At 70.7% G+C, this 50587-nt stretch carries 49 protein-coding genes, 1 tRNA gene, 4 pseudogenes and 1 riboswitch; of the genes and pseudogenes, 33 read left to right on the top strand and 21 right to left on the bottom strand.

What is annotated here, in order from left to right:
• The 5 genes and pseudogenes from ACFVJQ_RS39700 to ACFVJQ_RS39680 form a co-directional block, all read left to right on the top strand.
• Window positions 1-148 (top strand): annotated as a pseudogene (locus tag ACFVJQ_RS39700) (4-hydroxy-3-methylbut-2-en-1-yl diphosphate synthase); the annotation flags it as partial.
• Between the two features lie 30 nt (window positions 149-178).
• On the top strand, window positions 179-2134 hold the full coding sequence (gene dxs / locus ACFVJQ_RS39695; RefSeq protein WP_385516658.1) for a 1-deoxy-D-xylulose-5-phosphate synthase: 1956 nt from the start codon (window positions 179-181) through the stop codon (window positions 2132-2134).
• On the top strand, window positions 2131-3558 hold the full coding sequence (locus tag ACFVJQ_RS39690) for an aspartate aminotransferase family protein (RefSeq protein ID WP_385516660.1): 1428 nt from the start codon (window positions 2131-2133) through the stop codon (window positions 3556-3558). The genes dxs and ACFVJQ_RS39690 overlap by 4 nt, the downstream gene beginning before the upstream one ends.
• Before the next feature lie 60 nt (window positions 3559-3618).
• A complete protein-coding gene (locus ACFVJQ_RS39685; RefSeq protein ID WP_385516662.1) occupies window positions 3619-4242 on the top strand; it encodes a helix-turn-helix domain-containing protein in 624 nt (207 codons plus the stop codon).
• Window positions 4239-4358 (top strand): DUF6126 family protein, encoded by a 120-nt coding sequence (locus tag ACFVJQ_RS39680; RefSeq protein WP_224734064.1) that lies wholly within the window; start codon window positions 4239-4241, stop codon window positions 4356-4358. Before ACFVJQ_RS39685 ends, ACFVJQ_RS39680 begins: the two co-directional genes overlap by 4 nt.
• Before the next feature lie 19 nt (window positions 4359-4377).
• Here the strand turns inward: ACFVJQ_RS39680 and ACFVJQ_RS39675 are convergent, their stop codons facing one another.
• Complete coding sequence (locus ACFVJQ_RS39675) at window positions 4378-5175, bottom strand: tyrosine-protein phosphatase (RefSeq protein ID WP_385516664.1); 798 nt, start codon at window positions 5173-5175, stop codon at window positions 4378-4380.
• A 203-nt stretch (window positions 5176-5378) separates the two neighbouring features.
• Between ACFVJQ_RS39675 and ACFVJQ_RS39670 the strand changes: the two genes are divergently transcribed.
• From ACFVJQ_RS39670 to ACFVJQ_RS39660, 3 genes are all read left to right on the top strand, one after another.
• A complete protein-coding gene (locus ACFVJQ_RS39670) occupies window positions 5379-7448 on the top strand; it encodes an alpha-galactosidase (RefSeq protein ID WP_385790660.1) in 2070 nt (689 codons plus the stop codon).
• A 307-nt stretch (window positions 7449-7755) separates the two neighbouring features.
• Window positions 7756-7913: riboswitch (cyclic di-AMP (ydaO/yuaA leader) on the top strand.
• A 4-nt stretch (window positions 7914-7917) separates the two neighbouring features.
• Window positions 7918-8922, top strand: coding sequence for a peptidoglycan DD-metalloendopeptidase family protein (locus tag ACFVJQ_RS39665; protein ID WP_385790655.1), 1005 nt, complete (start codon window positions 7918-7920; stop codon window positions 8920-8922).
• Window positions 8923-9136: 214 nt separating this feature from the next.
• Window positions 9137-9922, top strand: a complete 786-nt coding sequence (locus ACFVJQ_RS39660) for an SGNH/GDSL hydrolase family protein (protein ID WP_385516713.1) — start codon at window positions 9137-9139, stop codon at window positions 9920-9922.
• Window positions 9923-10039: 117 nt separating this feature from the next.
• On the opposite strand, the gene ACFVJQ_RS39655 is transcribed toward ACFVJQ_RS39660, so the two are convergent.
• Both ACFVJQ_RS39655 and ACFVJQ_RS39650 read right to left on the bottom strand, forming a co-directional pair.
• Window positions 10040-10657 carry a TetR family transcriptional regulator C-terminal domain-containing protein gene (locus ACFVJQ_RS39655; protein WP_385790653.1) on the bottom strand — a complete coding sequence of 206 codons (618 nt, stop codon included), beginning with the start codon at window positions 10655-10657 and terminating at the stop codon, window positions 10040-10042.
• A 54-nt stretch (window positions 10658-10711) separates the two neighbouring features.
• Complete coding sequence (locus ACFVJQ_RS39650; RefSeq protein ID WP_385516669.1) at window positions 10712-11890, bottom strand: Glu/Leu/Phe/Val dehydrogenase dimerization domain-containing protein; 1179 nt, start codon at window positions 11888-11890, stop codon at window positions 10712-10714.
• Window positions 11891-12019: 129 nt separating this feature from the next.
• Here ACFVJQ_RS39650 and ACFVJQ_RS39645 point away from each other — a divergent pair, with 129 nt between their 5' ends.
• From ACFVJQ_RS39645 to ACFVJQ_RS39635, 3 genes are all read left to right on the top strand, one after another.
• Window positions 12020-13204 carry an MBL fold metallo-hydrolase gene (locus ACFVJQ_RS39645; RefSeq protein ID WP_385790651.1) on the top strand — a complete coding sequence of 395 codons (1185 nt, stop codon included), beginning with the start codon at window positions 12020-12022 and terminating at the stop codon, window positions 13202-13204.
• Window positions 13205-13924: 720 nt separating this feature from the next.
• Entirely contained in the window at window positions 13925-14359 is a 435-nt protein-coding gene (locus ACFVJQ_RS39640; protein ID WP_385790650.1) for a VOC family protein, read from the top strand.
• Window positions 14360-14379: 20 nt separating this feature from the next.
• On the top strand, window positions 14380-15048 hold the full coding sequence (locus ACFVJQ_RS39635; protein WP_385790648.1) for a class I SAM-dependent methyltransferase: 669 nt from the start codon (window positions 14380-14382) through the stop codon (window positions 15046-15048).
• 643 nt (window positions 15049-15691) lie between these two features.
• Here ACFVJQ_RS39635 and ACFVJQ_RS39630 read toward each other — a convergent pair.
• Entirely contained in the window at window positions 15692-16816 is a 1125-nt protein-coding gene (locus tag ACFVJQ_RS39630) for an aromatic acid exporter family protein (protein WP_385790646.1), read from the bottom strand.
• Window positions 16817-17046: 230 nt separating this feature from the next.
• On the opposite strand from ACFVJQ_RS39630, the gene ACFVJQ_RS39625 reads away from it, so the two are divergent.
• The 8 genes and pseudogenes from ACFVJQ_RS39625 to ACFVJQ_RS39590 all read left to right on the top strand — a co-directional run bounded on the left by ACFVJQ_RS39625 (window position 17047) and on the right by ACFVJQ_RS39590 (window position 24891).
• Window positions 17047-19323, top strand: coding sequence for a catalase (locus tag ACFVJQ_RS39625; RefSeq protein WP_385790644.1), 2277 nt, complete (start codon window positions 17047-17049; stop codon window positions 19321-19323).
• A 19-nt stretch (window positions 19324-19342) separates the two neighbouring features.
• Window positions 19343-19599 (top strand): annotated as a pseudogene (locus tag ACFVJQ_RS39620) (MBL fold metallo-hydrolase); the annotation flags it as partial.
• A 473-nt stretch (window positions 19600-20072) separates the two neighbouring features.
• The gene (locus tag ACFVJQ_RS39615) at window positions 20073-22091 is read left to right on the top strand and encodes an ATP-binding protein (protein WP_385516679.1); all 2019 of its coding nucleotides are present in this window, start codon (window positions 20073-20075) and stop codon (window positions 22089-22091) included.
• Window positions 22092-22189: 98 nt separating this feature from the next.
• Entirely contained in the window at window positions 22190-22624 is a 435-nt protein-coding gene (locus ACFVJQ_RS39610) for a roadblock/LC7 domain-containing protein (RefSeq protein ID WP_129803880.1), read from the top strand.
• Between the two features lie 2 nt (window positions 22625-22626).
• Window positions 22627-22998, top strand: a complete 372-nt coding sequence (locus tag ACFVJQ_RS39605) for a DUF742 domain-containing protein (RefSeq protein ID WP_224733793.1) — start codon at window positions 22627-22629, stop codon at window positions 22996-22998.
• Entirely contained in the window at window positions 22976-23602 is a 627-nt protein-coding gene (locus tag ACFVJQ_RS39600; protein ID WP_385516680.1) for an ATP/GTP-binding protein, read from the top strand. The genes ACFVJQ_RS39605 and ACFVJQ_RS39600 overlap by 23 nt, the downstream gene beginning before the upstream one ends.
• Window positions 23603-23663: 61 nt before the next feature.
• Entirely contained in the window at window positions 23664-24233 is a 570-nt protein-coding gene (locus tag ACFVJQ_RS39595; protein ID WP_385516681.1) for a GAF domain-containing protein, read from the top strand.
• Between the two features lie 58 nt (window positions 24234-24291).
• The gene (locus ACFVJQ_RS39590; RefSeq protein ID WP_385516682.1) at window positions 24292-24891 is read left to right on the top strand and encodes a TetR/AcrR family transcriptional regulator; all 600 of its coding nucleotides are present in this window, start codon (window positions 24292-24294) and stop codon (window positions 24889-24891) included.
• Here ACFVJQ_RS39590 and ACFVJQ_RS39585 read toward each other — a convergent pair.
• From ACFVJQ_RS39585 to ACFVJQ_RS39575, 3 genes and pseudogenes are all read right to left on the bottom strand, one after another.
• Window positions 24888-25493: a GPP34 family phosphoprotein gene (locus tag ACFVJQ_RS39585; RefSeq protein WP_385516683.1), complete on the bottom strand. Its 606-nt coding sequence runs from the start codon at window positions 25491-25493 to the stop codon at window positions 24888-24890. The two genes, ACFVJQ_RS39590 and ACFVJQ_RS39585, sit on opposite strands and share 4 nt — an antisense overlap.
• A 13-nt stretch (window positions 25494-25506) precedes the next feature.
• A pseudogene (locus tag ACFVJQ_RS39580) lies at window positions 25507-26630 on the bottom strand (YbfB/YjiJ family MFS transporter).
• A gap of 98 nt (window positions 26631-26728) precedes the next feature.
• A complete protein-coding gene (locus ACFVJQ_RS39575; RefSeq protein ID WP_385516685.1) occupies window positions 26729-27031 on the bottom strand; it encodes a muconolactone Delta-isomerase family protein in 303 nt (100 codons plus the stop codon).
• A 115-nt stretch (window positions 27032-27146) separates the two neighbouring features.
• Between ACFVJQ_RS39575 and ACFVJQ_RS39570 the strand changes: the two genes are divergently transcribed.
• The 9 genes from ACFVJQ_RS39570 to ACFVJQ_RS39530 all read left to right on the top strand — a co-directional run bounded on the left by ACFVJQ_RS39570 (window position 27147) and on the right by ACFVJQ_RS39530 (window position 34395).
• Complete coding sequence (locus ACFVJQ_RS39570; protein WP_385790640.1) at window positions 27147-28076, top strand: LysR family transcriptional regulator; 930 nt, start codon at window positions 27147-27149, stop codon at window positions 28074-28076.
• A gap of 153 nt (window positions 28077-28229) precedes the next feature.
• Entirely contained in the window at window positions 28230-28943 is a 714-nt protein-coding gene (locus ACFVJQ_RS39565; RefSeq protein ID WP_385790638.1) for an SDR family NAD(P)-dependent oxidoreductase, read from the top strand.
• Window positions 28944-28976: 33 nt separating this feature from the next.
• Window positions 28977-29396 (top strand): YybH family protein, encoded by a 420-nt coding sequence (locus ACFVJQ_RS39560; RefSeq protein ID WP_385790636.1) that lies wholly within the window; start codon window positions 28977-28979, stop codon window positions 29394-29396.
• A 207-nt stretch (window positions 29397-29603) separates the two neighbouring features.
• Window positions 29604-30632: an L-threonine 3-dehydrogenase gene (gene tdh / locus ACFVJQ_RS39555; protein ID WP_385790634.1), complete on the top strand. Its 1029-nt coding sequence runs from the start codon at window positions 29604-29606 to the stop codon at window positions 30630-30632.
• 27 nt (window positions 30633-30659) lie between these two features.
• Window positions 30660-31853, top strand: coding sequence for a glycine C-acetyltransferase (locus ACFVJQ_RS39550; RefSeq protein ID WP_385790632.1), 1194 nt, complete (start codon window positions 30660-30662; stop codon window positions 31851-31853).
• A gap of 52 nt (window positions 31854-31905) precedes the next feature.
• On the top strand, window positions 31906-32808 hold the full coding sequence (locus tag ACFVJQ_RS39545; protein ID WP_385790630.1) for a LysR family transcriptional regulator: 903 nt from the start codon (window positions 31906-31908) through the stop codon (window positions 32806-32808).
• 46 nt (window positions 32809-32854) lie between these two features.
• Window positions 32855-33475 carry a helix-turn-helix domain-containing protein gene (locus ACFVJQ_RS39540; protein WP_385516697.1) on the top strand — a complete coding sequence of 207 codons (621 nt, stop codon included), beginning with the start codon at window positions 32855-32857 and terminating at the stop codon, window positions 33473-33475.
• Window positions 33472-34005: a GNAT family N-acetyltransferase gene (locus tag ACFVJQ_RS39535; protein ID WP_385790628.1), complete on the top strand. Its 534-nt coding sequence runs from the start codon at window positions 33472-33474 to the stop codon at window positions 34003-34005. Before ACFVJQ_RS39540 ends, ACFVJQ_RS39535 begins: the two co-directional genes overlap by 4 nt.
• Window positions 34006-34035: 30 nt before the next feature.
• The gene (locus ACFVJQ_RS39530; RefSeq protein WP_385516701.1) at window positions 34036-34395 is read left to right on the top strand and encodes an MmcQ/YjbR family DNA-binding protein; all 360 of its coding nucleotides are present in this window, start codon (window positions 34036-34038) and stop codon (window positions 34393-34395) included.
• A gap of 49 nt (window positions 34396-34444) precedes the next feature.
• On the opposite strand, the gene ACFVJQ_RS39525 is transcribed toward ACFVJQ_RS39530, so the two are convergent.
• Entirely contained in the window at window positions 34445-35350 is a 906-nt protein-coding gene (locus ACFVJQ_RS39525) for a transketolase family protein (protein ID WP_385790626.1), read from the bottom strand.
• 70 nt (window positions 35351-35420) lie between these two features.
• Complete coding sequence (locus tag ACFVJQ_RS39520) at window positions 35421-36128, bottom strand: transketolase (RefSeq protein ID WP_385790624.1); 708 nt, start codon at window positions 36126-36128, stop codon at window positions 35421-35423.
• A gap of 162 nt (window positions 36129-36290) precedes the next feature.
• On the opposite strand from ACFVJQ_RS39520, the gene ACFVJQ_RS39515 reads away from it, so the two are divergent.
• Window positions 36291-36364, top strand: a tRNA-Pro gene (locus ACFVJQ_RS39515).
• A gap of 94 nt (window positions 36365-36458) precedes the next feature.
• On the opposite strand, the gene ACFVJQ_RS39510 is transcribed toward ACFVJQ_RS39515, so the two are convergent.
• The 3 genes from ACFVJQ_RS39510 to ACFVJQ_RS39500 all read right to left on the bottom strand — a co-directional run bounded on the left by ACFVJQ_RS39510 (window position 36459) and on the right by ACFVJQ_RS39500 (window position 38748).
• A complete protein-coding gene (locus ACFVJQ_RS39510) occupies window positions 36459-37460 on the bottom strand; it encodes a glycoside hydrolase family 43 protein (RefSeq protein ID WP_385516716.1) in 1002 nt (333 codons plus the stop codon).
• 94 nt (window positions 37461-37554) lie between these two features.
• Window positions 37555-38301 (bottom strand): PP2C family protein-serine/threonine phosphatase, encoded by a 747-nt coding sequence (locus tag ACFVJQ_RS39505; RefSeq protein ID WP_385790622.1) that lies wholly within the window; start codon window positions 38299-38301, stop codon window positions 37555-37557.
• Window positions 38302-38316: 15 nt separating this feature from the next.
• Complete coding sequence (locus ACFVJQ_RS39500) at window positions 38317-38748, bottom strand: SRPBCC family protein (protein ID WP_385516708.1); 432 nt, start codon at window positions 38746-38748, stop codon at window positions 38317-38319.
• A gap of 135 nt (window positions 38749-38883) precedes the next feature.
• Between ACFVJQ_RS39500 and ACFVJQ_RS39495 the strand changes: the two genes are divergently transcribed.
• Entirely contained in the window at window positions 38884-39681 is a 798-nt protein-coding gene (locus ACFVJQ_RS39495) for a VOC family protein (RefSeq protein WP_385516710.1), read from the top strand.
• Between the two features lie 74 nt (window positions 39682-39755).
• Here ACFVJQ_RS39495 and katG read toward each other — a convergent pair whose 3' ends face one another.
• From katG to rox, 4 genes are all read right to left on the bottom strand, one after another.
• Window positions 39756-41972, bottom strand: coding sequence for a catalase/peroxidase HPI (gene katG / locus ACFVJQ_RS39490; RefSeq protein ID WP_385790620.1), 2217 nt, complete (start codon window positions 41970-41972; stop codon window positions 39756-39758).
• Between the two features lie 33 nt (window positions 41973-42005).
• Window positions 42006-42443, bottom strand: a complete 438-nt coding sequence (locus ACFVJQ_RS39485; RefSeq protein ID WP_385518359.1) for a Fur family transcriptional regulator — start codon at window positions 42441-42443, stop codon at window positions 42006-42008.
• 105 nt (window positions 42444-42548) lie between these two features.
• Window positions 42549-42968, bottom strand: coding sequence for a molybdopterin-binding protein (locus tag ACFVJQ_RS39480; protein ID WP_385518356.1), 420 nt, complete (start codon window positions 42966-42968; stop codon window positions 42549-42551).
• Window positions 42969-43117: 149 nt separating this feature from the next.
• Complete coding sequence (gene rox / locus ACFVJQ_RS39475) at window positions 43118-44545, bottom strand: rifampin monooxygenase (RefSeq protein WP_385518353.1); 1428 nt, start codon at window positions 44543-44545, stop codon at window positions 43118-43120.
• A gap of 330 nt (window positions 44546-44875) precedes the next feature.
• Here rox and ACFVJQ_RS39470 point away from each other — a divergent pair, with 330 nt between their 5' ends.
• Both ACFVJQ_RS39470 and ACFVJQ_RS39465 read left to right on the top strand, forming a co-directional pair.
• On the top strand, window positions 44876-45556 hold the full coding sequence (locus ACFVJQ_RS39470; protein WP_385518350.1) for a hypothetical protein: 681 nt from the start codon (window positions 44876-44878) through the stop codon (window positions 45554-45556).
• Window positions 45557-45735: 179 nt separating this feature from the next.
• Window positions 45736-46380, top strand: coding sequence for a sigma-70 family RNA polymerase sigma factor (locus tag ACFVJQ_RS39465; protein ID WP_224733823.1), 645 nt, complete (start codon window positions 45736-45738; stop codon window positions 46378-46380).
• A gap of 153 nt (window positions 46381-46533) precedes the next feature.
• Here the strand turns inward: ACFVJQ_RS39465 and ACFVJQ_RS39460 are convergent, their stop codons facing one another.
• From ACFVJQ_RS39460 to ACFVJQ_RS39440, 5 genes are all read right to left on the bottom strand, one after another.
• Entirely contained in the window at window positions 46534-47493 is a 960-nt protein-coding gene (locus ACFVJQ_RS39460; protein ID WP_385790616.1) for an ATP-binding protein, read from the bottom strand.
• Between the two features lie 125 nt (window positions 47494-47618).
• On the bottom strand, window positions 47619-48446 hold the full coding sequence (locus ACFVJQ_RS39455; RefSeq protein WP_385790614.1) for a class I SAM-dependent methyltransferase: 828 nt from the start codon (window positions 48444-48446) through the stop codon (window positions 47619-47621).
• 73 nt (window positions 48447-48519) lie between these two features.
• Complete coding sequence (locus tag ACFVJQ_RS39450) at window positions 48520-49692, bottom strand: GTP-binding protein (RefSeq protein ID WP_385518506.1); 1173 nt, start codon at window positions 49690-49692, stop codon at window positions 48520-48522.
• A 6-nt stretch (window positions 49693-49698) separates the two neighbouring features.
• Window positions 49699-49869, bottom strand: a complete 171-nt coding sequence (gene rpmF, locus ACFVJQ_RS39445; RefSeq protein WP_067027990.1) for a 50S ribosomal protein L32 — start codon at window positions 49867-49869, stop codon at window positions 49699-49701.
• 126 nt (window positions 49870-49995) lie between these two features.
• Window positions 49996-50349, bottom strand: a complete 354-nt coding sequence (locus tag ACFVJQ_RS39440; RefSeq protein ID WP_129802758.1) for a helix-turn-helix domain-containing protein — start codon at window positions 50347-50349, stop codon at window positions 49996-49998.
• A 143-nt stretch (window positions 50350-50492) separates the two neighbouring features.
• Between ACFVJQ_RS39440 and ACFVJQ_RS39435 the strand changes: the two are divergent.
• Window positions 50493-50587: pseudogene (locus tag ACFVJQ_RS39435) on the top strand (FMN-dependent NADH-azoreductase); the annotation flags it as partial.

Below are 50587 nucleotides of genomic sequence, written 5' to 3'. Positions count from 1 at the left end.
GGGCGAGGTCATCAAGACCGTCCCCGAGTCCAAGATCGTCGAGACGCTCATCGAGGAGGCCATGAAGCTGGCCGAGCAGATGGAGGCGGACGGGGCCGCAGCGGGCGCTCCCACCGGCACGGGGAAACCGGCAGTGACGGTGAGTTGAGGGAAGGCACGGACCGAGAGGGGGCCGAGCGTGACGATTCTGGAGAACATCCGGGGACCACGCGACGTGAAGGCGCTGTCCGAGGCGCAACTACGCGAACTGTCCGACGAAATCAGGGAGTTCCTGGTGCAGGCGGTGGCCAGGACCGGCGGCCACCTCGGGCCCAATCTGGGGGTGGTGGAACTCTCCGTCGCGCTCCACCGGGTCTTCGAGTCACCGGTCGACCGCATCCTGTGGGACACCGGACACCAGAGCTACGTACACAAACTGCTGACTGGGCGTCAAGACTTCTCCAAGCTGCGCGGCAAGGGCGGCCTGTCCGGCTATCCGTCGCGCGAGGAGTCCGAGCACGACATCATCGAGAACAGCCACGCCTCCACCGCGCTCGGCTGGGCCGACGGACTCGCCAAGGCCCGCCAGGTGCAGGGCGAGAAGGGGCATGTCGTCGCGGTGATCGGCGACGGCGCCCTCACCGGTGGCATGGCCTGGGAGGCGCTGAACAACATCGCGGCCGCCAAGGACCGGCCGCTGATCATCGTCGTCAACGACAACGAGCGCTCGTACGCGCCGACCATCGGGGGGCTGGCCAACCATCTCGCGACGCTGCGCACCACCGACTCGTACGAGAAGGTCCTCGCCTGGGGCAAGGACGTACTCCTGCGCACCCCGGTCGTGGGAGGCACGGTCTACGAGGCGCTGCACGGCGCGAAGAAGGGCTTCAAGGACGCCTTCGCGCCACAGGGGATGTTCGAGGACCTCGGCCTGAAGTACGTCGGCCCCATCGACGGACACGACATCAAGGCCGTCGAGTCGGCGCTGCGGCGCGCCAAACGCTTCCACGGGCCGGTGCTGGTGCACTGCCTCACCGTGAAGGGCCGCGGCTATGAACCCGCCCTCGCGCACGAGGAGGACCACTTCCACACCGTCGGCGTGATGGACCCGCTGACCTGCGAGCCGCTGGCACCCTCCAACGGGCCGTCGTGGACCTCGGTGTTCGGCGACGAGATCGTCAGGATCGGTGAGGAGCGGGAGGACGTCGTGGCGATCACGGCGGCCATGCTGCACCCGGTGGGTCTTGCCGAGTTCGCCCAGCGGTTCCCGGACCGGGTGTGGGACGTCGGCATCGCCGAACAGCACGCGGCGGTCTCCGCGGCCGGCCTCGCGACCGGCGGACTGCACCCCGTCGTCGCCGTCTACGCCACCTTCCTCAACCGCGCCTTCGACCAGCTCCTGATGGACGTGGCGCTGCACCGCTGCGGGGTGACGTTCGTCCTGGACCGGGCGGGCGTGACCGGCGTCGACGGGCCCTCCCACAACGGCATGTGGGACATGTCGATCCTCCAGGTCGTGCCAGGGCTGCGGATCGCCGCGCCACGCGACGCCGACCAGCTGCGGGCCCAGCTGCGTGAGGCGGTCGCCGTCGACGACGCGCCGACGCTCGTGCGCTTCCCCAAGGAGTCGGTGGGGCCGTGCGTCCCGGCCATCGACCGGGTGGGCGGCATCGACGTACTGCACTCTTCGGATCCTTCGGATGTCCTGCTGGTCGCCGTCGGCGTGATGGCGCCGGTCTGCCTGCAGGCCGCCGAGCTGCTCGAAGCACGCGGCATCGACTGCACCGTGGTCGACCCCCGCTGGGTCAAGCCCGTCGACCCGGCGCTGCCCGGCCTCGCCGCCACCCACCGGCTGGTCGCGGTCGTCGAGGACAACAGCCGCGCCTCCGGGGTCGGCGCGGCGGTGGCGCTCGCGCTGAGCGACGCCGAAGTGGACGTGCCCGTACGGCGGTTCGGCATCCCGGAGCAGTTCCTCGCGCACGCCAAGCGCGGTGAGGTACTGGCCGACATCGGCCTCACGCCGGTCGAGATCGCCGGGCGGATCAGTGCGAGCCTGGCCGTCAAGGAGGAGCTGTCCAAGGAGACCGACCTCCACGCGGAGCTGTCCGGGGAGACGGCTGTGACGGAAGAGCTGTCCAAGGAGACTCAGCCATGACAAGCGCGGAATCCGCGTCCCAGCCGCCGGAGTCGGGGCCCGAGAAGGAGTTCGACCTCGGTGCGCTGCTGGCCCAGCGCGGAGCCGAGCGCTACGAGCTGCACGCGCGGTACCTCAACCACCAGCTCCCGCGCATGCTGCACACGATCGGCTTCGACAAGGTCTACGAGCGGGCCGAGGGCGCCTACTTCTGGGACGCGGACGGCAACGACTACCTGGACATGCTCGCCGGCTTCGGAGTGATGGGCCTGGGCCGCCACCACCCCGTGGTCCGCAAGGCGCTGCACGACGTCCTCGACGCCCGGCTCGCCGACCTCACCCGCTTCGACTGCCAGCCGCTGCCCGGCCTGCTGGCCGAGCGGCTGCTGGCGCACAGCCCGCACCTGGACCGGGTGTTCTTCGGCAACAGCGGCACCGAGGCCGTCGAGACGGCACTGAAGTTCGCCCGGTACGTCACCGGCCGGCCGCGGATCCTGTACTGCACGCACGCCTTCCACGGACTGACCACCGGCTCGCTGTCCGTGAACGGCGAGTCGGGCTTCCGCGACGGCTTCGCCCCGCTGCTGCCCGACACGGCCGTGCCGCTCGGCGACCTCGACGCCCTGGCCCGGGAACTGAAACGGGGTGACGTCGCCGCCCTGATCGTCGAGCCCATCCAGGGCAAGGGCGTGCACGAGGCCCCGCCCGGCTATCTGCGCGCCGCCCAGGAGCTGCTCCACCGGCACAAGGCGCTGCTCATCGCGGACGAGGTGCAGACCGGACTGGGCCGGACCGGCGACTTCTACGCCTACCAGCACGAGGAGGGCGTCGAGCCGGACCTGGTGTGCGTGGCCAAGGCCCTCTCGGGCGGCTATGTGCCGGTGGGCGCCACCCTGGGCAGGGACTGGATCTTCAAGAAGGTCTACTCGTCGATGGACCGGGTGCTGGTCCACTCGGCCAGCTTCGGGTCCAACGCCCAGGCCATGGCGGCGGGCCTGGCGGTGCTGTCGGTGATGGAGAACCAGCAGATCGTCGCGGGCGTGCGTACCACCGGCGAGCTGCTCAGGTCCCGGCTGGCGGCGCTGACCGACACGTACGAGATGCTCGCGGACGTCCGCGGCCGGGGACTGATGATCGGCATCGAGTTCGGCCGGCCCCGGTCGCTGAAGCTGCGCAGCCGCTGGGCCATGCTGCAGGCCGCCCGCAAGGGGCTGTTCGCGCAGATGGTGGTCGTACCGCTGCTGCAGCGACACCGGATCCTCACCCAGGTCTCCGGCGACCATCTGGAGGTCATCAAGCTGATCCCGCCGCTGATCATCGGCGAGCGGGAGGTGGACCGGTTCGTCGACGCGTTCACAGCCGTGATGGACGACGCGCACAACGGCGGCGGGCTGGTGTGGGACTTCGGGAAGACGCTGGTGAAGCAGGCGGTCGCCAACCGATAGCATTTTTGCCTTATAGGCAAGAAATTTGCCCACTGGGCAAGCCTTCGGCTGAATGGAGGCATGAACTCCTCCGCCTCCGAGCCCGGGGCCGAGCCGGCCGACGGTCTGCCGGTGGTCGCCCCGCAGCTCCGCGCCCTGCGCCGGCGGGCCGGCCGCACTCTGGAGGCCGCCGCCCGCGGCGCCGGACTCTCGCCCGCCCATCTCTCCCGGCTGGAGACCGGGCAGCGTCAGCCCTCGCTGCCGATGCTGCTCGCGCTCGCCCGCATATACGGTACGACCGTCTCGGAGCTGCTCGGTGAGACGGTAGCCGACCGGGACGCCGTCGTGCGCGCGGCCGACATGGAGCCGACGGGTGCGGGCGGCTGGACGTACTGGCAGGCCGGCGCGCCCGGCCGCGGCATGCAGGCGCTGCGCGTCCAGGTGCCGTACGGCTCGCAGGGCGACATCGTGCGCGTGCACCCCGGTGAGGAGTGGCTGTACGTCCTCAAGGGCCGCCTGCGGCTGCGCCTGGGGGACACCGCGCACCTGCTCGCACCGGGGGACAGTGCTCACTTCGACTCGCTGACCCCGCACCGCATCGCCGCCCAGGACCCCGACGGGGTCGAGCTCCTCTTCGTCCACACCCTGCTGCAGAGCCCCACGGCCGCGCTGTGCCTCGGCCCCCTCACGGGAGAAACGCCATGAGCGACATCGAGCAGAAGTTCCCGCGGGCCATCTGGGTCCGGCTGTTCATCTACATCGTGGCGGGACATGTCTTCGCCGCCTTCCTCTACCTGCTCTTCGAGGTGGGGGCGAAGTAGGGCCGCACTCGGGTCCGGCTCAGTCGAGCAGTCGCGCGCGCAGCCGGTCCCGGGTCTCCGGGGCGACCCCCAGCCCTTGTTCCAGGTAGGTGTCGACGCCGCCCCACGTCTCCTCGATGGTCTCGATGGCCGCCGTCAGATACTCGGCACGCGCGTCGAAGAGAGGGCTGAGAAGCTCCATGACCTCGGGGGAGTAGGCCGAGGCGGAGGTGCTGCTGCGGTGCACCTTGTAGCGGCGGTGCTTGGCGTTCGACTCCAGGTAGTCGGCGAGGATGGCCTCGCGCTCCACGCCGAGGGCGAGCAGCGTGACGGCGATGGACAGGCCGGCGCGGTCCTTGCCCGCCGCGCAGTGCATCAGGGCCGGGACGCTGTCCTCGGCGAGTGCGTGCAGCACCTGGGAGTGCTCGGTCGTGCGCTCCTTGATGATCGCGCGGTACGAGGTGATCATCCGGTTCGCCGCCTTGCCGTCCGCGAGGATCGTGCGCAGCTGGTCCAGGTCGCCGTCCCGGACCATCTTCCAGAACTCGGCACCGTCCGCGGGGTCCGTCAGCGGCAGGTTCACATTGCGCACGCCCGGCAGCTCGACGTCGGGGCCCTCGAGCTTCTGGTCCGCCGCGTTGCGGAAGTCGAAGATCGTGTGCAGTCCGAGGGAGCCGAGGAACTCGGCGTCCTCGTCGGTGGCGTGCGCGAGGTGACCGCTGCGGAACAACACCCCGTACCGCACCCGTCGGCCGTCCTCCGTCGGCAGGCCGCCGACGTCACGGAAGTTGCGCACTCCGGCCAGTTCGGGCTCGGTCGACGGCACCTGCTGCGTCACGGGGGCTCCCTCCCATCGGCCCCGTCGGCGCGGCTCGTCGACGGGCACGCAGTCGACGATACGACATGGATTCCTGGGGCAATGAGTTGTCCAAAGGAGGTCACAGCCCGTCGGACGAGTTGTCCACAGGCGTTGCCCCGGACGCCCGCGGCCCTTGATGATGTTGGTGCTTGAGTGGAGCTGTCGGAATCTGTGAGGGCCTGATGTTGGAGATCGCCGAGAACGGGCGTACGTGGCTGCTGTCGGGGCCCACGAGCAGCTATGCCGTCCACCTCACCGACGACGACGAGCTGCTGCATCTGCACTGGGGCCCGCGGATCGCGCTCGCCGACGCCGAGGCCCTCGCCGTGCGCCCCCTGCCGGACTACTGGCCCTTCGAGTCGCCGCTCGACGGGCGCGAGGAGTATCCCGTCGAGGGCGGCCCTCGCTTCGTGCGGCCCGCCCTGTCCGTGCGCACCGACGAGCGGCGCGGCACCGAGTGGGGTTTCGAGGCCCATGAGGCCGCGGACCAGGAGCTGCGGCTGCGCTTCCGCGACACCGGGCTGGCGATCACCCTGCACTACCGGATGCGTGATGACGTCGTGGAGCGCTGGGTGACCGTGCACAACGACGGGCCCGAGGCCGAGCTGCTGCGTGCCGACTCCGCGACCTGGACCCTCCCGGACCGCGACACATGGCGGCTGTCCCAGCTGCACGGCCGCTGGGCCGCGGAGTCCCGGCTCGTGCGCTCCCCCCTCACCTACGGTGAGAAGGTCATCGGCAGCCGCCGCGGACACACCGGCCACCAGCATCTGCCGTGGGTGGCGCTGGACACCGACGCGACCGAGGAGCGCGGCGAGGTCTACGGCTGCGCCCTCGCCTGGTCGGGCTCGTGGCGGATCGCCGTCGCACAACTGTCGGACGCGCGCGTGCAGATCACCGGCGGAGCCGGCTACGACGACTCCGGCCTGCTGCGGCTGGCGGCGGGAGAGTCCTTCACCACCCCTGTCTTCGCCGGCCTCTGGAGCGACGGCGGCTTCGGCGGTGCCAGCCGCGCCTGGCACGCCTACCAGCGCGCCTACGTCATTCCGGACGCCGAGCGGGACCGGCCGGTGCTGTTCAACTCCTGGGAGGCCACCGAGTTCGACATCAGCGAGGAGCAGCAGCGGGCGCTCGCCCGGCGGGCCGCGGCGATCGGCGTCGAGCTGTTCGTCGTCGACGACGGCTGGTTCGGGACGCGCACCAGCGACCGCGCCGGGCTCGGCGACTGGACACCCAACCCCGACCGCTTCCCGGCCGGGCTCAAGCCGCTCGCCGACGACGTGCACGCGCTCGGGATGCAGTTCGGGATCTGGGTCGAGCCCGAGATGGTCAACCCGGACAGCGAGCTGTACCGCGCCCACCCGGACTGGGTGCAGTTCCAACCGGGGCGAAAGCGGACAGAACTTCGCAATCAGCTCGTACTGAACCTTGCGCGGGAGGATGTGCAGGACTACCTCTGGGAGCAGCTGCACGGGCTCCTGTCCAGCGCCCCGATCGACTACGTGAAGTGGGACTTCAACCGTTGCTTCACCGATGCCGGCTGGCCCGGTGAGCCATATCCGCAGCGGCTGTGGGTCGACCATGTGCGCGCCGTGTACGCCCTGTTGGACCGGCTGCGGGCGGCTCATCCCGGTGTCGCCTTCGAGTCCTGCTCGGGTGGCGGCGGTCGCATCGACCTCGGTGTGATGAGCCGTACCGACCAGGTGTGGACCTCCGACAACACCGATCCGCTCGACCGGCTCGCCATCCAGGACGGCTTCAGTCAGATCCACCCCGCGCGCGTGATGGCCGCCTGGGTCACCGACAGCCCCAACACCCAGCTCAACGGCCGGATCAGCTCGCTGCGCTTCCGCTTCGTCAGCGCCATGGCCGGGGTGCTCGGCGTCGGGGGCGACCTCACTCGGTGGACCGACGAGGAGCTCGCGGAGGCCCGGGACTGGGTGGCGCTCTACAAGGAGATCCGGCCACTCGTGCAGCGCGGGGACCTCCACCGGCTGCGGCCGCCACGGGGCGGGCTGAGCGCCGTCCAGTACGTACGCGGCGACGAGGCCGTCGTACTCGCCTGGCTTCAGGCGCAGAGCTACGGGGAACCCGTCCCGGCGCTGCGGCTGCGCGGTCTCGACCCCACCGCGTCGTATGAATGCCGCGAAACGGGCGAAGTGCACCGAGGTGCCGTACTGCTGCACCGCGGACTGCGCACCGGACTGCGAGGTGACCTCGATGCGACGGTTCTCCGACTGCGCCGCATCTGACTCTTCTGTCCGAATTAGCCTCTTCATTCCAACTCGCTCGGGAATAAAGGAACCTGGAGCGATGTCACGTGAGCAGCGTCATATCCGTGACCGTGAGTCGCTCGTCATGTCCACGTAATTCAAGCGCTTTTCAAGGGCATTTGCGGAACGTGACGGTTCCGGAATTCACGGAGGGTGACCGTGAATTCGGTGAACTGATCAAGAAGTAGGCGTTCGTGCGGAACCTCTTGCTTGTCCCGTTGCGTCTTGTTCGCTTACGTTCCACACCGATCCGGGCGGACGCCTAATCCTGCCGCCGCCCGGTGCCCGCGCAAACTCACCCGTGTACGGCAGGAGCGGGGGACCCACAGGTACAAATGCCTGTTCCGGTCTCCGGAACGGCTAGGGGTACAGCCGCGTTTCGGCGCGGCCGGGCATCTCCAGCCCGCACCCGACAGCTCACCTCGCAGGCGCCGGAGAGGAATTCGCCATGCCCGCGAAGGGTAAGCACCGCCGTCCGAAGACCCAGCGTTTCACCCGTTCCATCGCCATTGCCGGAACCGGTGGCGCCGCACTCGCCCTCCCTCTGATGGGGGCCGCCGGCGCCCATGCTGCCACTGCGCAGTCCGCTCCGGAAAACGCCGTTCAGTCGGTCGCCGCAGAGAAGGCCGCCGCCCAGAAGAAGGCCGCCGAAAAGAAGTCCGCCGCGAAGAACGCCGGTGTGAAGACCTATTCGGTGAAGATCGGCGACTACCTTGCGAAGATCGCCGAGGATCAGAACGTCAGCGGTGGCTGGCAGAAGCTCTACCAGGACAACCGTGAGGCAGTCGGCGACAACCCGTCGCTGATCCACCCCGGCCTGAAGCTCACGATCGGCAAGAAGGCCGCGGCGAGCACGGACAAGCCGTCGTCCACTTCGCCCTCTTCCTCCTCTTCGTCGGAGTCGTCCGAGGCGTCCGAGTCGTCCGAGGCGTCGAAGTCGACGAACTCGACGGAGTCCTCGGCGAAGTCGTCCGACCAGTCGTCCGCCGAGTCCTCCTCGTCGAACGCGTCGACGGCCACCCAGAGCGCCGCCGGCACCTCCACCGGCTTCTCCGCCCCCGTGGACAGCGCCGCCGTCAGCACCGCCTACAAGGTGGCGGGCAGCATGTGGTCCAGCGGCTACCACACCGGCGTCGACTTCGTCACCCCGACGGGCACCCCGCTCAAGGCCGTGGGCGCCGGCACGGTCGTCTCCGCGGGCTGGGCCGGTGCGTACGGCAACCAGGTCGTCATCAAGCTGGCCGACGGCTACTACGCCCAGTACGCCCACCTGTCCTCGCTGTCCGTCTCCAGCGGCCAGACCGTGACCGCGGGCCAGCAGATCGGCTTCTCGGGTTCGACCGGCAACTCGACCGGCCCGCACCTGCACTTCGAGATCCGCACCACGCCGGACTACGGCTCGGACGTGGACCCGGTCGCGTACCTCCGCTCGCACGGCGTCTCCGTCGGCTGACGCACGCGCCTCGCACACCGCCGAAGGCCGGACCCCGATCCCCGGGTCCGGCCTTCGGCGGTGTGCGGACGCAGGGGTTATTCCGCAGTTGACCAACCTTTTGGCAGTGGCTTATCTCACCGCCCGTCAACCCCTTCCTACGGTCGCGTAGGTCACATTCGACGCGGAATCATGTCCCGACGTGGCAGACGATTCGAAGAATGACAGCAGATCAGTGATCGGGTCGTACGTGGCGGTGGGGGACAGCTTCACCGAGGGCGTAGGCGACCCCGGCCCCGACGGGGCGTTCGTCGGCTGGGCCGACCGCTTCGCCGTACTGCTCGCGGACCGCCGAGCCGAGGGCGACTTCCAGTACACGAACCTCGCCGTGCGCGGAAAACTGCTCGACCAGATCGTGGCGGACCAGCTTCCGCGGGCCGTCGAACTCGCGCCGGACCTGGTCTCGTTCTGCGCCGGCGGCAACGACATCCTCCGGCCCGGCACCGACCCGGACGACGTCGCCGAGCGCTTCGAGCGGGCGATCGCCGCGCTGACGGCCGTCGCGGGCACGGTGATGGTGACGACCGGCTTCGACACCCGGGGCGTACCCCTGCTGAAGCACCTGCGCGGCAAGATCGCCACCTACAACGGGCATGTGCGGGCCATCGCCGACCGGTACGGCTGTCCGGTGCTCGACCTGTGGTCCCTCAGGTCCGTTCAGGACCGCAGGGCCTGGGACGACGACCGGCTGCACCTCTCGCCCGAGGGGCACACGCGCGTGGCGCTGCGGGCCGGTCAGGTCCTCGGCCTCGCCGTCCCCGCCGATCCGGAGCAGCCCTGGCCGCCACTTCCGCCGCGCGGCACGCTCGACGTCCGGCGGGACGACGTCCACTGGGCGCGCGAGTACCTGGTGCCGTGGATCGGCCGCCGATTGCGCGGCGAGTCGTCGGGCGACCACGTGACGGCGAAGGGGACGCTGTCGCCGGACGACATCAGGATGCGGATCGCGTCGGTGGCTTGAGGCACATCCGTGGCGGACGCCAGGGAGCGGGTCGTTCCGATCGCCTACGTCGGACCGGCCCGCGTCCGGCGCGGGCGGGCGTACGCCATGAACCGCAACCTGGTCCTCGCGGACGGCTCACGACCGCCCGGCCGACGGCACCTCAGTCAGTCCCAGCTCGCGGGCGAGCGCCTCGTCGACCCACTCCTGGGCCCGGGCGCGGGAGACCGCGCCCGCATACGACGTCAGCTGCACGGCGAGGCCGTCGAGCAGGGCCGTCAGCCGCAGCGCCGCGCCCATGGGGTCCGGGCAGCGGAACTCGCCGGCGGCCACGCCCTCGGCGATGACCTCGGCGATCGCCGCCTTCCAGCGCCTGTCGAGGTCCCGGGTGACCTCCTGCAGGGCCGGCTCACGCAGGGCGGCAGCCCAGCCCTCTATCCACAGCCGCCAGCCCTTGGCCTGGCCCGTCGGGGCGTACCAGCGCACGGCCGACCGCAGCCGGCGCAGCGCCGTCGTGCGCCGGCCGAGCAGCTTGCTCAGCTGGGCCAGGTCGTCCTCGGCGGCGTATGCGAACGCGGCGGCGACGAGCTTCTCCTTCGTCGAGAAGTGATAGAGCACCAGCGCGTTGCTCACGCCGAGCGTGGAGGCCACGTCGGCGATCCGGACCGCCGCGACACCCCGCGCCTCGATCTGCTCCACGGCGGCGCGCAACAACTCCTCGCGCCGTTCCGCCACGCTCAACCGCACTCTCGCCACGCGTTCACCCTAGGCCCTGTCGCACATCGGTGCGCACGCGCGCGCGTGCGGCCGTCACCGGTACCAGCCGTAGCGTTCCGCGAGTACCGGGAGCCGGGCCGCCGCGACGGCGTGCGCGGCGGTCCGTGGTGTCGTGCCGTCGGTCTGCGCGCGGGACAGGACGAGGTCGACGAGAGCGCGCATCGAGTGGCGCGTGTACGTGAACGCCTCGTCCGCGTCGGCGCTGATGTCGCCGAAGAGGGTCCACCACCACCAGGCGTTCGTCCCGGAGTTGACCACCACGTCCGGCAGGACCGTGACTCCGCGCGCGGTCAGCAGCTCCTCCGCCTCCGGCAGTACGGGCATGTTGGCCGCCTCGACGATCCAGCGGGCGGTGATCCGGTCCTGGTTCGTGGTGTCGATCGCGTAGGAGACTGCCGCCGGCACCAGCACCTCCGCGTCGGCGGACAGCCAGGCGTCACCGGCCGGTTCACGGTCCCCGGGCCGCAGTACGCCGCGGTCCACCACGCCGTACGCGTCCCGCGCGGCGAGCAGCGCGTCGACGTCGAGCCCGTCGGGGTTGGCGATGGTGCCCTTGATGTCGGCGACCGCCACGATCGTCAGACCCGCGCGCGCGAGGAACCGTGCGGTGGCTCCACCCATGGTGCCCAGCCCCTGTACGGCGACCCGCGTCCCGGCATACGGCACTCCGGCCCGGTCGAGGGCCGTGAGCAGCGACTCGGCAACCCCGCAGCCGCCGACCAGCTCGTCGAGCCCGATGCCGTCCACCTCGACCGCGAACGCGTCGGCGAGCCTCTGCCTGGCGGTGGCCTCGTCGTCGAGCAGCGGATACACGGCCTGGATCGACGAGACGAGCCCCGCCTCGGTGGCGGCCCGGTCCACGAGGTCCTGGGTGAGGCCGAGGTCCTCGCCCGTGGTCCAGCAGCTCTCGACGTACGGCCGCACGGCCCGCAGGTACCGCACCAGGATTCCGTACGCCTCAGGGTCCCGCGGGTCGCAGTCGATACCGCCCTTGGCGCCGCCGAGCGGGACGTAGCGGCCCTCGGGGTTGTAGTGCAGCGCCTCCTTCACGGTCATGCCGCGCGCGAGCCCGGTGACCTCGTCCACCGTGCAGCCCGCGCGCATCCGCAGCCCGCCGCTGGCGACGCCGCGCACCAGCCGGTCGACGACCAGGAAGCCCTGGCGGCCGGTGACGTGGTCGGTCCAGGTGAGCGACAGCAGGGGGGCGGTCATATGGAGACTCCTCGGGGCGGATCGGCCAGTGATTACTGACTCCTGGTTCAGTATGGGGCCTGGTCGGCGCGGGAGTGTCGGAGGGGCGGACCATAATGGGAGGCCTTACCGACTCCACCTGGAGGTACCGTGGCCGGTTCCCGTTCCCTGAGCTCCGGGCTCCGCGCACTGCAGCCCGAGGCCTTCGGCGCGGATCCGAGCGGTGAGCGCATGGCGCGCATCCGCAGATCTCCCTACTTCAAGGACGGGGTCTTCCAGAATCCCGGCGGCCCCTCCCGGACCCGGCCGTCGGGGTCGCCACTGGACTTCGCGAAGAAGTACTTCGACAAGGAAGACCGCACACGCCGCTCCCCGAAGGGTGCGGTGCCGGTGCACGCCACCACGCTCGCCGACCTCGCCAAGCCGCCGGCCACCGGTCTGCGGCTGACCTGGATGGGCCACTCCAGCGTCCTCGCGGAGATCGACGGACAGCGGGTGCTCTTCGACCCTGTCTGGGGCGAGCGCTGCTCACCGTTCGCCTTCGCCGGCCCCAAGCGCCTGCACCCGGTGCCGGTCCCGCTGGCGGCGCTCGGCCCGGTCGACGTCGTCGTCATCTCGCACGACCACTACGACCACCTGGACATGCCCACGATCAAGGCGCTGGCCGGCACGGACACCCTGTTCGCCGTCCCGCTCGGCGTCGGCGCACACCTCGAGCACTGGGGCGTGTCCGCCGAGCGGCTGCGCGAACTGGAGTGGCACGAGACGACGCGGGTCGGCGGGCTCACCCTGACCGCCACCCCCGCCCGTCACTTCTGCGGCCGTGGCCTGCGCAACACGCAGCACACGCTGTGGGCCTCCTGGGTCGTGGCGGGGGACGAGCACCGGATATTCCACAGCGGTGACACCGGGTACTTCGAGGGCTTCCAGGACATCGGCGCCGACTACGGCCCGTTCGACGCGACGATGATCCAGCTCGGCGCGTACAGCGAGTTCTGGCCCGACATCCACATGACTCCGGACGAGGGCATGCGCGCCCACCTCGACCTTCAGGGCGGGGAGCCGGGCGGCGTGCTGCTGCCGATCCACTGGGGGACCTTCAACCTCGCCCCGCATGCCTGGGCCGAGCCCGGTGAGTGGACGATAGACGCCGCCGGCGCGGTCGGACAGGCGGTCGCCGTCCCTGTTCCGGGCGAGCCCTTCGAGCCTGCTGGAATCCTCCCCACGCGCCCCTGGTGGCGGGATGTGTCCCTGCCGCTGAACCGCAAGTGGCCCGTTCCGGAGATCACGCCGGAGGCGTCTCGTGATGACCTCGACCTCGTGGGTGAGGGCTGACCGTGGATGATCTGAAGCGCGTGACGGAAGTCCTTGCAACCATGTCGGAGGCCGAGCGAGAGGGGGTCCTGCGGCTCATCGACGGGCCGCCGCGTCGGCAGAGTCAGGAACGGGCGTCGGAGTTCCGGCCGTTGCCCTCCGCCTGCTGTACGGGCGTGAGTGTGCGAGTAACAGTGAGTGGCGCATGGAGCCGCGACAGAAAGGATTCCGGCGCGACAGATGGCGTACGTCAGGGACTCTACGCAGTGCCTGGCCCGTGATCGGTCCGGATCTTGGATCGGAGGGTGATGCGGACTGGCCTCCCGCCGAAGGCGAGGACCGGTAGCAGTGCCCAGGCGGCACGCCGGCCCGGTGATCAGCTGGCCCCCATGCGGCAGACGATCGGCCTTACCGGCCGTCTCCGGGACCCGGGCCTGGCGGGTGCACTTCAGGGCGTGAGCGCGTAGCTGGTTGCAGGGTGTCCGAGTCAGGAGTGGCGGTCGTGGAGTGGCAGTTCATTCCGTGGAAGCGGCGTGTCTTCCCGCTGGGGGGGGGGAGCCGCCCGAATCCGACCGTTACGGCTGGCCGATGACGTCCCTCTTCACCACCCTTGGAGGCATCGACATCGGTTCACCCCCTGCGACCGCACGACACAGCAGCGGCTCGCAAGGGCCGTCCTCCCGTCAACATGCAGATTCCCACCGGGAAATGAGCGACAGGGCCCCCTGCTACGGTGAACCGATGGCATCGGTCAAGCAGTTCCAAGTCACCTTCGACTGCGCAGAACCTGAGCGCGTCGCTCGTTTTTGGTGCGAGGTGTTGGGGTACGTCGTACCGCCGCCACCGGAGGGGTTTGCCACTTGGGACGATTTCGATCGCTCGCTGCCGCCTGAGGATCAGGGTTCATGGTTCGCATGCATTGATCCCTCAGGTGTGGGCCCGCGACTGTTCTTCCAGCGCGTTCCCGAAGGCAAGGTCGTCAAGAATCGGCTGCATCTTGACGTGCGGGTCGGCACCGGACTCGTAGGTGAAGAGCGCCTGGCCACGCTTGAGGCCGAATGCGCACGACTGGTCACGCTCGGCGCGGTACGCGTGCGACTACTGCCTGCCGATGACGACAACGAGTCGTGCATCGTGATGCAGGACATCGAGGGCAACGAGTTCTGTCTCGACTGAGCATCCTCCGAGATGGCGAGGTGGGGGATGTCAGGGGCAAGCGCCTGATCCATCTGCAGTGCCACTTCGGCCGGGACACGCTGTCGTGGGCGGCACGAGGAGCCCAGGTCACCGGGCTGGACTTCTCTCCGCCCGCGATCGAAGCGGCCTCACGACTCGCGACCGAACTGGGCATCGGCGCACGCTTCCTGACCGCAGACGTCTACGACTCGGTCTCGGCGGTCGGGGAAGAGACATTCGACATCGTCTACACCAGCTTCGGGGCGCTGAACTGGCTTTCTGACATCACGCGCTGGGCATCGGTGGTCACAACACTGCTCGCCCCCGCCGGGTTTCTGTACCTTGCGGAGTTCCACCCGTTCAGCTTCGCCCTCGACGGCGAGACCGGAAGCACGGTCACGCACCACTACTTCGACGAGGGACCGGAAGCCTCGGGAGGCCCCGGCACCTACGCCGACGAGGCGGCGACGACCGAGCACAACGCGACCGTCGAGTGGAGGCACAGGCTTTTGACGGTTGTCTCTGCGATCGCCGGATCCGGACTGCGGATCGAGTTCCTCCACGAGCACGACCACACCTTCTACCTCCAACGCCAGTCTCTTCAGCGCCACGACGGCGACATCTACCGGCCTCCTGAGGGCGCTCCGCGCATTCCACTCACCTACTCGATCCGCGCCGAGAAGGCCTGAGCCACTCGATCCGGCGCGGATCGGGGATGCGGGCCCGGGTTCGGACAGACGTGAGGCCCCTGGTAGGACAGGCCTCTCTCACAAGATCGTCCGCTGAACCAGAGGCCTTGCAGTGGTCACCTGTGCTGCCACGTTCGACGTCTTCCGCCACGTGGTCGAGTTCCTCGCCCGGATGCCGGCCGCCCATCGCCACCGGATCGGCACGCCGAAGGGTTCCCGCGCACTGGGGCCGTTCCGCCAGGCCGTGCTGGTGCTGCGCTGGTTCCGTGAGCGCGGCTGCGTGCACTGCCTGGCCCGCGACGCCGGGATCTCCCAGGCCACCGGCTACCGCTACCTACACGAGGCCATCGACGTCCTGGACGGCATGCTGATCGAGTGCAACCGCGTTGCCGACGTCCGCGACAACGGCAATGACATGTGGTTCGCCAGAAGAACAAGGCGTTCGGCGGGAATGTGCAGTTCCTGGCCGCCCCGGACGGTACCCCACTGTGGATCTTCGATGTTGAGCCGGGCTCCACCCCGGACATCACCGCCGCGCGGATCCATGTGCCCCCGCGCTGTACAAGGCCGCGGCAGCGGGCCTGCCCACGCTTCCAAAATTCGTATAGTTCGTGAATTCAACTCCTACTCAGGTGACAGGGCGTCACTCCTCAAGCTGCGCCTCGCGTGGGAACTGGTTGGCCAGGCGGCTCGCCTGTGCCAGCAGTGCGCCGTGGGTGGCCAGCGCTTCGGCGTCGTCCGGTAGCGATCCGGGCAGTTGCTCCCGCAGGGCGTTCAGGGCCCGGTCGAGTTTCCCGACGGCCTCCCGCAGTTCCTCCTCGGATCCGTCGCCGAAGCGAGTCCTGGCGTACAGATGGATCGCCTGCGCGGCGCGGTGCAGGAAGTCCGCGTACGGGCCGGCGACCCGCGGATCGGGCCGGGCCACGCCGCGCTTCCTCTCGGCGGCCTCCATGACGGTGCGGGTCACGCCCGCGGTGTGAACGGCCACATAGTCGAGGACGGCGACGGCGTCGTCGTACGCCTGGCCGGGCGAGGACCGGGAGCGCCAGCCGAGCGGGTTGACGCGCAGGCTCTCCCGGCTCCAGCCCAGGGAGGAGCGAGCCTGGTCGACCAGCCGGCTCAGGCGCAGCGCCCGTTCGTGCCACTCCTCGGCGTGATGGCCGCCCCACTCGTCCTCCCGGAGCCCTTGGGCGACGGCCGCCAGGATGTCGTGGGCCTCGCATGCCGCGTCCTCGAGGGCGGCCCGCGTGTTGCGCAGATACACCGGCGGGCGGATCAGCGCGTTGACCGCGATGCCCACCAGCGCGCCGAAGACGGCCTCGGCGATCCGGGCCCCCGAGCCGATGACGCTGACGTTCGAGTCGGTGAGGACGAACAGCGCTCCGGAGGCGGCGTAGACGCCCTGGCTGCCCAGGTGCCGCCAGCTGCCCAGCAGCACCGCCGCCGGCAGGACGAGGGCCATCGCGGCCATCGCGCTCCCCAGGGCCAGCACGCCCGCGGTGGCCGCCACCGTGCCGAACGCGATGGCCGCCAGTTGCTGCAGCCCGTGTGCCACCGACCGGTACACGGTCGACTCCACCAGGACGACCGCCACCCAGGGCGCCACGAACGCCATGGGCGCCCGCAGCCACCACCCCACCACTGCCCAGGCCAGCCACGCGGCCAGCGCCGCCTTCACCGCCTGCACTGCCAGGTCGCGCTCCCGGCCCGGGGCGGCGCAGGCCCGCCGGACCGCCTCCACGGCGGCGCCGTAGCGGCGTCGGCCCATGCGCACCATCGCTCGCATACGACCCCAGGTGCCACGCGGGCGGGGCCCTTCAACCGGCCGAAATGCGGACGATTCGGTTCAGGGGCTTCGGGTACTCAGGGCCTCGCGTGCGGTGTCGCGCGAGCGCGCGGTCGCCCATGGGCGTGCGTACGGCACGGAGCGGTGCCTCCGCTCCGCACGGCCTTCGCCGGCGCATACAGACGTCGATCCTTCCTTCCCCTGGGAGAGTCATGAGCGACAAGAACCCCATCAAAGCCGTGGCCGACAAGGCTGCTGCCGCCCTGAGCGAGGACGGGCCCCCGGAGGGCGTCCCGGGCCGCCCCGGAGCCGAGTCGCCGCCCCTGCACGAGCCCACCGATGTCCGGGGACCGCTCCCGCCCAAGCCCGACCAGTCCGCTCCCGAGACGGTGAGCCCCACCGGTATCCCGACCGGGGCCGACCCGACGACGCAGGGGCAGGGCGACTCCTATCTGACCACCGCCCAGGGCAACCGGCTCTACGACACCGATCACTCCCTCAAGGCCGGCGCCCGCGGGCCCGTGCTGCTCCAGGACCACCACCTGCGGGAGAAGATCACCCACTTCGACCACGAGCGCATCCCCGAGCGGGTCGTGCACGCGCGCGGCGCCGCCGCCCACGGCATCTTCCAGGGCTACGGCAGCGCGGCGAGCGTCACCAAGGCCGCCTTCCTGCAGAAGGACGTCGAGACGCCGGTGTTCGTGCGGTTCTCGACGGTGCTCGGCTCGCGCGGCTCGGCCGACACGGTCCGCGACACGCGGGGCTTCGCGACGAAGTTCTACACCAGCGAGGGCACGTTCGACCTGGTCGGCAACAACATCCCGGTGTTCTTCATCCAGGACGCGGTCAAGTTCCCCGACGTCATCCACGCCGGGAAGCCGCACCCCGACCGGGAGATCCCGCAGGCGCAGAGCGCGCACGACACGTTCTGGGACTTCGTCACCCTGCACACCGAGGCCACCCACCACACGCTGTGGAACATGTCCGACCGGGGCATCCCCAGGTCGTTCCGCATGATGGAGGGCTTCGGCGTGCACACGTTCCGGCTGGTGAACGCGGAGGGTGCGACCACGCTGGTGAAGTTCCACTGGAAGCCGAAGCTGGGCGTGCATTCCCTGGTGTGGGAGGAGGCCCAGATCGCGAGCGGCGTCGACCCGGACTTCCACCGGCGCGATCTCGCCGACGCCATCGAGGCGGGCGCGTACCCGCAGTGGGAGCTGTGCATCCAGACGTTCCCGGACACTCCCGAGCAGACGTTCGAGGGCATCGACCTGCTCGACCCGACGAACATTGTTCCCGAGGAGCTGGCGCCGGTGCAGCCGATCGGGCTGCTGACGCTGAACGCCAATCCGACCAACTTCTTCGCGGAGACCGAGCAGGTGGCCTTCCACCCCGGCCATCTCGTGCCCGGTATCGACATCACCGACGACCCGCTGCTGGCCGGGCGGCTGTTCTCGTACCTGGACACGCAGATCACCCGCCTGGGCGGGCCGAACTTCGCGCAGATCCCGGTCAACCGCCCGCACGCGCCGATCAACGACATGCTGCGCGACGGCATGCACCAGACGGCCGTGCACAGCGGGGCGGCGCCCTACCGGCCGAACTCGCTGGACGGCGGCTGCCCGTTCCTGGCGGGTGCGGACACCCACGCCTACATCGAGGCGCCGGTGACGGTGCCCGATGCGCAGAAGGTCCGTGAGGCGCCGGTGTCGTTCGCGGACCACTTCAGCCAGCCCCGGCGGTTCTGGCGGAGCATGAGCCCGGTGGAGCGGGAGCACATCGTCGCCGCGTACACCTTCGAGCTGGGCAAGTGCTACGAGCAGTCCATCAAGGAGCGGGGGCTGCGCGTGCTGGCCAACATCGACCCCGAGCTGTGCGAGCCCGTGGCCGCCGGTCTGGGGCTGCCGGCGCCCGAGCCGACGGTGCCGATCGAGGCCGTCGAGCCGTCCCCGGCGCTGTCCCAGGTCGGCCGCAGTTGGCCGCTGGACGGCCGGGTCGTCGGGATCGTCGCCGACGGGGCGGGCGACCTCGGCGGGGTGCGCGGGGTGCGCGAGGCCGTGCTGGCGGCCGGGATGGTGCCGCTGGTGATCGCGCCGTCCGGCGGCAAGCTCGACTCGGAGGGCGAGCCGATCACCGTGCAGCGGACGTTCGCCACGGCCCGCTCGATCGAGTTCGACGCCCTGTTGCTGGCGGGCGTGCCGGGGCCGGGCGGCGATGCCTACGGCTCCCGGGATGCCAAGGCGGGCAACGGCGAGCCGAACGGCGCCCGGCCCACGGACCCGCGGGTGCTACTGATGCTGGGCGAGGCTTTCCGGCACGGCAAGGCGATCGGCGGCTGGGCGGGGGCGCAGTCCGCGCTGGAGGCCGCGGGCGTGCCCGCCGACGCGCCCGGCGTGGTGACCGGTGAGACCGGCACCGGGGTGCTGGAGGAGGTCACGGGGCTGCTGAAGAGCCACCGCGTGTGGGAGCGGTTCGACGCACGCGTGTGAACGGGCGGGAGGCTCGGTGATCCACTGGGGGATCTTCAACCTCGCCCCGCATGCCTGGGCCGAGCCCGGCGAGTGGGCGATGGGCGCCGCCGAGCAGGCGGGGCAGGCGGCGGCGTTCCCCGTCCCGGTGAGCCCTTCGAGCCGGCCGAGAAGCTTCCGGTCGATCCCTGGTGGCGAGCGGTGTCCGCGCCGGTGCCGCACGCGTGGCGCCGTCCGACGGGAGCGGTGACGGCACCGCACGGCCGCGGTGACCTCGGCCTGGCGGGCGAGGGGTGACGGTCGAGGTCCGGTCGCGGCTCACCTGCTGACAGGCACGGTGACGACCGGTGATGTTTCCACGGGGCCGGGGCGGGGGCGGCACAGGCGCTCGGCAAGCCTCGCGGCCGTCCCGGCATGCGAGGAAACCGACAGACGGAGGGGGTCGGGGAGCTCTGAACTCCCCGACCCCCTCCGTCTCTTCGTGACCGCTTCTGACCAGGTCCGATCATTCGGTGTGTCATTCGATACGGAGCGTCCGGCGGGCTTATCGGTCTGTCGTACGAGGTCTCATACCAGAGCGGGACGCTTGCCGTAGGACTTTGTCAACTGCCCACCGCACATGATGCGTTGGCGACTACTGTGAGTGTCCGTCGGGCGACGCAGGGCCGGTTTCGTCGGCTCTCTCGACCGGCGCCGCGATGCCGCATGCCCGAGTCACGCAGACCGGGCCCACTCAAGGCCCCGACCGACGGACCAGTACGAGGACACCGATGTCACACCTCCGCGCACCGGCCGCACGCGCAGACCGCCGCGAGGGCGGACGGCATGGACGGCCGGTCGCCCGTACCGTCCCCTCGCTGCCCGAGGCCCACATACGGCCCCAACTGCTGCGCCTGGCCGTACTGCCCCCCGTCGCGGTCGCCCTCAGCGCCTGCGCCGCCGTCCTGTTCACCGTCCGCTCCACCGGCGTCCGCAGCAGCCTCACCCTGTGGGGCGTACTCGCCGGAGCGGTCTGTGTGACGCTCGCCGGCATCGTGATCGCCGCCGTCGCCGCCGGCCGGACCGCCCGGTCCGTGCACGAACGCGTCGGCGCCCTGCGCCGCAGCAGCGCCCGCCGCGAGGCCGATCTGCGGGCGCTCGTCGAGGCGTTGCGCCGCGGCGAGGTCCCGCCCCAGCGCAAGCCGCGCGGCGGACCCCCCGAGGACGCCGACGACTTCGAACTGCTCGCCGCCGACCTGGCCCGCGCGCACGACGGCGCGGTCACCGCCGTCGTGCAGGCCGCCCAGCTCTCCAGCCAGGCCGGCAGCGAACAGAAGCTGGAGGTCTTCGTCAACCTCGCGCGACGGCTGCAGTCGCTGGTGCACCGCGAGATCGCGATCCTCGACGAGCTGGAGAACGAGATCGAGGACCCCGACCTGCTCAAGGGCCTCTTCCACGTCGACCACCTCGCCACCCGCATCCGCCGCCACGCCGAGAACCTCGCCGTGCTCGGCGGCGCCGTCTCCCGCCGGCAGTGGAGCAACCCGGTCTCCATGACCGAGGTGCTGCGGTCGGCGATCGCCGAGGTCGAGCAGTACTCACGGGTGAAACTCGTGCCGCCGATCGACGGCACCCTGCGCGGCCACGCGGTCGCCGACGTGATCCACCTGCTGGCCGAACTCGTGGAGAACGCCACCGTGTTCTCCGCCCCGCACACCCAGGTGCTGCTGCGCGCCAACCTCGTCACCTCGGGGCTCGCCGTCGAGGTCGAGGACCGCGGCCTCGGTATGCCGGTCGCCGAGCAGAACAAGATGAACGCCCTGCTCACCGACCCCGACCAGGTCAACGTCGCGCGACTGCTGGCGGACGGCCGCATCGGGCTGTTCGTCGTCTCGCAGCTCGCCCGACGGCACGGCATCACCGTCCGGCTGCAGAGCAACATCTACGGCGGGGTACAGGCCGTACTCGTCGTGCCGCAGGCCCTGCTGGGCACCCCGCCGGGCGCCCTCGGCGCCATACCCCCCGTTCAGGACGGCGCTGTCGAGGGGCGGCAGCCGCGGGAGGCCACGAACGCGGCCCGAGCAGCCCCCGTACCGCCGCCCCACCCGCAGCGTCCGCACGCCCGAACCGACACGGCCGCCCCCACCGGGCAACCCGTCACCGGGCACTCGCGGCCGCAGGACACCGCACCGGACACCGGCAGCCGACCGACGCCCCTGCCGGTGCGCGGAGCGGAGGAGCGGCCCAACCCCGCGGAAGCGGTGCCCGGCATCAGGCCCGACGAGCGTGCGGTCGTCGCCGAGCACACGGCGACGCCGCCCACGCCCCGAGGTGGCGCGGTCCGCGGCACCATGGGCAAGCCCCAACTGCCCCGTCGCCGCGCCCAGGAACACATCGCACCCCAACTGCGCGGCGGACCGGCCCCACGGCAGGACGCCGAGGACGTCGTCGGCCACGACCCCGGCCTGATGGCGGCCTTCCAACGCGGTATCAGCCTCGCCGAGGCTCAGCAGAACCCGGAGTCCGCCCCCACGGCCGCCGCCCACCCGGAGCCCCCGCCGACACGGCCCGCACACCGGCAGTCGGCCGTGGTGCCGGAGTCCCGCCACACAGACCTGACCACCACGACCACACCCCTCTCCATGGACGTACGCCCCACAGACGTACGGCACATAGAGGGACCGCATACGGACGTACCACCGCACATGGAGCCGGCTCATATAGCCGAACCGCGGCCCGCACCTGCCCCGCGCAACAGCGCGACCGTGCCCGGCCCCGACCGCCCCGACGGGAGCGCACCAGTCGGATGACCACCGCTGCCACTCCCGTCACCACCCCCACCGCAACCACCCCCGGCGCACCTTCGGGCGCGCCCGCAGACCTTCGTATCCCAAGGAGTCGATCCACCATGGCGACCGATGCCCCCACCGGCCATGTATCCGATCTCGACTGGCTGATGAGCGGCCTCGTCCAGCGCGTACCGCACACCAGCAGCGCCGTGCTCCTCTCCTGCGACGGGCTCGTGAAGTCGGTGCACGGCCTCGACCCCGACAGCGCCGACCACATGGCCGCCCTGGCCTCCGGTCTCTACTCACTCGGCCGCAGCGCCGGCGTCCGCTTCGGCGACGGCGGTGACGTCCGGCAGGTCGTCGTCGAACTCGACTCCACCCTGCTGTTCGTCACCACCGCCGGCTCCGGCACCTGCCTCGCTGTGCTCGCCGGCCGCGAAGCCGATGCCGCCGTACTCGGCTACGAGATGGCGATGCTGGTCAAGAGCGTCCGCCCCTACCTGGTGACCGCGCCCCGGCAGCACGCCGTCGAACCCACGGCGATGAGGCCTTGAGCGTGGCCACGGCCGGCGACGGGCCCTGGCTCGACGACGCGGCCGGACGGCTGGTGCGCCCGTTCACGGTCAGCAACGGCCGCACCCGCCCCAGCGTCGCGCTCGACCTCATCTCCCAGGTGATGGCCACCGGAGCCACCCCGCTCGGCTACCTCGGTCCCGAACACGCACAGGCCCTCGACCTGTGCCGCGCCCCCGTCTCGGTCGCCGAGGTCGCCGCCCACCTCAAGCTGCCGGCGGCGGTCACCAAGGTGCTGCTGTCCGACCTCGTCGACTGCGGCGCCCTCACCACAAAGCCCCCCGAGTTCCACCACAACCCCACGGACCGGGCCCTTCTGGAGGCAGTGCTCGATGGACTACGACGACAGCTCTGACTACGACTACGACGAAGGCGCCGATCCCTTCCCCACCGCGCTCAAGATCCTGGTGGCGGGCGGGTTCGGGGTCGGCAAGACGACCTTCGTCGGAGCCGTCAGCGAGATCGCGCCGCTCAGCACGGAGGAGCTGCTCACCACGGTCAGTGCCGCCACCGACAACCTCGACGGCATCGAGAACAAGGTCGAGACGACGGTGGCCATGGACTTCGGCCGCATCACCCTCGACCCGCAACACGTGCTGTACCTGTTCGGTACGCCGGGACAGGAGCGGTTCTGGTTCATGTGGGACGAGCTGTGCGAGGGCGCGCTCGGCGCGGTGATCCTCGCCGACACCCGGCGCCTGGAGGAGTGCTTCGCGGCCGTCGACTTCTTCGAGGAGCGCGGCCTGGGCTTCATCGTCGCCATCAACGAGTTCGACGGGGCCCACCGCTACGACCCCGAGGAGGTGCGCGCCGCCATCGACCTCGACCCGGACATCCCGGTCGTCCGCTGCGACGCCCGGATCTCCGCCTCCGGCGTGCAGACCCTGCTCACCCTCGTACGCCACCTCATCGCCCACGCACCCGCCACGCCGGCGCCGAGCCACGGCGCCCACATGTGACACCCCAACCCTTCCCACCGGAGCCGCACATGACGTACGCGCACAGCGACGGAACCCGGCCATGAGCTACGACCCGCCGCGCCCGGCCGGTCGTCTGCTGCTCACCCCCGAGGACAAGGAGGCCCCCGCCCGGACCCGGCGACTGCGCGGACTGGGCCTGGGAGAGCGCCCCGAGCCCGCCCTCGACGCCTTCGCGGACCACGTGGCGGCGCTCACCGGCTCGCCCTACGCCATGGTCAACTTCCTCGACGAGAACGGCCAGTTCTTCGCCGGCCTGCACGCGCCCGCCGTGGGACTCGTCGTGAAGGAGGACGGGACCCGGCCCGAGATCGGCCGCTCCATGCCCCGCGACCACGGTTTCTGTCCCCATGTGGTGGCCCGGCGCAAGGCCCTGGCACTCGAGGACGTGCGCGACTATCCGCGGTTCGCGGGCAACCCCGTGGTCGACGAGTACGGCATCCACTCCTACCTCGGAGCACCGCTCATCGACACCACGGGCATGGTGCTCGGCACCGTGTGCGTCGCCGACGTCGCACCGCGGCCCTGGGGAATGACCGGTCTGGAGGCCATCAAGGCGTCGGCGGCAGAGCTCGTGGCGAGCCTCGAGGCCGGCGGGCTCCCGCTGCTGTGACGGCGGACCGAGCCCGGCAAACCAGCCGACCGGTCTAGTACCGCCGTACCCTTGACCCATGGGACGCACCAGTGACGCCAAGCAGAAGATTCTCGCTGCTGCGCGCTCGTTGATCGAGGGGCGCGGTTACTCGGCGCTGGGCGTGGCCGAGATCTGCAAGGCGGCCGGGGTGCCGAAGGGCAGCTTCTACTACTTCTTCGAGTCCAAGGAGTCCCTCGCGCTCGCCGTCGTCGACGAGCACTGGGCGGCCCAGAAACGCGACTGGGCGCGCGTCCTGGGCACACGCGCCGAGCCCCTGGAGCGGCTGCGGCAGCTGTTCGAGGAGACGGAGGCCGGCCAGCGCGCCGTCCAGCAGGGCTGCGGCACCGTGTCGGGCTGCCTGTTCGGGAACCTCACCCTGGAGCTGAGCAACCAGACCGAGACCGTCCGCGGGCGGCTGCAGGAGATCTTCGACGCCCAGGTCGACATGGTCGAGTCGGTCGTCGCCGAGGCGCGCGAGCGCGGTGATGTCACCGTCGCCGACACGCGGGAGGCGGCGCGGGCGGTGGTGGCCCAGCTGGAGGGCCAGGTGATGTTCGCCAAGCTGTACAACAGCACCCAGCGGCTGAGCCCCCTCTGGCAGAACTGCCGGGCCCTGCTCGGCGCCACCGGGCGCTAGTAGCCGCGCCAGACGTTGTCGAACGCGGCGTCCTCGATCGCCTTCCGCTGTCGTACGGCCTCCAGCTCCATCACCGCGTCTCCGACGGCGGCCAACACCGTCGTGACCGCGTCACCGGCGAGGGCCTCCGCGTCCTCGGCCGGTTCGTCGCGGAGCCCGGCGGCGGCAGCCAGGGCGGCCAGGACGGGTTCGCCCGCCGACCAGCGGGCCTCGGCCTGGCGACGGGCCGCCGAGTCGACCAGTACCGTCCGCCCGGTCCGCAGCGGAAGCCGGTGGCCCCGAGGCCGGGCCGTCAGCCCCATCCGCTCGAAGTCGTCGGCGTAGGCGGAGAAGAGCCCCCGGCCCCGGCGCCACAGCCAGTCCTCGACCGACTCGTACGGCTCCTGTCGTACGAGTGCCGCGGCAGCCTCGTCCAACAGGCGGTCCCCTGTGGGCGCCAGGGCGCTCGGCAGGATGCGGTCGCCGTCCAGGACGAGGGCCTTGGCCTCGATGAGGTCGAACACCTCGGCTCCCGCCAGCGCGAGCGACAGATCACCCTGCTCCACTGGGCGGCCGGGCGCCGCGTCCAGGGCGACGATCGCGAGGTCCCGTGCGGTGGTCATGAGCGGCTCCACGTCAGTTCGCCGAGTGCGGGGAGAGAGCGTCGGGTCCGGCGCCCTCGGTCGATTCTCGCCGCCTTTCGGGAGCTGTGTGTCGTACTACGACCATGTGGTGCGGGAATCCGATCCGCAGCACGGCCGCGGCCGCGGCTGCGGCGAGCACCACGAGGGCGGCCAGGAGGAGGGCCGGACGGTAGCCGTGGTGGAGCAGCGGGGCGACGAGCAGCGGGCCGAGGATCTGGCCGACGGAGTATCCGGCGGTGAGCAGAGCGACCGAGCGGGGGAAGCGCAGATGGGCTCCCACGGCCAGGGCGAGGGTGCTGACGCCCAGGAACGTGGCACCGAACAGCACCGCGGAGACGAGGGCCGCCGTCGTACCGCCGATCAGCGCGGGCACGGCGATGCCGACCGCCTGGACCAGGAGCGCGGCCGACAGCAGACCGGGGCGGGACCAGCGGTGCCCCAGCCGGGCCCACAGCGCCGAGGACGGTACGGCGGCCAGCCCCACGAGCACCCGGGCGCCGCTGCCGGCCCAGCCGGGAGAACCCTGACCGATCGCTGCCACCAGGAAGGTTCCGGCGACGATGTAGCCGACGCCTTCAGGGTGTAGCTGACGAACAGCGCACCGAACCAGCGGTGGGTACGGGGCTTCGCGTCGTTCCTGGCTGCCGGGGCGACGGGCGGATCTTCCGGCCGCAGGTTCCAGGAGGCGCCGACCAGCACCGCCGCGAGCGCGGCCGCCGCCCACCAGGCGGTCCGCCAGTCGGCGACGGACCGCAGGACCAGGACCAGCAGACCGGACAGTGCGATGCCGGCGCCCACGCCGCCGAACGCCCAGCCGGGCAGGTGCGGCGGGTGCTCCCGCAGGTGGTGGAGGAGGGAGGCGACCGCAACGACGAAGACCAGGGCACTCGCCACCCCGGCCAGCAGCCGCAGCGAAGCCCACCCGACGGTGCTGTGGGTGGCGGGCATCGCGGCGAGCGTGCCGGTCAGCAGGAGCAGCGAGCTGCGCAGGACGGCGCGCGAACGGACCAGGGCGGGGGCCAGGATGCCCGCGAGTGCCTCGACGAGATAGCCGACGTAGTTGGCGGTGGCCAGGTCGGCTCCGGCGGCGGCCGACAGACCGGCCTGGGTGTGCATCAGCGGCAGGATCGGGGTGTAGACGAAGCGGCCGATGCCCATGCCCGCCGCGAGCGCCGCGGCGGACCGGGCGACATGGTTCCAGGGGGACGTGGTGCTCACTTCGTACCGTCGGCGTTGCCCGGGTCGTTGGGGTGGGACTCGAGCGGGGTGACGGTGAAGGTCATCCACGGGCGCAGGGGCAAGGTGCCGAGCACCTTCTCGTGGAGCTCCTCCTCGTCGGCGGCCCGCCACACGCCGATGCTGCGCAACTCACCCACAGGACGCCACAGTCGGGCCAGGTTGCCGGTGGCGGCCAGTTCCTTCGCGCGGACCGCCTCGGCGGCCCGTCGCCGGTCGACCTCGTCCTGGCCGGTGCCCTCGGGGACGGTGGTGGTGATCTCGACCAGGAACTCTCGCATGATCTGCCTCCGGTCGTGCTCGTCGGGTGTGCTCCCATCGTGGGCCCGTCACCAGCATCGATGCCACGACCGGCTTCCTCGCTGCTGAGAGGCGCAGACTCCCAGCGCGCGTAGCATGACGGGCGTGGAGCTGCGCCAGTTGCGGTACTTCGTCGCCGTCGCCGAGGAACTGAACTTCGGGCGGGCCGCCGAGCGGTTGCTCATCGCGGGACCCTCGCTCTCCCAGCAGATCAAGTCGCTCGAACGCGACCTGGGTGTCCGCCTGTTCGACCGGGACCGCCGCTCTGTCTCCCTCACCCCGGCCGGCGCCGCCCTGCTCCCGCACACCCGCGCCCTGCTGGAGCAGGCCGACGCCCTGCGGCGCCGGGCCGGCCGACTGGCGGGCTCGGAGTCGGTACGGCTCGGCTACGTCAACTGGCTTCCCCCGGACCTGACGTCACGTACGGCCGCCGTGGCCAAGGTGCACATCGACGCCTGGGTCGCACCCTCCCACACCCAGGCCGCCCGGGTCGCCGACGGCAGCCTGGACCTCGCCGTCTGCTGGGTGCGGACCGAGGACCTGAAGCGGCTCGGGCTGCGGGGCCGGCTGATCGGCGCCGACCGGCTCTACGCCGTCGCGAAGGGCGCCGACACGAGCGAGGTACCGGCCCGGGACACCGACGTCCTCATCGACGACGACATCACCGCCTGGGCCTCCTGGAACGTGTACGCCGAAGAGCTCACGCAGGTCATCGGGGCCCGCACGGTGCGTATCTCCGACGGCGCCATCACCGGCCCCGCCTACTTCGACCACGTCCGCCGCTGCACCCGCCCGGTCGTCAACTCGCCCAAGGGACAGACCAATCCCATCCCGCCCGACCTGGTCCGACGCGAGATCGTCGAGCCGAAGATCTACTGGACCTGGTCCCTGGTCTGGCGCGAGAAGGAGGACCGCCCCGGGGTGCTCGACACCGTGGACGCCCTGTGCGACGGCGTCGGCGACCTCGGGATCCACGCCCCGGATGCCTGGCTGCCTGCGGACGACCCCCACGCGCTCCCGCGCTGAGCTGCACTGGGAGCCTCAGCCTCCCAGTCATGAGGAAACAGGTCCTGGGAAAAGCCCCTCTGACCTTTGACGTTGCCCGTCACCCGACCTACATTCCGAATAGTCGACCGGTCGGCTAGTGGCCGGTCACTCACTCACTCGGAGAAGGTCACCTTGAGCACGCAGAACCAGAAGGTCGCGGTCATCACCGGCGCGTCGCAGGGCATCGGCGCCGCCCTCGTCGAGGGCTACCGCAAGCTCGGTCACGCCGTCGTCGCCACCTCGCGCACCATCGCCCCCGTCGACGACGCCGACATCGTCACCGTCCAGGGCGACATCGCCGACCCGGCCACCGCCGAGCGCGTCGTCGCGGCCGCCGTCGAGCGGTTCGGCCGTATCGACACCGTGGTCAACAACGCGGGCATCTTCATCGCCAAGCCGTTCACCGACTACACGGCCGAGGACTACGCCGCCGTGACCGGCATCAACCTGTCCGGCGTCTTCCACATCACCCAGCAGGCGATCCCGCACCTCCTCGCCCAGGGCGGCGGCCACATCGTCAACGTCACCACGAGCCTGGTCGACAGCCCGGACTCCAGGGTCCCCTCCGTCCTGGCCTCGCTGACCAAGGGCGGCCTGCAGTCCGCCACCAAGTCCCTCGCCATCGAGTACGCCACCCGCGGCATCCGCGTGAACGCCGTGTCGCCCGGCACCATCAAGACCCCGATGCACCCGGAGGAGACCCACGACGTCCTCGCGGCCCTGCACCCGGTCGGCCGGATGGGCGAAGTGAGCGACATCGTCGACGCGGTGCTCTTCCTGGAGACGGCTCCGTTCGTCACCGGCGAGATCCTGCACGTCGACGGCGGTATGAGTGCCGGGCACTGAGCGGTCGCCGGATCACCGAGGAAGGATGACGTCATGAACAGCACGACGGAAGACACCACGGTCCTGAGTGACGTCCTCGACCGTTGGAAAGCGGCCGTCGACGCCCATGAACCGAAGCAGGTCGCCGCCGTCTTCACCGACGACGCGATCTTCCAGGGGCTGCAGCCCTACAGTGTCGGCCGGTCCGGTGTCGCCGAGTACTACGCCTCCCAGCCGCTCGGGATGAGGGCCGCCTACCACATCCTGGAGACACGGCGGCCCGCCGACGACCTCGTCCTCGGCTACCTGGACGTCGAGTTCTCGTTCACCGACCGGCCCGCGCTGGACGTCAAGCTCTCGGTCCTCGTGACCCGCGTAGGGGACGATTGGTACATCAGCCACTACCAGGTCTCCCGCCTCGACCAGGCCTGTCCTCCCGAGCGGCCCCGGGCGCACTCCTACGGAAAGGTCTGACAGGTTCCGCCGCTGGATCCCGAGCCGGCCGCCTGTTCCGCAGCCGGGCAGAGGGCGTGAAGCAGAGCTGAGGCGCCGCTTAAGAAATCCTCGATGGACCGGGGACGGCGTCGTACGGCAGATTGCTACGCGATTCCACCCTCTCCCCGGCCGCGGGCTCCTTCGGCATGTCCGTGGCCCGGGATCTCACCCACAGGAGCCGTAGCGTTGAAGGCGCTGGTCAAGGAGAAGGCGGAGCCCGGGCTGTGGCTCGCGGACGTCCCGGAACCCGCCGTCGGACCCGGCGACGTACTGATCAAGGTGCTGCGCACCGGCATCTGCGGCACCGACCTGCACATCCGGTCCTGGGACGGCTGGGCGCAGCAGGTGATCCGCACGCCGCTCGTGGTCGGGCACGAGTTCGTCGGCGAGGTCGTGGAGACCGGCCGGGACGTCACGGACATCGCCGTCGGCGACCGGGTCAGCGGCGAGGGCCATCTGGTGTGCGGAAAGTGCCGCAACTGCCTGGCCGGCCGGCGGCACCTGTGCCGGGCCACGGTCGGGCTCGGTGTCGGCCGGGACGGGGCTTTCGCCGAGTACGTCGCCCTGCCCGCCGCCAATGTGTGGGTGCACCGGGTTCCGGTGGACCTCGATGTCGCGGCGATCTTCGACCCGTTCGGGAACGCCGTGCACACCGCACTGTCCTTCCCCTTGGTCGGGGAGGATGTGCTGATCACCGGCGCCGGGCCGATCGGCCTGATGGCTGCGGCTGTGGCACGGCACGCGGGTGCCCGGAACGTCGTGATCACCGACGTCAGCGAGGAGCGGCTGGACCTGGCGCGGAAGATCGGTGTGAGCCTGGCGCTCAATGTCTCCGGCTCCTCGATCGCCGACGGACAACGGGAGTTGGGCCTGCGCGAGGGCTTCGACATCGGTCTGGAGATGTCCGGCCGCCCCGAGGCCCTGCGCGACATGATCGCCAACATGACGCACGGCGGGCGGATCGCCATGCTGGGCCTGCCGGCTCAGGAGTTTCCCGTCGACTGGGCCCGGATCGTCACCTCGATGATCACCATCAAGGGCATCTACGGCCGGGAGATGTTCGAGACCTGGTACGCGATGTCCGTGCTCCTGGAGGGCGGCCTCGATCTCGCCCCCGTGATCACCGGCCGCTACGGCCACCGCGACTTCGAGGCGGCGTTCGCCGACGCGGCGAGCGGCCGCGGCGGCAAGGTCATCCTCGACTGGACTGCGTAAGTCACCCGTATTTCAAGGAGTTCCCCGATGTTCGACTCCGTGCGCGACGACCTGCGCGCCACCCTCGACGAGATCCGCGCCGCCGGACTGCACAAACCCGAACGCGTCATCGACACCCCGCAGTCGGCCACCGTGCACGTCTCCGCCGGCGGCCGCCCCGGCGAGGTCCTCAACTTCTGCGCCAACAACTACCTCGGCCTCGCCGACCACCCCGAGGTGATCGCCGCCGCCCACGAGGCGCTCGACCGCTGGGGCTATGGCATGGCCTCCGTGCGCTTCATCTGCGGTACGCAGGAGGTGCACAAGGAGCTGGAGGCGCGGCTGTCGGCCTTCCTCGGCCAGGAGGACACGATCCTCTACTCCTCCTGCTTCGACGCCAACGGCGGCGTCTTCGAGACGCTGCTCGGCCCCGAGGACGCGGTGATCTCCGACGCCCTCAACCACGCCTCGATCATCGACGGTATCCGGCTGTCCAAGGCCCGCCGCTTCCGCTACGCCAACCGCGATCTGGAGGACCTGGAGCGCCAGCTGAAGGAGGCGTCCGACGCGCGGCGGCGCCTGATCGTCACCGACGGCGTCTTCTCCATGGACGGCTACGTGGCGCCGCTGCGGGAGATCTGCGACCTCGCCGACCGCTACGACGCCATGGTCATGGTCGACGACTCGCACGCCGTCGGCTTCGTCGGCCCCGGCGGCCGGGGCACCCCCGAACTGCACGGCGTGATGGACCGCGTCGACATCATCACCGGCACCCTCGGCAAGGCCCTCGGCGGCGCCTCCGGCGGTTACGTCGCCGCCCGCGCCGAGATCGTCGCCCTGCTGCGCCAGCGCTCCCGGCCGTACCTGTTCTCCAACACGCTCGCGCCGGTGATCGCCGCCGCCTCCCTGAAGGTGCTCGACCTGCTGGAGGCGGCGGGCGACCTGCGCGAGCGGCTCGCCGAGAACACCGCTCTGTTCCGCCGCCGGATGACCGAGGAGGGCTTCGACGTCCTCCCGGGCGACCACGCCATCGCACCTGTGATGATCGGCGACGCGGCCGAGGCGGGCCGGATGGCGGAGCTGCTGCTGGAGCGGGGCGTGTACGTGATCGGCTTCTCGTACCCGGTCGTACCGCAGGGCCAGGCGCGTATCCGCGTCCAGCTGTCCGCGGCGCACTCCACCGACGACGTCAACCGCGCGGTCGACGCGTTCGTCGCGGCGCGGGCGGAGCTGGACGCCTGAGCGGGACGAAAGGGTTATTCGGCGCCATAGTGCGTCTGAGAGAATCGATCCCATGATCGAAGCGCGGCGGCTGCACATCCTCCGAGCGGTGGCCGACCACCGCACGGTGACGGCGGCTGCCGCCGCGCTGTACCTGACGCCTTCCGCCGTGTCCCAGCAGCTGACAGCACTGGAGCAGGAGACGGGCCACCGCCTCGTCGAGCGGAGCGCGAAGGGCGTACGACTGACCCCGGCCGGCGAGATCCTGCTCGGCCACACCAACGCCGTCCTCGCCCAACTGGAGCGCGCGGAGGCCGAGCTGGCCGCCTACAGCTCGGGCGCGGCCGGCACGGTCACGGTCGCTTCGTTCGCGACCGGCATCGCCCTGGTGGTCGCGCCCGCCGTGGCCCACCTGGCGGGCACCGCCCCCGGCATCCGGATCCGGGTCCGGGACGCCGAGGGGGACGCCAGCCTGCCGATGGTGCTGGACCGGCAGGTGGATGTCGCGGTCGCCGTCGAGTACCGCGGGGCCCCGCCTGCCGACGATCCCCGCCTGGCCCACGTCCCGCTGTACGCGGAGCCCTTCGACGCGGTCGTACCGGTCAGTCACCGGCTGGCGGACGCCGCGGAGGTGCCGCTCGCGGAGCTCGCCAAGGACCCGTGGATCGGCCCGTACCCCGGAAACCCCTGCCACGACGTGGTGGTCCTGGCCTGCGAGAGCGCCGGCTTCCAGCCCTGTCTGGAGCACTCCTCGGACGACTTCCGGGCGGTGGTGGCGCTCGCCTCCGCCGGCGCGGGCGTCGCTCTCGTACCGCGTTCGGCGCTGCGGGGCATGGACCTCACCGGTGTCGTCGTCCGCCCCGTGGACGGCGACGCACCGACCCGCCGGGTCTTCGCGGCGGTACGGCGCGGCGCGGAGGAGCATCCGCTGATCCGGCCGGTGCTGGAGGCGCTGGAGGCGGCGGCAGAGGATTAGGCGATCTTTACGCCGTGCGTTTCATATCTGGGATAAAGTCCCGGATATGAAACGAACGACTGCTGTCGAGGCCGAGGCCGAAGTCGGGGACGGAGCCGGTTCCGGCAGCCCGGACGACGTCGATGTCCGGCTCGGCTCCCGGCTTGCCGAGCTGAGGGCCGAACGCGGCTGGTCCCTGGGGGAGTTGGCCGAGCGCAGCGGAGTGAGCCGGTCGACCCTGTCCCGCGCCGAGCGGGCGGAGATCAGCCCCACCGCCGCGGTGCTGAACCGACTCTGCGCCGTGTACGGGCGGACCATGTCCCAGTTGCTCAGCGAGGTCGAGTCGGAGCCCGCCCTGCTGGTGCGGGCGGCCGACCAGCAGGTGTGGCAGGACCGGGCCTCCGGATTCGTACGACGCTCCGTGTCGCCACCGCACGCCGGACTGCGTGGCGAACTTGTCGAGGGACGGCTCACCGCGGGCGCCGACATCGCGTACGACCGGCCGCCCGTGCCCGGCCTCGAGCAGCACATCTGGGTGCTGGAGGGAGCTCTCGCCATGACAGTGCAGGACGTCGAGCATCGCCTGGAGGCCGGTGACTGCCTGCGGCTTCGCGTATGGGGGCCGACGCGGTTCCGGTGCGCCGGCCGGGAGGACGTGCGGTATCTGCTGGCGGTGGTGCGGCCGTGATCGTGGCTCGCCTGGACTACCACCAAGTTCTCGCGTCTGCCGGGGAATTGGCGGACCTCCTGATCGACACCGTGGCAGGCGGTGCGTCGGTCGGCTTCCTTGCACTGATGGACGACGCCGATGCCGCCGCCTGGTGGAAGGAGCGCGCAGCCGCCGTGGCCGCCGGGCAGCTCGCGGTGTGGGTGGCGCGCGACGGGAACCGGGTGGTCGGCACGGTCAGCCTGTCCTTTCCCGACAAGCCGAACAGCCGCCATCGCGCCGAGCTCGTGAAGCTGATGGTGCACCGCGACGCCCGCGGTCAGGGTCTGGGCCGCCGGCTCCTGACCACCGCCGAGGAGGCCGCCGCCGCGGCCGGTGTCACCCTGCTGCACCTGGACACCGAGACCGACAGCCCCGCCGAGAACCTCTACCGCGGCGCGGGCTGGACCCGGGTCGGCGTCATCCCCGACTACGCGGCGAGCCCCGCCGGAGAGCTGCGGCCGACGAGCCTCTACTACAAGCACGTGGGAGCCGGCGCTCTCCCCAGGTGACTGTCAGTGGGAGCCGCTACGGTGCGTTCCATGCCGGATGCCGAAGACGTACGCCGTATCGCCCTGTCCCTGCCGGACACGACGGAGAAGATCGCCTGGAGCATGCCCACGTTCCGGGTCGCGGGGAAGATGTTCGCCACGCTGCCGGAGGACGAGACCTCCATCGCCGTGCGCTGCCCCAAGGAGGAGCGCGACGAACTGGTCCTGGCCGAGCCGGAGAAGTTCTGGATCGCCGACCATGAGGCGCAGTTCGCCTGGGTGCGGGCGCGGCTGGCGGCGCTGGAGGGCGAGGGCGAGCTGCGGGACATCCTCGCCGACTCCTGGCGCCAGGCGGCACCGCCCCGACTGCTCGACGCCTACCCCGAGTTGGGGTTGCCCGCCGCCGGCTGAAAATGCGCGGAGAAGGAGCGACGGGCTTGTATGGCGGAGAACGGGTGACTCACTTGGCTCCCGCCACGAACCCCGCGATCCGCTCCCGCAGTGACCGGGCGTCGAGGCCGTGCGCGGCGACGTGCTCCTCGACGGTGCCGTAGCGGCGCAGCTCCCGGCGGCCCACTCCCAGGCCCAGGACACGGTGCGGCACGTCGGAGAGGGCGTCGTTCACGGTGGCCGTCGAGGTGCCCGCCAGGTAGGGCTCGACGAGGACGACGTCCGTCCCCGCCGACTCCGTGGCCCGGCGCAGGGCGGCCGTGTCGAGAGGCCGGACGGTCGTCGCGTAGAGCACGGTGACATCGAGGCCCTCCGTGGCGTCGAGCACGGCGTCGAGCGTCGGCCCGACGGCGACGACCACCCCCGCACGCCCCTCGCGGACCGTGCGGAGACGCGCGCCGTCGACCGGGAGGCCGTGCGCGTTCGACTGCACCGACAGCCGGACGTAGACCTTGTCGTCGCCGGCGGCGACCGCGTGGCGCAGGAGCGTCTCGGCCTCGTCCGGGTGGCCGGGCACGTGCACGGTCCAGTCGTCGACGGTGTCGAGCAGCGCCACGTCGCCGGGAGCCATGTGGGTGTACCCGCCCGCCGGCCAGTCGAAGGACGCCGCGGCACTCACCAGCACAGCCCCCACCCCTTGGTGACCGAGGTCCAGCTTGACCTGCTCAAACGGCCGCTCGACCAGAAAGCTGGCGAAGGTGTGCACGACCGGCCGCAGCCCGGTCAGCGCCAGCCCCGCGCCCGTCCCGATGAGCAGCTGCTCGCGGATGCCGACGTTGATCACCCGGTCGGGGTGCCGGCTCCGGGCGGCGGTGAAACCGTCCACGCCGATCTCGGCCAGGACGACCGCGACTCGGGGATCCTCGTCGAGCAACCGGGAGATGACAGGGGCGAAACGGTCACGCATGGTGTCCATGACAGTCGGCTCCTTCGCTGAGGCCGTAATTGGGAGTGAACTGGTTCTGCAGGCCCGGCCGATCGCCGCGTCACGCGGACTTCGGCTCCACCCGGGCCACGACCACGTGCGGGCGGCCCGGGTGCGGCGCGGTGAAGGCGGCGTACAGTGCCGCGTGATCGCGGCCGTCGACGGTCACCGTGGACCAGCCCGCCGCCTCGAAGCGAGCGGCGATGCCGCCGGGCCGGGCGTGGCTGGCGGAGGCGTTGTCCACGACGACGGTGTGCAGCCGGTCCAGTCCGGCGGGCCCGGCGAAGGCGATCGCCTCGTGGTTGCTGCCCTCGTCCAGCTCGGCGTCCCCGATCAGCACCCACACCTGCGGTTCGACCCTGCCCTGGGCACGCAGCCCCAGCGCCGTGCCGACGGCGATCGGCAGCCCATGCCCCAGCGAGCCGCTGCCGATCTCGGCGCCCGGCACCAGCATCCGGTCGGGGTGGTGTCCGAGCGGGGAGTCGTAGGAGCCGAAGCCCGGCAACCAATCCACCGGGACGAAACCCTTGGCGGCCAGGACCGCGTAGTACGCCATCGGCCCGTGCCCCTTGGACAGCAGGAACCGGTCCCGCCCGGGGTCCTCCAGCCGCCCCGGCTCGACCCGCAGCACCCGGTCGTAGAGCACCCACAGCACGTCCAGCGTGGACGTCGCCGCAGGTCCGTGCTTCTCGTCGCCGGTCATGAGGGCCATCAGGCGGGGCAGGTCGGTGTAGCCGTACGTATGCGTGCCTTCGTCGATGATCGTCATGTGGACGATCGTGCAACCTCAACCAAGCTTCAGGTCAAGCGTCACTCGTCGGCGAGCTGCCCCGTTCGTCGGCCACGCATAATCGGGTGCGCGACCACCGACCCGAGTGCGGTATTGTTTCCATGCACGTTCGGCCGGGGGAAAGCCCAGGTCAGACGGCATCGGGACGTGGCGCAGCTTGGTAGCGCACTTGACTGGGGGTCAAGGGGTCGCAGGTTCAAATCCTGTCGTCCCGACGGTGTTCACCAGCGGGTTTGCCGGAAACGGCAGGCCCGCTGGTTGCGTTCGTGTGACACGTGGTGGCGGCGTATGGCACTACTGGACTCGTCGTCATCCGCCACCATCGAGGTCGGCACGTCGGCGGAGGATCCGTAGCTCGTGGCCGAGGAGCTGCATCTCGTACAGCTTCCCGCGCGCGTTGTCGAAGGGGCGGTGGAGGATCATCATCAGTCGGCCGTCGAAGGTGTGGAACAGCATGCCGTGACCGCTGTCGTTGCGGACCAACGGCCGGTGCTGCTGCCAAGGCCCGGCAAGGTTGCCGGACTTCGAGACGGCGTAGGTCTGCACATAGCCGCCGCCGATGGTGCCGTCCTGGCCCGTCATGTTCTTTTCGTACGTGGACCACAGCATGATCAGAGAGCCGTCAGGGGTGCGGTACAGCTGCGGGCCGTCGGTGACATAGGGCGGGAGCTGATGCGGTACGCCGCTGGGGATCTGCTCGCCGAGCCAGAACGCGTCCGACGCCTTGAACAGGAAGACCGGGTCTCCGACGGTTCCCGACAGGTCCGGGGCGAGTCGGATCGCCTCCATCGTTCCGTCGATGGTCTGCAGCCACTCGTGTGCGTACACCATCCAGGGCTGCCCGGACGGGTCGACGTGGAGCGTGCCGTCGAGGGTCATGAGGTGTTCGGGCGGGGTGGGGCGTGACGGGTCGATGACGGTGAAGGGCCCCAGCAGCGAGTCGGCAACGGCGATGATCGTGCCGCGCATGTGGTTCGCGAGCTGGAAGGGGGTGCCCCATTGGCCGGGTGGTGGTACCGGAAGCGGCTTGCTCTGGCTGTGCAGGGTGGTGAACAGGTAGTACCTGCCGCCCCATTCGTGCACCTCCGGTGCCCAACCGCCGTCGGTCGCCCAGATTCCCTTCTGTCCGGCGGTCAGGAACACCACCACAGGGCGCATCCAGTCGCGCAGGTCGTGGCTGCGGTAGACCATCGTGCCGGTGCCGTCCACGCCCGATACCGACGGGTCGTTGGATGTGTAGAGGTGGTAGGTGCGGGTCTTCTCGTCGGCGGCGATGAACGGATCGTGCAGCGGCATGTCGGGAAGCCGCATCAGCTCGGTGTCAGCCACGGGCGAAGAATACGTTGGCCTTCCTGGCGAGGCAGCGGGGCAAGCGGAACGCGCTTGTGATCGGCCGTCCGCAGCCCTACTCGTCGCCGACGCGCACCACCGCCAGCGTGATGTTGTCGGGGCCGCCCGCCTCGATGGCGGCCTTCCACAGCTCGAAGGCCGCACGTCCGTCGTCGTGCTCCCGCAGCACCTCGTCGAGGACGTCCGTCGTCAGCGGGTCGGTCAGACCGTCCGTGCAGATGAGGTAGCGATCGCCGGGTGACAGGGACTCGGTCGTCACGTGGGGGACGACGGCGCGGTGGGCGGAGCTGCCGCCCAGGCACTGGGTGACCACGGACGTGGTGCGCTGCCCGGGTTCGAGCGGTGGGTTGTCGTCGACGCTCACCTGGCGCAGCGTGCCTCCCGAGGCCGCGTAGACCCGGCTGTCACCGATGTTGAATACCAGCAGCGAGTCGCGTTGTACGACGACTCCGGCCACCGTCGTCCCCATGGTCGCCAGCTCGCTTTCCTCGTCGCCGGCCGCCTCGAACACGGCGCGGTTGCAGGCGTTCAGGGCGCTGCGGACAGCGTCCTCGCTGCTCAGGGCGGGACCGATCGACGCGATCCGGCGGGCCACCAGCGCGCTGGCCACCTCGCCGCCGGGATGCCCGCCGAGGCCGTCGGCGACGGCGACGACGAGGGGCGTCCCGAGCGGGAAGACCAGGGTCTGCGGACTCTCGGTCACGGTGGCGCACAGGGTCCACGGGCCGATGACGAGGCTGTCCTCGTTCCGGTCACGCAGCAGCCCGGGATGGCTCAGCGCGCTCACGGCGACGTACGGCATGCGGCGTCACCCCGCTCACCGCTCTTGTTCCACGTACTCCTTGAAGTGCTCCAGATCGCTGCGGACGAGCCGCTCGATCGCGTTCGCCTGGGCGAATCCCTTCGGCCCGCCGAAGGTCTCCCTGATCGTGCCGGGGTCGTACTCGAGCCGTGCCTGGACCCGGGTGTGGTTCCGGTCGATGGGCTGCAGCGAGAAGGAGCCCGCCAGCTTAGGAGCGCCCGAGGTGTGCCACTCCATCACGCGTTCGTCGCCGTGGTCGGAGACCTCGGCGTCGAACTCCCGGGCCCGTCCGCCGGCCTCGACGTCCAGATGCGCTCGGCCTCCCGCCTCCGTGCGGGCGGCGCGCACTCCCTCCACGAAGCGCGGATAGTTCTCCACCCGGTGCAGGCTCTCCCAGGCCTTGTCGACCGGGACTCCGACGTCGACATGTTCTTCGAGGGTGCTCACGGCCCACCTCCATGTGCGGATCATGACGGATGGCCTTCCGCTTCCAGTGTGCGCCCGGCACCGGCCGGTCGCCGGGTGATTGTCAGTGCCGGGTGTCACGCTGAGGTCACACAGGATCTGCGAAAGGGAATCGCCGTGATCACCACTGACTTCGTCCCCGGCTCCCCCTGTTGGCTCGACCTCGGTGCCCCCGACGTGCGGGCCGCCGCGGCCTTCTACGGCGCGGTGCTCGGCTGGGAGTACGAGTCCATGGGGGAGGGGGAGGACATGGAAGGCGGGATGTTCCGGAAGGACGGCAAGATCGTCGCCGGGCTCGGCAAGCTGACCGAGGAGGGTGCCCGCTCGGCCTGGATGATCTACTACTGCGTCACCGACGCGGACGCCACGACCCAGGCCGTGGAGCGTGCGGGCGGCACGGTGCGGGTGGCGCCGATGGACCTCGACGAGTGGGGCCGGATGGCGCAGTACAGCGATCCGCTGGGGGGCCAGTTCGCCGTCTGGCAGCCGGGGACGAACAAGGGCGTCGAGCTGGTGGACCAGCCGGGCTCGCTGTCGTGGACCGAGCTGTACACGACCGACGCCGCGGCCGCGAAGGAGTTCTACGGTGGTGTCTTCGGCTGGCAGTTCAGTGACATGGAGCTGCCGGGCGGCGGGGGCACCTACTCCCTCATCACTCCCGCCGGGCTCCCCGAGGAGCGTATGCACGGCGGTGTCATGGAGCTCCCGAAGGAGAACCTTGCGCTGGCGAACGGGAGGCCGTACTGGCACCCGGTCTTCGCCGTCGATGACTGTGATGCCGCGGTCGCCGCGGTCACCGGGAACGGCGGCAGCGTGCAGATGGGGCCGGAGGACGCGGAGGGTGTCGGCCGGCTGGCCGTCTGCCTCGACCCGTCGAGCGCGGACTTCGTGGTGCTCACTCCGAGCACGAGTTGAACCCCGGGAGACCGGACGTCCGGGCCGGCCCGCACGGGCCGGGCCGGACGTCGTGATCGGAGTGATCGGGACGATCAGACGAGGTCGAACCGGTCCAGGTCCATGACCTTGCTCCACGCCGCGACGAAGTCGTTCACGAACTTCTCCTTCGCGTCATCGCTCGCGTAGACCTCCGCCAGGGCGCGCAGCTCGGAGTTCGAGCCGAAGACCAGGTCGGCGCGGGTGCCGGCCCACTTGACCTCGCCCGTGGCCGCGTCGCGGCCCTCGAACGTGGTCTGGTCCTCGGACGTCGCCTTCCACGTCGTGCCCAGGTCGAGCAGGTTGACGAAGAAGTCGTTGGTCAGAGCGCCGGGCGTGTCGGTGAAGACGCCGAGCGGCGACTGCTGGTGGTTCGCGCCCAGGACGCGCAGGCCGCCGACGAGGACCGTCATCTCGGGGGCGCTCAGGGTCAGCAGGTTCGCCCGGTCCAGGAGCAGGTACTCGGCGGGCAGCCGGTTGCCCTTGCCGAGGTAGTTGCGGAACCCGTCGGCGGTCGGCTCGAGCGCGGCGAACGACTCCACGTCCGTCTGCTCCTGCGAGGCGTCCACGCGGCCCGGCGTGAAGGGGACCTCGATGTCGAAGCCGCCGTCCTTGGCAGCCTTCTCGATCGCGGCGCCACCGGCGAGCACGATCAGATCGGCCAGGGACACCTTCTTGGCGCCGGAGTTGAACTCCCGCTGGATGCCCTCCAGGGTGCGCAGCACCGTCGTCAGCTGGTCGGGCTCGTTGACCTCCCAGCCGCGCTGCGGCTCGAGGCGGATGCGCGCGCCGTTGGCGCCGCCGCGCTTGTCGCTGCCGCGGAAGGTGGAGGCCGACGCCCAGGCGGTGGACACCAGCTCGGAGACCGACAGGTCCGAGTCGAGGATCTTGGCCTTGAGCACCGCGATGTCCTCGGCGTCGATGACCTCGCCTTCCGCCTCGGGCAGCGGGTCCTGCCACAGCAGGGTCTCCTCCGGAACCTCCGGGCCGAGGTACAGCGACTTCGGCCCCATGTCGCGGTGGGTCAGCTTGTACCAGGCGCGGGCGAAGGCGTCCGCGAATTCCTCCGGGTTCTCGTAGAACCGGCGGGAGATCGGCTCGTAGATCGGGTCGAAGCGCAGCGACAGGTCGGTGGTGAGCATCATCGGGCGGTGCTTCTTCGACGGGTCGTGCGCGTCGGGGACGATCTCCGGGGCGTCCTTGGCCACCCACTGGTGGGCGCCGGCAGGGCTCTGGGTGAGCTCGTACTCGTACTCGAAGAGATTCTTGAAGAACCCGTTGCTCCACTGGGTCGGCGTGGTGGTCCAGGTGACCTCCAGGCCGGACGTGATGGCGTCCGCGCCCTTGCCGGTGCCGTAGGTGTTCTTCCAGCCCAGGCCCTGCTCCTCCATGGAGGCGGCCTCGGGGTCGGCGCCCACGTGGTCGGCCGGGCCGGCACCGTGGGTCTTGCCGAAGGTGTGGCCACCGGCAATCAGGGCGACGGTCTCCTCGTCGTTCATCGCCATCCGGCCGAACGTCTCACGGATGTCGCGGGCCGCGGCGATCGGGTCCGGGTTGCCGTTCGGGCCCTCCGGGTTGACGTAGATCAGGCCCATCTGGACCGCGCCGAGCGGGTTCTCCAGCTCCCGGTCGCCGGTGTAGCGCTGGTCGTCGAGCCAGGTGGTCTCGGGACCCCAGTAGACGTCCTCCTCCGGCTCCCAGACGTCCTCGCGGCCACCGCCGAAGCCGAAGGTCTTGAAGCCCATCTGCTCCAGGGCGACGTTGCCGGTGAGGATCATCAGGTCGGCCCAGGAGATGCTCTGGCCGTACTTCTTCTTGACCGGCCACAGCAGACGGCGCGCCTTGTCGAGGTTGCCGTTGTCCGGCCAGCTGTTGAGCGGGGCGAAGCGCTGCTGTCCGGCGCCGGCGCCACCGCGGCCGTCGCTGGTCCGGTAGGTGCCCGCGCTGTGCCAGGCCATACGGATCATCAGCGGGCCGTAGTGGCCGAAGTCGGCGGGCCACCAGTCCTGCGACGTCGTCAGCACCTCGGCGATGTCCCGCTTCACGGCCGGGAGGTCGAGGGACTTGAACGCCTCGGCGTAGTCGAACTCCTCGCCGAGCGGGTTGGCCACGGCGGGGTTCTTGGCGAGGATCTTCAGGTTGAGGCGCTCCGGCCACCACTGGCGGTTGCCGCCGCCCTGGGTCGGGTGCGCGGCGCGCCCGTGCGCGACCGGGCAGCCGCCTGCGGTCTCCGCCTTGGAGTCGGTGACGATTGCATCGGGGTTCTCAGCCATGGGAATCCTTCCGGACTTGGGGGATGACGGTGCTCAAGTACTGCGGGGGGTGGAACAGCCGGGGCACACGCCCCAGTAGATGACCTCGGCCTCGTCGATCGAGAAGCCGTGGTCGTCGGACGCGGTCAGACAGGGGGCCTCGCCGCGCGCGCAGTCGACGTCGGCGACGGCACCGCACGACCGGCAGATGACGTGGTGGTGGTTGTCCCCGACGCGCCCCTCGAACCGGGCCGGACTGCCGGCCGGTTCGATGCGGCGTACGAGTCCCGCCGCAGTGAGCGCGTGGAGGGCCTCGTACACGGCTTGGAGGGAGACATGGCCGACGCGGTCGCGCACGCCGGAGGCGATCGCCTCGACGCCGAGGTGGTCACCGGCCCGGACGGTCTCGAGCAGCGCTACACGGGCGGCCGTCACCCGCAGGCCGGCACCGCGCAACTCCTCGGCGGTGGTCGGGGGCCGGGATGCGGTCATGCCGCCGAACCTACCCTCAAGAACACGAACGGTTCAAGAAAACGAATGGTTCTAATTTTGTGGCGTGTCGTGCGCGCTCCTCCGCCGCCCGGGCCGCCGTTCGGATCAGTCGACCGCGAGTGAGACCTCCGTCGCCTTGATCAACGCGACGACGGAGGACCCCGGTTCCAGGCCGAGGTCGGCGACCGCTTCCCTGGTGATCGCGGAGGTCAGCTCCCCGCCTTCCGTCGCGATCCGTACGGAGGCCATGGCGCCGCCCGTCGTGATCTCCCGCACGGTGCCGCGCAACCTGTTGCGGATGGACAGGCCGTCCACACTGCCGGTGGCGAGGGAGACCTCCGTGGACTTGACGAGGGCGCGCACGGCGGACCCCTCGGCAAGACCGAGGTCGCGCACCGCCTCCCTGGTGATCGCCGCGGTGACGTCCTGACCTCCGTCGAGGCGGACGGTCACGGTCGCCATGGCCTCGCCGGTGGTGACGGCGGTGACGATGCCGGGCAGTTGATTGCGGATGCTCAGGCTCACGACGGAACACCTCGAAAGGGATGTACTTCTCGGATCAGGGCATAGTGCAGCCCTACGGTAGCCGTGTCGGCCCTGTCCGAACGGGTACGACGACCCAGTCGGGGAAGAGGGCGTGCCCCCTCCCGCCCTTTCGAGCCGGACCTGCGCGCTCAGCCGGCGGCAGCGCCGAACCACTCGGGCAGCCGGCCGAGCAGATCCTGCTGGTCTTCACCGACCCACGCCACGTGGCCGTCCGGCCGCAGCAGTACCGCGGGCACGTCCAGTTCCTCGCTGACGTCGACGACGTGGTCGACCCGGTCTGCCCAGCCCGCCACCGAGAGCCGGCCGGTCTGGTCGAGCAGCAGTCCGCGGCCGCCGTGCATCAGCTCGTAGAGGTGCCCTCGCTTCAGCTCCACGTCCCGCATCCGTCGGCCGAGCAGTTCATGGCCCTCGCCGAAGTCGTAGCGGATCCCCATCGCGGTGATCTTCTCGATCAGGTACCGGTGCACGTCCTCGAAGTCCATCAGTTCCGACACCAGCCGGCGCACCGCCTGGGGACCCGGCTCGGTGGACATCAGCTCCATCTGCGCCCGGGTGTTGTCCAGCACGTCGGCGGCCACCGGGTGCCGTTCGGTCTCGTAGCTGTCCAGCAGTCCCTCCGGTGCCCAGCCGCCCACCTCGGCGGCCAGTTTCCAGCCGAGGTTGAACGCGTCCTGGATGCCGAGGTTGAGTCCCTGTCCGCCGACCGGCGGGTGGATGTGTGCCGCGTCGCCGGCCAGCAGCACGCGGCCGACCCGGTAGCGCTCGGCCTGCCGGGTGGCGTCGCCGAAGCGGGACAGCCAGCGCGGTGAGTGCACGCCGAAGTCGGTGTCGGCGTACACCCGCAGCTGCTGCTTGAACTCCTCGAAGGTCGGCAGGACCGAGCGGTCCTCGGCCACCCCCTCGGCAGGCACGATGACGCGGTACACCCCGTCCCCGAGGGGCCCGAGGCCGAACCGCAGCTGGGTCTTGCGGACTTCGGCCACCACGGCGGCCAGCTCCTCCGGCGGCATGGTCACCTCCATCTCGCCCAGCAGCGTCTCGACCCTGGCGGGCTCGCCGGGGAAGCCGACGCCGAGCAGCTTGCGCACCGTGCTGCGGCCGCCGTCGCAGCCGACGAGGTAGCGCGAGCGCAGCTGCCTGCCGTCGGCCAGCTCGACGGTCACCCCGTCCTCGTCCTGGCTCAGCCCGACCAGTTCGCAGCCGCGCTGGATCTCGGCGCCGAGCTCGGCGGCGCGCTCGGCCAGCAGGCGATCGGTGGTGGGCTGCGGGATGCCGAGGACGTACGCATGTGCGCTGTCCAGCCGGACCGGCGAGGGCTTGCTGATGCCGGCGAAGAAACCACCGACCTCGTACTGCTTGCCGTGCGCGAGGAACCGCTCCAGCAGACCGCGCTGGTCCATTACTTCGATGCTGCGCACGTGCAGACCGAGCGCGCGGACCACTTCGGTCGGCTCCGTCTCCTTCTCCAGCACGACCACGTGCACGCCGTGCAGCCGCAACTCGCCGGCCAGCATCAAGCCGGTCGGTCCGCCGCCGGCAACGATCACGTCAAACATGAAACCCCCCATTCGACAAGGCTGTCGGCCAGCTGCTCCGCGCAGTCCGGACGGGCAAGGGAATACACACTTCGCGAATCCCTGATTTCCGCAGTTTCTGGCCTCGGCCGGAGATTCTGCGGCACGACCCGGGTCTTGCCGCAAGACCCCCCGTGCGCTATACGTTGAGAGTGGCAAGGAGTGGGTAACCTCCTTGCCTTTCCCGTTTGTTGTGGCACGTCCGGCATGTGAGTGTGGCTCGTATCACATGGCTCGGATTGAGTCGTGGACCCCGCCGATTTCCGTACCCAGCGGTGACACCGGGACGCCGGATGCAAGGATGAGGCCGTCATGACTGCTGGGTGGTGTTCTCGCACGGTTCGGGCCGCGGTGTTCGCGGCCGTCTGTGTGCTGCTCGCCGCCCTCGGTCACGTACTGATGTCCGGCAGCCATGTGCCCTGGTGGGCGCTGGCCGGCGGCGCCGCCGTGACCGCCGCCGGGGGGTGGTGTCTGGCAGGCCGGGAACGCGGGCTGCCGCTGATCGTGGCCGTCGTGGTCACCGCCCAGACGGCGCTGCACTCGGCGTTCTCCCTCGCGCAGTCGGCGACTGCGGGACAGCCCACCGCACCTTCGGACGCGGGTGCCGCGGGCCACGACATGTCCGCCGCGCACATGTCCTCAATGCATATGGGCTCGATGCCCATGCACTCGATGGACGCCATGGACCTGGGTCACACCACGGGCCACGTCATGGGCGGCTCGTCCTCGTTAGGGATGATCGCCGCCCACCTGCTGGCCGCACTGCTGTCCGGCCTGTGGCTCGCCCATGGCGAGCGCGCCGCCTTCCGCATTCTGCGCGCCGTGGCCGGATGGCTGGCGGCGCCGCTGCGGCTGCCGCTCGCCGTGCCGGCCCCGCCGCACGTCCCGCGCCCGCGGCCGTGGCGGCGCAGTTCGGCACGGTCACCGCGCCGACTCCTCCTCGTCCACGCGATCACCTCTCGGGGTCCGCCCCTGGGGACTGCTGTCGTCTGACGACAGCCGGTCTCCCGAGGCAGCCCCGAGGCGCCTCGGGCCACGGTCGTACGCCCGCGCGGGCATCCGGACGCCCCGCAGGGTCCCGTACGGCCTGAATCCCCACTCGCCGGATCCTGCCCGCAGCGTGCCTGTGCGCGCCGCCGGTCGGGCTCCCGGATGACCGAGAAGGACACCAGGTGATCACTCCTGCCCTGCCCGCCTCGTACGAGAAGCGACGCGAGACGTTCCGCGCGCGAACCGAGGACCACGGGACCGAGACCGCCGACGAGTCGATTACCGCCTGGGCGCTCGCCGCCCGCGGCGGCGACCCGGACGCCGTCGACCACTTCGTCCGTGCCCTGCACCGCGACGTCCTGCGCTACGTCGCCCATCTGTGTGCCGACCCCCAGGCCGTCGACGACCTGGCGCAGGACACGTTCCTGCGGGCGCTCGGCAGCCTGCACCGCTTCGAGGGCCGCTCCTCCGCGCGTGCCTGGCTGCTGTCCATCGCCCGCCGTGCGGTGATCGACAGCTACCGGTACGCCTCCGCCCGGCCGCGCCTGAGCGACGTACCGGACTGGCGGCTGGCCGTGGAGCTGGCCCAGCCGCGCGATCTGCCGGGCTTCGACGACGGCATCGCCCTGCTCGACCTGCTCGAAGCGCTGCCGGAGGAGCGCCGGGAGGCGTTCGTCCTCACCCAGCTGCTCGGGCTGCCGTACGCGGAGGTCGCCGAGCTGACCGACTGCCCGGTCGGGACGGTCCGGTCCCGGGTCAACCGGGCCCGCACCGCGCTCATCGACCTGCTCGCCGCGGCGGACGAGCCCGCCGCGCTGGCCGCCTGAGCGACGAACCAAGGGTGCCGACGGGCCCCGGGGGGGGGGGCCGCCGGGCCCGGGTGGGGGGGGGGGGGGGCCCCCGCGTCCCCCCCCCCCGGGGCCCCCCGGCCCCGGTGGGAGGCGGCCGTCGGCACCCTTGTGTGCGTGCGGCGCGATCGGTCAGGCAAAGGCCGCGAGCGCCGCGGGGCCGTGCCGGAAGTCGGGGTCGACCTGGGCGGTGAGGTCGTGGCCGGTGGCGTCGTTGGCCCAGGCGGTGGCGTTGCGCAGGTGGAACTCGACGGCGTGCCGCTGGAAGGTCGCCCAGTCCTTGGGGCGGGCGTCCACCGCGGCGCGCAGCCGGTCCAGCGCACGGGCGTTGTGCGGCTCCAGCTCGCCGTGCCCGCGGCCCTGCTCCTGGGCTCGGACCCAGGCGGACTGCTCGCAGTGGGCGACCAGGTCGTCGCCGACGTGCAGCCGGAGGAAGTCGAGGTCGTCCTCGCCGGTGACCTTGTTGCCGACCACGCCGATCGGAATGCCGAACTCGGCGGCGTGGTCGCGGTACTGGCGGTAGACGGAGACGCTCTTGCGGGTCGGCTCCACCACCAGGAACGTCATGTCGAAGCGGGTGAACAGACCGGAGGCGAAGGCGTCGGCGCCGGCCGTCATGTCGACGACGACATACTCGCCGGGGCCGTCCACCAGGTGGTTGAGATAGAGCTCGACCGCGCCGAGCTTGGAGTGGTAGCAGGCGACGCCGAGATCGCTCTCGTCGAAGGCGCCGGTCACCATCACCGGGACCTCGCCCACCCGCTGCACATGCCGGGAGTGGATCTCGTCGTCGCCCAGCAGCTGCAGCAGCCGTGAGCCGCGTCCCGCCGGGGTCGTCTTGACCATGGCGTCGCGGGAGACGATCCGCGGGTTGGTGCCGCGCAGGTAGTCCTTGATCTCGCCGGTGTGGGCGCTGAGCGGCGGGGCGGCGAACATCTCCTCCTCGTCGAGGCCGAGGGCGTACGCCAAGTGCTGGTTGATGTCGCCGTCGACGGCGACCACGGGCGCCCCCGAACGTGCCAGCCGGCGGGAGAAGAGGGCGGACAGAGTGGTCTTGCCACTGCCGCCCTTGCCGACGAACGCCACACGCATCGCTAACCGCTCCTATTGGAAATGGATGTCGTCTCCATAGGGTGGAGAGGTCAGGGTGGGGTGTCAAATCGGCGGCGCCCAACTGGCCTGTGAAAGAGGCGAGTTGGGCGCCACGTGGTCGCTGGTCAGGGGAGCCGGAGCAGGTTGATCCGGTACTCCTCCACCTGCGGCAACCGCTGGGTCTTGAGGCCGCTGAGCATCTCCTGATACGCCGCCGGCAGTTCCTCGTACATCGTGGTGGGGAGGCTGGTGAGTGTGTGGGAGGCGAGCAGCCGGGTCCCCGGTCGCCAGTCGGTGAGTTCGGCCGGATCCGCGCACGACCACTGCATCTTGGCGTCGACCTTGCTCAGCGCGTCGTGCTGGTCCTGGGTGGCGATGATCCCGGGGCCGGCCGTGTCCAGGGCGAGCAGCGCACCGGGGAAACGGTCGGCGAACAGGTCGACGACCCGGCGCACGTCCGCCTCGGACAGGAAGGGCAGCACCGCTTCGGCGGCGAGGAAGCAGAGGCCGTCCGACTGCGCGGCGATGGAGTCGGCCCATGCCTCGTCCGTCACCGACGCGGCGATCATCGTGCGGCGGGCAGTGTCGGTGAAGAACGTCCGGCGCAGGTCGATCACGTCGGGCAGGTCGAGGTCGAACCAGCGGGCGCGGCCGGTGGCGACGCGCTCGTACCGGGTGTTGAGGCCCGTGCCGATCTCGATGACCGTGCCGCCCGGGTGTTCGGCCAGGAAGTCGGCCACCCACCGGTCGAACAGGCTGGTGCGCAGGACCGTGCCGATGAGGCTCGGCCCGTTGTCGAAGCGGGCGAAGTCGTAGTCGATCGAGGCCACGATCTCCTCGGCCCGGGCGTCGCGCAGTGCGGCGTCCTTCTTGCGGCTTTCCACCGCGCGTCCGTACAGCGGGATGAGCAGGGTCTCCTGAACCGTGCCCAGACGTACACCGTGCTCTGTCATGGCAGTCTCCCGTTTCGGTGTCCGTACCGGGTCGGGCGGTGCCGTGGCTGCGTCCACCGCCCGACCCGGGGTCTCAGGTCCCCGCCATGGCGGGGGAGTGTTCGTGGTCGCAGGTGTCGTCGATGCCGTAGGTGTCCCAGGCGGGGAACGGGTCGTCGGACGGCGGTTCCTCGCCGTCGTGCATCAGGCACTCGGCCAGTGCGGTGTGCAGGGCGTCGGCCTTCAGCTCCGTACCGATGAAGACCAGTTCCTGAGCGTACGGGGCCTCCTCGTCGCGCGCGGCGGACGGCTCGAAGCGAGCGACGGAACCGGCCTGCGACCACAGGCCCGTCACCTGCGGGCGGCTCGCCAGGGTGAAGAAGCCCTTGGAGCGAAGAATCCGCCCGTGGTCGCCGCCGTCCAGCTCCTGGGTCACGAAGGTCCACAACCGCCCGGGATGGAAAGGCAGTTCGGAGCGGAACACGGTCGAGGAGATGCCGTACTCCTCCGTCTCCGGAACATGGTCCCCGTTGAGCTCCCGGACCCAGCCCGGCGCCTGCTGGGCGCGCTCCAGGTCGAACAGGCCGGTGTCCAGGACCTGTCGGAGGTCGACCCGGCCGTGGGTGGCGGGGACGACGCGGGCGGCCGGGTTGAGGCGTGCGAGGGTCGCCCGCAGCCGGTCGGCGGTGGCGGCGTCCACCAGGTCGAGCTTGTTCAGCACGATGACGTCGGCGAACTCGACCTGGTCCATCAGCAGGTCGCTGACGGTGCGCTCGTCGTCCTCGTACTGGTCGAGGCCCCGCTCGACGAGTTCGTCGCCGCTCGCCAGCTCTGCCAGGAAGTTGGCCGCGTCGACGACGGTGACCATGGTGTCCAGGCGGGCCAGATCGCCGAGGGTGGCGCCGTCGTCGCGGGCGAACGCGAAGGTGGCGGCCACCGGCATCGGCTCGGAGATGCCGGACGACTCGATCAGAAGGTGGTCGAAGCGGCCCTCGCGGGCCAGCCGGTCGACCTCCTCCAGGAGGTCGTCGCGCAGGGTGCAGCAGATGCACCCGTTGGTCATCTCGACCAGCCGCTCCTCGGTGCGCGACAGCGCGGCCTCGCCGCCGCGCACCAGCGTGGCGTCGATGTTGATCTCGCTCATGTCGTTGACGATCACGGCGACGCGCAGCCCCTCACGACTGGCGAGGACGTGGTTGAGCAGTGTGGTCTTGCCCGCCCCGAGGAAACCGGACAGAACGGTGACGGGCAGTCGGCCGTACGGCATCCTCGCTCAGCCCTCGGGGCGCAGCAGCCCGCGCTCGTACGCCTTGACCAGGTTCTGCGGCACGAGGTGGCTGACGCCCTCGATCGTGACCGGCACGAGCTGCGGCGTGCTCGCCTTCCACTGGGCGCGGCGGTGGCGGGTGTTGCTGCGGGACATCTTCCGCTTGGGGACGGCCATCGGGATCCTTCCTGGATGCGTTCGTGACTCCCCCGGGGGGAGTGACACAGACGCTACATGAAAATGGATCCCATTACTAAGTGGGTCGGGCTCCTGTCGGCGGGGTCGGCCGGTCGAGCGAGTCGGCTAACAGGGCCCGCTGTCCGGCAGGTGCTTCTCCGCCCAGTCCCCGAGTTCCTTGAGGGCGGGTTCCAGGGCGGCCCCGGATTCGGTCAGCCGGTAGGAGACCCGCAGTGGCGGGCCCTCCTCCACCTCGCGCACGACGAGTCCCGCGGCGCCGAGCTCGGTGAGCCGGTCGGAGAGCATGCGCTCGCTGATCCCGGGGATCGCCCGGCGCAGGTCGGCGAAGTGGGCCGGCTGTTCGACGAGCACGGCCACGATCGGGCCGGTCCAGCGCTTTCCGAGCAACTGGAAGACGCGGGTGATGCCGCTGTCCACCCGCTTGCATGCCTCAGTGTCATGGCTCTGCTCGACTGTCATGCCTTCAGGGTACTGTGCCGCCATACGGGGATGAAAAAAAGTAAGTACCTGTGTTATTCATAGTTGCACACGAAGATTTAGCACGGCGGGCGCCTCGCCATCCCGCGGGCGCCGGCCGATTCACCGCTCTTTGGAGACCCTTGATGGCCACGTTGCTGCACATCGACTCGTCCGTGTTCCCCGCGTCCGCCTCCGCGTCCCGGGCCGTCACGGAGACCTTCCGCAAGGCCTGGGAGGA

Origin of the sequence: Streptomyces sp. NPDC127197 (genome assembly GCF_042672405.1) — a bacterium.
In the GTDB taxonomy this organism is placed as follows: domain Bacteria; phylum Actinomycetota; class Actinomycetes; order Streptomycetales; family Streptomycetaceae; genus Streptomyces; species Streptomyces flavusporus.
The sequence above is the reverse complement of the archived record's forward strand: the minus strand, read 5'-3'. Positions and strand labels throughout refer to the sequence as shown.

Bases quoted from the DNA above. Each gene is read 5' to 3' on its own strand.
- ACFVJQ_RS39560 (WP_385790636.1), top strand. From the start codon at position 28,977: ATGAACAGCACGACGGAAGACACCACGGTCCTGAGTGACGTCCTCGAC.
- ACFVJQ_RS39610 (WP_129803880.1), top strand. From the start codon at position 22,190: ATGGCGACCGATGCCCCCACCGGCCATGTATCCGATCTCGACTGGCTG.
- ACFVJQ_RS39625 (WP_385790644.1), top strand. From the start codon at position 17,047: ATGAGCGACAAGAACCCCATCAAAGCCGTGGCCGACAAGGCTGCTGCC.
- rox (WP_385518353.1), bottom strand. From the start codon at position 44,545: ATGTTTGACGTGATCGTTGCCGGCGGCGGACCGACCGGCTTGATGCTG.
- ACFVJQ_RS39520 (WP_385790624.1), bottom strand. From the start codon at position 36,128: ATGACGATCATCGACGAAGGCACGCATACGTACGGCTACACCGACCTG.
- katG (WP_385790620.1), bottom strand. From the start codon at position 41,972: ATGGCTGAGAACCCCGATGCAATCGTCACCGACTCCAAGGCGGAGACC.
- ACFVJQ_RS39455 (WP_385790614.1), bottom strand. From the start codon at position 48,446: ATGACAGAGCACGGTGTACGTCTGGGCACGGTTCAGGAGACCCTGCTC.
- ACFVJQ_RS39600 (WP_385516680.1), top strand. From the start codon at position 22,976: ATGGACTACGACGACAGCTCTGACTACGACTACGACGAAGGCGCCGAT.
- ACFVJQ_RS39525 (WP_385790626.1), bottom strand. From the start codon at position 35,350: ATGGACACCATGCGTGACCGTTTCGCCCCTGTCATCTCCCGGTTGCTC.
- ACFVJQ_RS39530 (WP_385516701.1), top strand. From the start codon at position 34,036: ATGCCGGATGCCGAAGACGTACGCCGTATCGCCCTGTCCCTGCCGGAC.
- ACFVJQ_RS39510 (WP_385516716.1), bottom strand. From the start codon at position 37,460: ATGCGGCTTCCCGACATGCCGCTGCACGATCCGTTCATCGCCGCCGAC.
- ACFVJQ_RS39585 (WP_385516683.1), bottom strand. From the start codon at position 25,493: ATGACCACCGCACGGGACCTCGCGATCGTCGCCCTGGACGCGGCGCCC.
- ACFVJQ_RS39670 (WP_385790660.1), top strand. From the start codon at position 5,379: ATGTTGGAGATCGCCGAGAACGGGCGTACGTGGCTGCTGTCGGGGCCC.
- ACFVJQ_RS39595 (WP_385516681.1), top strand. From the start codon at position 23,664: ATGAGCTACGACCCGCCGCGCCCGGCCGGTCGTCTGCTGCTCACCCCC.
- ACFVJQ_RS39680 (WP_224734064.1), top strand. From the start codon at position 4,239: ATGAGCGACATCGAGCAGAAGTTCCCGCGGGCCATCTGGGTCCGGCTG.
- ACFVJQ_RS39665 (WP_385790655.1), top strand. From the start codon at position 7,918: ATGCCCGCGAAGGGTAAGCACCGCCGTCCGAAGACCCAGCGTTTCACC.
- ACFVJQ_RS39575 (WP_385516685.1), bottom strand. From the start codon at position 27,031: ATGCGAGAGTTCCTGGTCGAGATCACCACCACCGTCCCCGAGGGCACC.
- ACFVJQ_RS39470 (WP_385518350.1), top strand. From the start codon at position 44,876: ATGACTGCTGGGTGGTGTTCTCGCACGGTTCGGGCCGCGGTGTTCGCG.
- ACFVJQ_RS39545 (WP_385790630.1), top strand. From the start codon at position 31,906: ATGATCGAAGCGCGGCGGCTGCACATCCTCCGAGCGGTGGCCGACCAC.
- ACFVJQ_RS39505 (WP_385790622.1), bottom strand. From the start codon at position 38,301: ATGCCGTACGTCGCCGTGAGCGCGCTGAGCCATCCCGGGCTGCTGCGT.
- ACFVJQ_RS39590 (WP_385516682.1), top strand. From the start codon at position 24,292: ATGGGACGCACCAGTGACGCCAAGCAGAAGATTCTCGCTGCTGCGCGC.
- rpmF (WP_067027990.1), bottom strand. From the start codon at position 49,869: ATGGCCGTCCCCAAGCGGAAGATGTCCCGCAGCAACACCCGCCACCGC.
- ACFVJQ_RS39570 (WP_385790640.1), top strand. From the start codon at position 27,147: ATGACGGGCGTGGAGCTGCGCCAGTTGCGGTACTTCGTCGCCGTCGCC.
- ACFVJQ_RS39650 (WP_385516669.1), bottom strand. From the start codon at position 11,890: ATGACCGCCCCCCTGCTGTCGCTCACCTGGACCGACCACGTCACCGGC.
- ACFVJQ_RS39485 (WP_385518359.1), bottom strand. From the start codon at position 42,443: ATGACCGCATCCCGGCCCCCGACCACCGCCGAGGAGTTGCGCGGTGCC.
- ACFVJQ_RS39690 (WP_385516660.1), top strand. From the start codon at position 2,131: ATGACAAGCGCGGAATCCGCGTCCCAGCCGCCGGAGTCGGGGCCCGAG.
- ACFVJQ_RS39540 (WP_385516697.1), top strand. From the start codon at position 32,855: ATGAAACGAACGACTGCTGTCGAGGCCGAGGCCGAAGTCGGGGACGGA.
- ACFVJQ_RS39640 (WP_385790650.1), top strand. From the start codon at position 13,925: ATGGCATCGGTCAAGCAGTTCCAAGTCACCTTCGACTGCGCAGAACCT.
- ACFVJQ_RS39630 (WP_385790646.1), bottom strand. From the start codon at position 16,816: ATGGGCCGACGCCGCTACGGCGCCGCCGTGGAGGCGGTCCGGCGGGCC.
- ACFVJQ_RS39450 (WP_385518506.1), bottom strand. From the start codon at position 49,692: ATGCCGTACGGCCGACTGCCCGTCACCGTTCTGTCCGGTTTCCTCGGG.
- ACFVJQ_RS39460 (WP_385790616.1), bottom strand. From the start codon at position 47,493: ATGCGTGTGGCGTTCGTCGGCAAGGGCGGCAGTGGCAAGACCACTCTG.
- ACFVJQ_RS39440 (WP_129802758.1), bottom strand. From the start codon at position 50,349: ATGACAGTCGAGCAGAGCCATGACACTGAGGCATGCAAGCGGGTGGAC.
- ACFVJQ_RS39615 (WP_385516679.1), top strand. From the start codon at position 20,073: ATGTCACACCTCCGCGCACCGGCCGCACGCGCAGACCGCCGCGAGGGC.
- ACFVJQ_RS39685 (WP_385516662.1), top strand. From the start codon at position 3,619: ATGAACTCCTCCGCCTCCGAGCCCGGGGCCGAGCCGGCCGACGGTCTG.
- ACFVJQ_RS39550 (WP_385790632.1), top strand. From the start codon at position 30,660: ATGTTCGACTCCGTGCGCGACGACCTGCGCGCCACCCTCGACGAGATC.